The organism is Brachyspira sp. (genome assembly GCF_029258575.1).
Lineage (GTDB): Bacteria > Spirochaetota > Brachyspiria > Brachyspirales > Brachyspiraceae > Brachyspira.
The window spans coordinates 1-43,445 of sequence record NZ_JARHYI010000042.1 but is presented as its reverse complement, the minus strand read 5'-3'; the positions used below and the strand labels follow the sequence as shown (position 1 = coordinate 43,445).

The 43,445-nt window shown below is 27.5% G+C and carries 43 protein-coding genes and 1 pseudogene; 17 read left to right on the top strand and 27 right to left on the bottom strand.

Annotated features, from left to right (window positions below):
* The 14 genes and pseudogenes from Q1J76_RS03450 to Q1J76_RS03385 all read right to left on the bottom strand — a co-directional run.
* The coding region (locus Q1J76_RS03450; protein ID WP_498034120.1) for an ABC transporter permease subunit at positions 1-255 on the bottom strand (255 nt) is incomplete at its 3' end.
* 34 nt (positions 256-289) lie between these two features.
* The gene (locus tag Q1J76_RS03445) at positions 290-1,402 is read right to left on the bottom strand and encodes an ABC transporter permease (RefSeq protein ID WP_300366833.1); all 1,113 of its coding nucleotides are present in this window, start codon (positions 1,400-1,402) and stop codon (positions 290-292) included.
* A 104-nt stretch (positions 1,403-1,506) separates the two neighbouring features.
* Positions 1,507-1,746, bottom strand: a pseudogene (locus tag Q1J76_RS03440) (Rpn family recombination-promoting nuclease/putative transposase); the annotation flags it as partial.
* Between the two features lie 58 nt (positions 1,747-1,804).
* Entirely contained in the window at positions 1,805-3,340 is a 1,536-nt protein-coding gene (locus tag Q1J76_RS03435; RefSeq protein ID WP_300366830.1) for an ABC transporter ATP-binding protein, read from the bottom strand.
* 67 nt (positions 3,341-3,407) lie between these two features.
* Positions 3,408-4,484, bottom strand: coding sequence for a BMP family lipoprotein (locus Q1J76_RS03430; RefSeq protein ID WP_300366827.1), 1,077 nt, complete (start codon positions 4,482-4,484; stop codon positions 3,408-3,410).
* Between the two features lie 29 nt (positions 4,485-4,513).
* On the bottom strand, positions 4,514-5,587 hold the full coding sequence (locus Q1J76_RS03425; RefSeq protein ID WP_300366824.1) for a BMP family lipoprotein: 1,074 nt from the start codon (positions 5,585-5,587) through the stop codon (positions 4,514-4,516).
* A gap of 32 nt (positions 5,588-5,619) precedes the next feature.
* Positions 5,620-6,702 carry a BMP family lipoprotein gene (locus Q1J76_RS03420; RefSeq protein WP_300366821.1) on the bottom strand — a complete coding sequence of 361 codons (1,083 nt, stop codon included), beginning with the start codon at positions 6,700-6,702 and terminating at the stop codon, positions 5,620-5,622.
* Positions 6,703-6,711: 9 nt separating this feature from the next.
* Entirely contained in the window at positions 6,712-7,518 is an 807-nt protein-coding gene (locus Q1J76_RS03415) for a nucleoside phosphorylase (RefSeq protein ID WP_300366818.1), read from the bottom strand.
* Between the two features lie 2 nt (positions 7,519-7,520).
* The gene (locus Q1J76_RS03410; protein WP_300366815.1) at positions 7,521-8,342 is read right to left on the bottom strand and encodes a nucleoside phosphorylase; all 822 of its coding nucleotides are present in this window, start codon (positions 8,340-8,342) and stop codon (positions 7,521-7,523) included.
* Positions 8,343-8,359: 17 nt separating this feature from the next.
* The gene (gene deoC / locus Q1J76_RS03405; RefSeq protein ID WP_300366812.1) at positions 8,360-9,010 is read right to left on the bottom strand and encodes a deoxyribose-phosphate aldolase; all 651 of its coding nucleotides are present in this window, start codon (positions 9,008-9,010) and stop codon (positions 8,360-8,362) included.
* A 176-nt stretch (positions 9,011-9,186) separates the two neighbouring features.
* Positions 9,187-10,971: a type I restriction-modification system subunit M gene (locus Q1J76_RS03400; protein WP_300366809.1), complete on the bottom strand. Its 1,785-nt coding sequence runs from the start codon at positions 10,969-10,971 to the stop codon at positions 9,187-9,189.
* Positions 10,972-11,006: 35 nt separating this feature from the next.
* Positions 11,007-12,284: a restriction endonuclease subunit S gene (locus tag Q1J76_RS03395; RefSeq protein ID WP_300366806.1), complete on the bottom strand. Its 1,278-nt coding sequence runs from the start codon at positions 12,282-12,284 to the stop codon at positions 11,007-11,009.
* On the bottom strand, positions 12,271-15,291 hold the full coding sequence (locus Q1J76_RS03390) for a type I restriction endonuclease subunit R (protein ID WP_300366803.1): 3,021 nt from the start codon (positions 15,289-15,291) through the stop codon (positions 12,271-12,273). Before Q1J76_RS03390 ends, Q1J76_RS03395 begins: the two co-directional genes overlap by 14 nt.
* A 227-nt stretch (positions 15,292-15,518) precedes the next feature.
* On the bottom strand, positions 15,519-16,637 hold the full coding sequence (locus Q1J76_RS03385) for a DegT/DnrJ/EryC1/StrS family aminotransferase (RefSeq protein ID WP_300366800.1): 1,119 nt from the start codon (positions 16,635-16,637) through the stop codon (positions 15,519-15,521).
* Positions 16,638-16,805: 168 nt separating this feature from the next.
* Between Q1J76_RS03385 and Q1J76_RS03380 the strand changes: the two genes are divergently transcribed.
* On the top strand, positions 16,806-17,237 hold the full coding sequence (locus tag Q1J76_RS03380; protein WP_300366797.1) for an ATP-binding protein: 432 nt from the start codon (positions 16,806-16,808) through the stop codon (positions 17,235-17,237).
* Positions 17,238-17,670: 433 nt separating this feature from the next.
* Here the strand turns inward: Q1J76_RS03380 and Q1J76_RS03375 are convergent, their stop codons facing one another.
* The gene (locus Q1J76_RS03375; protein WP_300366794.1) at positions 17,671-19,218 is read right to left on the bottom strand and encodes an ATP-binding protein; all 1,548 of its coding nucleotides are present in this window, start codon (positions 19,216-19,218) and stop codon (positions 17,671-17,673) included.
* A gap of 34 nt (positions 19,219-19,252) precedes the next feature.
* Positions 19,253-19,744 carry an ATP-binding protein gene (locus Q1J76_RS03370; RefSeq protein WP_300366791.1) on the bottom strand — a complete coding sequence of 164 codons (492 nt, stop codon included), beginning with the start codon at positions 19,742-19,744 and terminating at the stop codon, positions 19,253-19,255.
* A gap of 213 nt (positions 19,745-19,957) precedes the next feature.
* On the opposite strand from Q1J76_RS03370, the gene rpmH reads away from it, so the two are divergent.
* From rpmH to jag, 5 genes are all read left to right on the top strand, one after another.
* The gene (gene rpmH, locus Q1J76_RS03365) at positions 19,958-20,101 is read left to right on the top strand and encodes a 50S ribosomal protein L34 (protein ID WP_008723263.1); all 144 of its coding nucleotides are present in this window, start codon (positions 19,958-19,960) and stop codon (positions 20,099-20,101) included.
* Between the two features lie 30 nt (positions 20,102-20,131).
* A complete protein-coding gene (gene rnpA / locus Q1J76_RS03360; protein ID WP_300366779.1) occupies positions 20,132-20,512 on the top strand; it encodes a ribonuclease P protein component in 381 nt (126 codons plus the stop codon).
* Positions 20,509-20,718 (top strand): membrane protein insertion efficiency factor YidD, encoded by a 210-nt coding sequence (yidD, locus tag Q1J76_RS03355; protein WP_300366776.1) that lies wholly within the window; start codon positions 20,509-20,511, stop codon positions 20,716-20,718. The genes rnpA and yidD overlap by 4 nt, the downstream gene beginning before the upstream one ends.
* 92 nt (positions 20,719-20,810) lie before the next feature.
* Positions 20,811-22,664 carry a membrane protein insertase YidC gene (gene yidC, locus Q1J76_RS03350; protein ID WP_300366773.1) on the top strand — a complete coding sequence of 618 codons (1,854 nt, stop codon included), beginning with the start codon at positions 20,811-20,813 and terminating at the stop codon, positions 22,662-22,664.
* Positions 22,665-22,729: 65 nt separating this feature from the next.
* Positions 22,730-23,431, top strand: coding sequence for an RNA-binding cell elongation regulator Jag/EloR (jag, locus tag Q1J76_RS03345; protein ID WP_300366770.1), 702 nt, complete (start codon positions 22,730-22,732; stop codon positions 23,429-23,431).
* 461 nt (positions 23,432-23,892) lie between these two features.
* Here the strand turns inward: jag and galE are convergent, their stop codons facing one another.
* A complete protein-coding gene (gene galE / locus Q1J76_RS03340; protein ID WP_300366767.1) occupies positions 23,893-24,885 on the bottom strand; it encodes a UDP-glucose 4-epimerase GalE in 993 nt (330 codons plus the stop codon).
* A gap of 300 nt (positions 24,886-25,185) precedes the next feature.
* Between galE and Q1J76_RS03335 the strand changes: the two genes are divergently transcribed.
* From Q1J76_RS03335 to Q1J76_RS03325, 3 genes are all read left to right on the top strand, one after another.
* Positions 25,186-25,266 carry a hypothetical protein gene (locus Q1J76_RS03335; RefSeq protein WP_300366836.1) on the top strand — a complete coding sequence of 27 codons (81 nt, stop codon included), beginning with the start codon at positions 25,186-25,188 and terminating at the stop codon, positions 25,264-25,266.
* Between the two features lie 137 nt (positions 25,267-25,403).
* The gene (gene pfkB, locus Q1J76_RS03330) at positions 25,404-26,330 is read left to right on the top strand and encodes a 1-phosphofructokinase (RefSeq protein ID WP_300366764.1); all 927 of its coding nucleotides are present in this window, start codon (positions 25,404-25,406) and stop codon (positions 26,328-26,330) included.
* A 158-nt stretch (positions 26,331-26,488) separates the two neighbouring features.
* On the top strand, positions 26,489-27,178 hold the full coding sequence (locus Q1J76_RS03325; RefSeq protein ID WP_300366762.1) for a hypothetical protein: 690 nt from the start codon (positions 26,489-26,491) through the stop codon (positions 27,176-27,178).
* On the opposite strand, the gene ruvC is transcribed toward Q1J76_RS03325, so the two are convergent.
* The 5 genes from ruvC to Q1J76_RS03300 form a co-directional block, all read right to left on the bottom strand.
* On the bottom strand, positions 27,171-27,644 hold the full coding sequence (ruvC, locus tag Q1J76_RS03320) for a crossover junction endodeoxyribonuclease RuvC (RefSeq protein ID WP_300366759.1): 474 nt from the start codon (positions 27,642-27,644) through the stop codon (positions 27,171-27,173). The genes Q1J76_RS03325 and ruvC overlap by 8 nt on opposite strands.
* Before the next feature lie 19 nt (positions 27,645-27,663).
* Entirely contained in the window at positions 27,664-28,407 is a 744-nt protein-coding gene (locus Q1J76_RS03315; protein WP_300366756.1) for a YebC/PmpR family DNA-binding transcriptional regulator, read from the bottom strand.
* 115 nt (positions 28,408-28,522) lie between these two features.
* Positions 28,523-29,251: an amino acid ABC transporter ATP-binding protein gene (locus Q1J76_RS03310; protein ID WP_300366753.1), complete on the bottom strand. Its 729-nt coding sequence runs from the start codon at positions 29,249-29,251 to the stop codon at positions 28,523-28,525.
* On the bottom strand, positions 29,244-29,957 hold the full coding sequence (locus Q1J76_RS03305; protein WP_300366750.1) for an amino acid ABC transporter permease: 714 nt from the start codon (positions 29,955-29,957) through the stop codon (positions 29,244-29,246). Before Q1J76_RS03305 ends, Q1J76_RS03310 begins: the two co-directional genes overlap by 8 nt.
* A 92-nt stretch (positions 29,958-30,049) precedes the next feature.
* The gene (locus Q1J76_RS03300; RefSeq protein ID WP_300366747.1) at positions 30,050-30,793 is read right to left on the bottom strand and encodes a basic amino acid ABC transporter substrate-binding protein; all 744 of its coding nucleotides are present in this window, start codon (positions 30,791-30,793) and stop codon (positions 30,050-30,052) included.
* Positions 30,794-31,012: 219 nt separating this feature from the next.
* Here Q1J76_RS03300 and Q1J76_RS03295 point away from each other — a divergent pair, with 219 nt between their 5' ends.
* The 6 genes from Q1J76_RS03295 (at position 31,013) to Q1J76_RS03270 (ending at position 35,320) form a co-directional block, all read left to right on the top strand.
* Positions 31,013-31,621 carry a LemA family protein gene (locus Q1J76_RS03295; protein WP_300366744.1) on the top strand — a complete coding sequence of 203 codons (609 nt, stop codon included), beginning with the start codon at positions 31,013-31,015 and terminating at the stop codon, positions 31,619-31,621.
* Between the two features lie 107 nt (positions 31,622-31,728).
* Complete coding sequence (locus Q1J76_RS03290) at positions 31,729-32,787, top strand: LacI family DNA-binding transcriptional regulator (protein ID WP_300366741.1); 1,059 nt, start codon at positions 31,729-31,731, stop codon at positions 32,785-32,787.
* A 144-nt stretch (positions 32,788-32,931) separates the two neighbouring features.
* Positions 32,932-33,366, top strand: a complete 435-nt coding sequence (gene rplS / locus Q1J76_RS03285) for a 50S ribosomal protein L19 (RefSeq protein WP_300366738.1) — start codon at positions 32,932-32,934, stop codon at positions 33,364-33,366.
* A 30-nt stretch (positions 33,367-33,396) separates the two neighbouring features.
* Positions 33,397-34,221, top strand: coding sequence for a sulfide/dihydroorotate dehydrogenase-like FAD/NAD-binding protein (locus Q1J76_RS03280; RefSeq protein WP_300366735.1), 825 nt, complete (start codon positions 33,397-33,399; stop codon positions 34,219-34,221).
* Positions 34,222-34,317: 96 nt separating this feature from the next.
* Positions 34,318-34,809, top strand: coding sequence for an LEA/WHy family protein (locus tag Q1J76_RS03275; protein ID WP_300366732.1), 492 nt, complete (start codon positions 34,318-34,320; stop codon positions 34,807-34,809).
* 34 nt (positions 34,810-34,843) lie between these two features.
* Positions 34,844-35,320: a hypothetical protein gene (locus Q1J76_RS03270; RefSeq protein WP_300366729.1), complete on the top strand. Its 477-nt coding sequence runs from the start codon at positions 34,844-34,846 to the stop codon at positions 35,318-35,320.
* A gap of 7 nt (positions 35,321-35,327) precedes the next feature.
* Here Q1J76_RS03270 and Q1J76_RS03265 read toward each other — a convergent pair whose 3' ends face one another.
* The 5 genes from Q1J76_RS03265 to Q1J76_RS03245 form a co-directional block, all read right to left on the bottom strand.
* Positions 35,328-36,335 (bottom strand): guanido phosphotransferase, encoded by a 1,008-nt coding sequence (locus tag Q1J76_RS03265; protein WP_300366726.1) that lies wholly within the window; start codon positions 36,333-36,335, stop codon positions 35,328-35,330.
* A complete protein-coding gene (locus Q1J76_RS03260) occupies positions 36,325-36,873 on the bottom strand; it encodes an excinuclease ABC subunit B (RefSeq protein ID WP_300366723.1) in 549 nt (182 codons plus the stop codon). Before Q1J76_RS03260 ends, Q1J76_RS03265 begins: the two co-directional genes overlap by 11 nt.
* A 77-nt stretch (positions 36,874-36,950) precedes the next feature.
* Positions 36,951-37,661 (bottom strand): 2-C-methyl-D-erythritol 4-phosphate cytidylyltransferase, encoded by a 711-nt coding sequence (gene ispD, locus Q1J76_RS03255; protein WP_300366720.1) that lies wholly within the window; start codon positions 37,659-37,661, stop codon positions 36,951-36,953.
* 18 nt (positions 37,662-37,679) lie between these two features.
* Positions 37,680-39,524 (bottom strand): MATE family efflux transporter, encoded by a 1,845-nt coding sequence (locus Q1J76_RS03250; protein WP_300366717.1) that lies wholly within the window; start codon positions 39,522-39,524, stop codon positions 37,680-37,682.
* 165 nt (positions 39,525-39,689) lie between these two features.
* Positions 39,690-42,089, bottom strand: a complete 2,400-nt coding sequence (locus Q1J76_RS03245; RefSeq protein ID WP_300366714.1) for a transglycosylase domain-containing protein — start codon at positions 42,087-42,089, stop codon at positions 39,690-39,692.
* 154 nt (positions 42,090-42,243) lie between these two features.
* On the opposite strand from Q1J76_RS03245, the gene Q1J76_RS03240 reads away from it, so the two are divergent.
* Complete coding sequence (locus Q1J76_RS03240; protein WP_300366712.1) at positions 42,244-42,606, top strand: DUF4234 domain-containing protein; 363 nt, start codon at positions 42,244-42,246, stop codon at positions 42,604-42,606.
* A gap of 340 nt (positions 42,607-42,946) precedes the next feature.
* A partial coding sequence (locus Q1J76_RS03235) for a hypothetical protein (RefSeq protein WP_300366709.1) occupies positions 42,947-43,445 on the top strand: 499 nt, incomplete at its 3' end.

Below are 43,445 nucleotides of genomic sequence, written 5' to 3'. Positions count from 1 at the left end.
ATCATTAAGCAAAGAAAATATAAGTCCTGATAAAGCAGATATAATCATAGCTAAAAATAATGTGATAATAGGATTGAAATTAGCTCCTAATTTGCTTATGAAAAATATACCAGTAAAAGCCCCTATTATCATTATGCCTTCAAGTGCAATATTAACAACTCCGCTTCTCTCGGAAAACATTCCTCCTAATGCCACAAGTAAAAGAGGAATAGAAAAAAACATAGTTTGCTGTACTAAAAAATAAATTGTATCCATTACAAAAATCTCCTTTTATTATTCATTCTCACTTTTATTTTGCAGCATTATTATCTTCTTTATTAATCTTTTTAGATATAAAACCCACAATAGATTTAAAAAGCAAAGCAAAAGCACTAAAATATATAATAGCCGATATAATCATCTCTATAACCTCAGGAGTGAAATCATATATCTGCATATAAAATCCTCCTACCGTAATATGAGCAATGAAAAGTCCTGCAATCAATATTCCTATAGGATGAGATAGTCCAAGCAATGCAATAGGTATTCCCATAAAACCTTCATCAGCAAGTATATCAACTACCTCTATATGTTTACCTACTCCAGAAAGATATAAAAGCCCGCCTCCAAGTCCAGCCAAAGCTCCAGCTATAACCATAGAAAGAACAATATTTCTTTTTTCGTTTATACCTGCATATTTGCTTGCATCCTTATTAAGTCCGCATGCTTTAAGTTCAAAACCAAATGTAGTTTTTGAAAGTATTATATATACTATTACTACTACTATTACGGTAATGAAAAAACCTCCATTAGCACTAGATCCTTTAAATATAGTATTAAGTCCCATAGTTGGAATCATAGAAGAAGGCGGAATATTCTGTGACTGATTTTTTAGCATATCATAAACTGTAAGAGTAACCAAATAATTAACTAAATACATACCAATATAATTCATCATAATACTTGAAATAACTTCATTAACATTAAAATGAGCCTTAAGAAAACCTGGTAAAAAAGCCCAAAGCCCTCCAGCTATGAATGCAGCAAATAAAGCTATAACCCAATGAAGAACTGGTGGAAGAAATGTGCATTTAATAGCAATAAGTACTGCTGCATAAGCTCCTACTATAAATTGTCCTGGTGCCCCTATATTGAAAAGCCCATTCTTAAAAGCAAATCCAACAGAAAGACCTGTAAGTATCAAAGGTGTAGCAGTATATATTACCTGCCCAATTCCTCTGCTGCCTCCAGAAAAACCACCTGAAAGTATTGTCATAAAAGCTGGAAATGCTTCATAAACATTACTTATAAGAAGTATTATAAGCCCTAAAAGCAATCCTATAATAATAGCAAGAAAAGAAGAAAATATATTAATAAATCCTTCCTTCTCTAAAATACCAGCTAATCTCTTTTTGAAATCCATTAAGCACTCCTTTTATAACAATGCATTAAAGTTTTAAAATGTTATATGCCGTATCTCTTTCAGCTTTAATATCATACAGCTTTTATAAAAGATAATATTTTATTTTTTTTAATATTATCAACATTTAAATTATTTAATATTTTTATAATAATTTTTTTATTATCTTTAGTTATTCCTTTAATATCAAAAACCGACTCTTTAAGATTAATATTTTTATGCAGATTATATAGATTAATAATTTCGAAATTATGAACTTCATTAAAACAATTAACTACATCTTCATTTATAATAGAGCCTAATAGATAACGCACAAAGTAGTCATTCATTCTATTAATATTTCTCATAAAAAAATTATAACAAAAAGAATATAAAAGTAAATGTCATAAAATATTATTAATAATTCTATGCACTTCTTTTAGAACCTGCCATATAAAGACCTAATTCATTAATGGCTAAATCTTTATTCAAAACATTAGCCACTATCTCACCCTCATACATAACAAGTATTCTATCGCTTAAATTCATAACTTCATCAAGCTCCAAAGAAACAAGTAAAACAGCCTTTCCACTATCTCTTTGAGCTATTAACTCCTTATGTATATACTCTATAGCTCCGACATCTAACCCCCTAGTAGGCTGAACTGCTATAAGTAAGTCTGGATTTCTATCTATCTCCCTTGCAATAATAGCCTTCTGCTGATTTCCTCCAGACATACTTCTTGTTATAGTTTTAACCCCTTCAGCACTTCTTATATCAAATCTTTTTATTAATTCATTTGCATAATTTTCTATTTCTTTAAATTTTAAAAATCCGTTTTTCTGAAATCTATCCGTAAAATAACTCTGAAGTACAGTATTTTCACCCAAAGTATAATCAAGTACAAGTCCATGCTTATGCCTGTCTTCTGGAATATGACCTATACCGCTTAAAGTTCTATTTCTTATAGATAAATTAGTAATGTCTTTTCCATTCAAAGTAATATTTCCGCTTGACATCTCTATCAAACCTGTAAGTGCATATATAAGCTCACTTTGTCCGTTTCCGTCAATACCTGCAATACATACTATCTCACCTGAATGCACATCGAAAGAAACATTCTTAACTATATTTTTTTCGCTTTTATTATTGAAAGATTTAACATTCAAATTTTTCACAGAAAGTATAATATCCTTAGGTTTAGCTTGCGTTTTTTCTACAACTAAAGCCACCTTTCTTCCGACCATCATTTCAGACATTTCTTCTTTGGTAGTACTTTTTACATCAATAGTACCTATATATTTACCCTTACGAAGTACAGAACATCTATCGGCCGCCTCTTTTATTTCATTCAATTTATGAGTGATAAAAAGTATAGACTTACCCTCTTTTGCTAAAGATTTCATAATTTTAATAAGCTCTTCAATTTCATTAGGAGTAAGAACAGCAGTAGGCTCATCAAATATAAGTATATCATTATTCTTATAAAGCATTTTCAAAATTTCTACTCTCTGCTGCATACCTACAGTTAAATCACTTATTAAAAAATCAGGATAAATCTCAAGTCCGTAAGTTTTACTTAATTCCATTACCCTTTTTCTAGCATCATCAACTTGAAGTATACCATTTTTTACAGTTTCAACTCCAAGCATAATATTTTCTAATGCAGTAAAATTATGAACAAGTTTGAAATGCTGATGCACCATACCAATACCCAAAGCATTAGCCGTATTAGGATTATCAATATTTACCTCTTTTCCATTAACTTTAATAATTCCTTCTTCTTGCTTATAAAGACCAAAAAGCACGCTCATAAGAGTTGATTTACCAGCACCATTTTCTCCAAGTAATGCATGAATCTCACCTCGTTTTAATTGTATTGTAATATTATCATTAGCTATTATACCTTTAAAACGCTTTGTAATATTAAGCATTTCAACTACATATTCTGAATTTTCCATTTATATATTTCCCTAAAAAATAGAAATACTAGATATTAATCTAGTATTTCCTTTAATTTCATAATTATTATTGTATAAAATTAACTTTAACTATATTCATAGGTAATTGATTAATACCATTAACTTCTTTATCAGTAAGAACTTTTACCTGATCATCTACTAATTTTTTATATATGGCATCATAATCACTTTGAGTGAATACTTTGAATTTAGAAGTTTTCATAGGAAGTCCTATACCATTAACTTTAGCATCAAGTATTACAGACTGTCCTCCTGGAAATCTATTATTATAAAAATTATCTATTGCATTATAAACTGATTCTCCAAGCATTTTCATAGCAGAAGTAATAACAGTAGGAGATTCAGAACTTTGATCTATATCAACTCCTATAACCCAACCATTATTCTGTTCAGCAGCACTCATAGCAGAGTTTCCAGCACCTCCTGCAGGAGCAAATATTACTTGTACTCCACTTTGATACCAAGAAGTAGCAAGTGTTTGATTTTCAGGAGTAGCATTAAAATTGCCTACATAAGTATAATTTATTTTAATTGTTCCAACTTCTAATCCAATTTCTTCAGCAGCATATTCTGCTCCCTGTATAAATCCATATCCGAATCTTATAACTGGAGGCACAGCTATACCACCCATAACTCCTAAATTAGTATAACCTTCTTTTACTATAGCATAACCAGCCAAAAATCCAGCCTGTTCTTCAGCATAAAGTGCAGAATAAACATTTTTTTCTATTTTAGAATTAGTATAATTTCCGTCTTGAGGAATTCCGTCTAAAAGTACAAAACTTACATTAGTGTGAATGTCCTGAGATTTATAAACAGCAGGTTCAAATAAAAATCCCGGAGTTACTATCAATTTAGCTCCTGCAGATACAGCTAAATCTATAGCATCCACATATGCATCTGTAGTTTTTTGAGCAGGCTGATAATATTTATGGGATATACCATTCTCCTCAGCATATTTAGTTAATCCTTCCCAAGAACCCTGATTGAAAGATCTGTCATCTATAGTACCAACATCTGTAATTAATGCTAATTCATATCCGCTAGATTTTTTCATTCCGCCGCATGAAATCATCATAATAATACTGACTATAGAGATAATCGAAATAATAATTTTTTTCATATTGTTTTCTCCTATTTTTTATTTACAATTTATTTTATATAATTAACTTTTACTATATCTAAAGGAAGATCCCCTAAAGATCTGACATCGGTATCTTTCAAAACCGTAATACTTCCGTCTACAAGTTTTTGATATACAATATTATAATCATTCTCTGTAAATTGCTGAAAATGAGAAGTCCTAATAGTAAGACCTACCCCATTAACTTTAACATCTAAAACTATCTTTTTTCCTCCTACAAAACTTCCATTATAAAAAGAATCAACAGCATTATAAACTGACTCTTTTATTTTTTTTATAGCAGAAGTAATAACAGTAGGAGATTCAAAACTTTGATCCACATCAACGCCTATAACCCAGCCATTATTTTCTTCAGCAGAATCTATAACAGAATTTACTACACCTCCAGCAGGAGCAAATATTACCTGAACTCCGCTTTTATACCAAGAATCGGCAAGTACTTTACTTTTATAAGAAGCTTCAAAACTATTTACATATGTATAATTAACTTCTACATCTCTAGGAGATAAATTCATTTCTTTAGCAGCATAATTAACACCCTGCAAAAAACCATATCCAAATCTTAAAACAGGAGGAACTTCCATACCGCCCATAACTCCCAAATTGGTATATCCTTCTTTAGTTATAGCATATCCAGCCAAAAATCCAGCCTGCTCTTCTGCATATAAAATAGAATATGTATTATTTTCTATTCTTGAATCAGAATAAGTTCCGTCCTGAGGTATGCCATCTATAATTATAAAAGTTACTTTAGGATATTTATCTTGAGCTTTGTATACTGCTGTTTCAAATAAATAATTAGGTGTTATTATCAATTTAGCTCCATTATAAACAGCTAAATCTATAACTTCAATATAAGATTCTGTAGTTTTAGCTGAAGCCCGATAATATTTATATGTTTTATCATTATTATCAGCATATTGAAGTAAACCTTCCCAAGCTCCCTGATTATATGATTTATCATCTATTTCACCTTCTGTAATTAAAGCTATTTCATAAACTTCACCTTTTTTTCTAAACGAACATGATACTGCAAAAACAAAAGAAAATATAACCATTATAAATATTAAATATTTTTTCATTATTATCCTCTATAAATTAAATTAATATATATTTACTTAACATAATCAATTTTTACTACTTTTAAAGAAAGATTCTCTACAGATGCAGCATCAGTATCTTTATAAATTTTAATAGTTTTATTTATCAGAGTGTTATATATAAAATCATAATCATCTTTATTAAAAACTTTAAACTTTGAAGCAGACATAGGAAGTCCGATTCCATTAACTTGAGCATCTAATATAATAGTTTTTCCACCATTAAAAGTACCATTATAGAAAGAAGCAACAGAATTATAAACTGATTCTCTTATCATCTTAATAGCAGAAGTTATAACAGTAGGGGATTCAAAGCTCTGATCAACATCTACACCTATAACTAAACCGTTATTACTTCCAGCAGCACTCATAACAGAATTACCAGCAGCACCAGCAGCAGCAAATATTACCTGCACCCCACTTTGATACCAAGAAGCTGCAAGAGTTTGATTTTCAGGAGTAGGATCATAATTTCCTATATAAGTATATTTCATATTAATGGAATTTTTAGGAAGTCTTAATTCAACTGCAGCATAATCTGCTCCCTGCACAAAACCATATCCAAATCTCACTACTGCAGGATGAGCCACTCCTCCAATAAATCCCAAATTAGTATAACCTTCTTTTACTATAGAATAACCTGCCAAAAATCCAGCTTCCTCTTCAGCATAAAGAATAGCAGAAGTATTCGGAGATGTTTTATAGTTGCTACCAGTACCGTCCTGAGGCTCTCCGTCTATCAATATAAAATGAACATTTGTATATATATCCTGTGCTTTATAAATAGCAGGTTCAAACATATAGCCTGGTGTTACTATAAGTTTGGCACCGCCTTTAACTGCAAGATCTATTGTATTCAAATAAGAATCTATATCTTTATCAGGTACTCTATAATATTTATAACTCACATTATGATTCTCCGCATATTGCTTAGCACCTTCCCAAGAACCCTGATTAAAAGATTTATCATCAATAGGACCTAAATCTATTAATATAGCTATTTCAAAAGAGTTTGCATCAGTATTTGTATTTTTATTGCATGAAAACACAAATATAGAAACAATAAATAAAAAACATAATATTATTTTTTTGTTCATAATTTCATCCTAATATTTTATTATTTTTTGATAGTTTTTATCTTTATCTATTAAAATTTTTATAGACTCTATTACTAAATCAATAGCCTCTTCACCTGTATAATATTTTTTGTCATTAATATTATTTCTCACTCTCTCTTGATTATGAAGTACAAGCATAGCAGCTCCCGTACGTACATTTTTAGCAGCACCAACTGCAAATAAAACAGCAGACTCCATTTCTGAAGCCAAACAGCCTGCTTTTATATAGCTTTCCCATTTATATAATAATTCCTTATCAACCGCCATGTTTTCAGGTGCATGCTGGGCATAAAAAGCATCTTTACACTGAACAACACCTACATGAGTTCTTGTTTTTACTTTGCTTGATCCTTCTATCATAGATTCAAGAACATCTATATTAGGTATGCATGGAAACTCTTTAGGAATATAATTATCCATAGTACCACCGCCTTTAATAGCACCATTAACTATTACAACATCGCCAGGCAATACTTCCATATTCATACCGCCACAAGTGCCGACACGCAAAAAAGTATCAGCTCCTATTTTTATAAGCTCTTCCAAAGCTATAGCAGTAGAAGGTCCTCCTATACCATGAGAAACTGCCGAAACTTTTACTCTGTTTATATATCCTGTATAGGTAACATATTCTCTATAATCTGCTATTAATTTTGCATTATCAAATCTTTTAGCTATTTTTACGCATCTTTTAGGATCGCCAGGCATGATAATATATCTTCCTACATCGCCTTTTTTTAATTTTAAATGATGAACTAGATTTTCATTATTCTGATAATAGGCTTTTGGAAACATATTTAATTACCTCTTTTTTCTTTTTTCTCTTTCTCATCTAATAATACTATAGCATCTAATGCAGTTAATATCATATTTTCTATATTATCACTATATTCAAAATGAGTACCCATTCTTTCAATCATAGTATTTTCTACTATATGCATTATTCCACCAGCCCTTACCTTCCTCAAAGAAGCACAAGCAAAAAGAGCAGCACATTCCATCTCTGAGGCTATAGCACCGCATAATGTATAATATTTAAGATTATTTTCAAACTTTTCTCTGAAAAAAGAATTTTGAGGTTCTAATTCTCCATAGAAACAATCTTTACTATGAACAACACCTATATGATAATCAGCATTTCTTTTCTTTGCCGCATCCCTTAAAGCAAATATAACTTCAGTATCAGCTATTGCAGGATATTCCATAGGTATATATTCTCTTGTAGTACCTTCATCTCTTATCGCTGCCTGAGCTATTGCCAAATCATTAGGTTTAACCTTTAAACTTAATCCGCCTGCAGTGCCTACTCTTATAAAGGTATCAGCTCCTATTTTTATAAGTTCTTCCATAGCTATTGAAGCAGAAGGACCTCCTATCCCCGTAGAAGTTACTGAAATATCAACACCTTTATATTTACCTGTTACTGTAACATATTCTCTATAATCTGCTTTAAGCTCTGCATTATCCAAAAAACTTGCAATATATCCTACCCTTTTAGGATCTCCTGGAAGAAGTACATATCTTGCAACATCGCCTTTTTGTAATTTTATATGATACTGAAGAAGATTATTTTTAAAAGCCTCTTCATCATAAAATGCTTTAGGCTCTTCATATTCCATAAATACCGCTCCTAATATTATTGCATAGCTTTTACTATTGTTATTCCATTGCTTGTACCGAGTCTGTTTGCACCTGCTTCAACCATTTTTAACGCATCTTCATAAGTTTTTATTCCACCTGAAGCTTTAACTCCCATATCATTTCCAACTGACTCACGCATAAGTTTTACATCATGCTCTGTTGCTCCGCATGATGAAAATCCTGTAGAGGTTTTAACAAAATCTGCTCCGCATTCTTTTGCTATTTTACAGGCAAGAACTTTCTCTTCATCTGTTAAAAGGCAGGTTTCTATAATTACTTTCAAAACACTAGCACTGCATGCATCTCTTACCTTTTTTATATCTCTTTCAAATAAATCTATTTTTTTACTTTTTAAAAAACCAACATTTATAACCATATCTATTTCATCTGCTCCGCTATCTACAGCAACCTTTGTTTCATAGGCTTTTGCTTCTTTCATCATAGCTCCAAGAGGAAATCCAATAACAGAACATACTTTAACATCAGAATGAAGTAAAAAATTATAAGCGGCATTTACATAGGCTGAGTTTACGCATACTGAATAAAATCCATATTCTTTAGCTTCTATACATAATTTTCTTATATTATCTATTGATGCTTCTGGCTTTAAAATGGTATGGTCTATTAATTTATTAAGATTATTCATGATTTCTCCTTCGATAATATGATATAAAACATTGGTCTATTTGTCAAATTTATATTCTATATACTATTAGTATAATAAATTAATTTCTTAAAATCACCAAAAATTGAAAATAGTTTAAATTTTTTATGATAAATTCTTATTTCAAGGCACATAATTTCATATTAAAATAAGTAAAATTATGGAAGTTCTTTAAGTCCCAATTCTTTTAAAAAACTATTATGTTTAGACTTTGCACTTTTTATTTCGGTTTCTATATCTTGAAGCTCTTTCATAACTTCATCTATATTTATTATTTCTTCTTCATCTGAAGTATTTACATATCTTGAAATATTAAGATTATATCCATTTTTTTCTATTTCTTTCATAGATACTCTGCGTGAATATTTTTTATCATCTTCTTTTCTGTACTGATATGTGTCAACTATTTTATTAATATGCTTATCTAAAAGTATATTCTGGCGTTTTCCTTTTTCAAATTCATTGCTTGCATTTATGATAAGCACATCATCAAATTTTTTACATTTTTTAAGAACCAATATGCAAACTGGTATTCCTGTAAAAGCAAAAAGATTGGAAGGCAAACCTATAACAGCATCAATATTTCCATCTTGCAGAAGTTTAGTCCTAATTTTTTCTTCAGAGCCTCCTCTAAATAATACTCCATGAGGAAGAATAATTGCCATAGTACCTTCATTACTTAAAAAATGAAATCCATGAAGTAAAAAAGCAAAATCTGCTGCTGATTTAGGGGCTAATCCATAATCTTTAAATCTAAAATCATTTTCCATATCCTCTTTAGGCTGCCATCTATAACTGAAAGGAGGATTTGCTACTATTACATCAAATAACATTTTTTTGGCAGGATTCATCTCACTTAAAATATTCCATTCATTTAATAATGAATCACCATGAAAAATTGTAAACTCGGAATCTTTTACACCATGCAAAATCATATTCATTCTTGCAAGGTTATAAGTAGTTATATTTTTTTCTTGTCCGTATATCTGTCCGAAATTATCTTTTCCAAACTGTTTTCTAACATTTATAAGCAAAGAGCCAGAACCGCATGCAAAATCAAAAATATTATTTATTTTACTTTTATTTCCTTTACTTGGATCCTGACAATCAAGCACCACAATACGGGATAGAATTGTAGAAACAGGCTGAGGTGTATAGAACTCGCCTGCCTTTTTTCCAGAACCTGCAGCAAATTGAGATATCAAATATTCATAAGCATCTCCCAAAATATCAGTATCATTTGAAAATTGTGAAATACCTTCTGCAATTTCTGTTATAATAGAACTTATGAGTTTATTTCTTTCTGTATAACTTCTTCCTAGTTTTTCAGAATATAGATTTATTTCAGAAAATAATCCGCTGAATGTACTTTCAAAAGATTCGTTTTCAATATGTTTAAAACCGCTTACCAATGTATTTAAAAGCTCTTCATTTTGAGTTTTTGCTAATTCATATATATTTCTCCATAAATATTGAGGCTTTATCACATAATGTATTTTTCTTCTGATTCCTTTTTCAAATAAATCTATATTATCTAAATTTTTAATATACCATAAAATAAGAGGCTGTAAAGTATTTGATGAAAGCATTTTAGTATAATCATCAATCCAATTTTCTCTAGCTTTTTTTATTTTTTCTTTATCTTTTTCATACTCATTTAAATTCAATTTTGATAATGCTACAGTTTTAGAATGTTTAACTATAATTTTTTTTAACTCTTCTATATAGCTGTCAGTATTATTTTTTATAGCTTCATTTTCAATTTCATTATAATCTTTTCCAAGCATCAATTTTACAGCTTCTTCATATCTATCAGACAAATATTTTAAGAACAAAAAAGAAAGCATATAATCTTTAAAATCATCAGCGTCCATTGCTCCCCTTAATTTATCCGCTATAGCCCATAAAATAGCCCCTAGCTGTTTTTTTTGATCATCACTCATCTTTTTTCTCCTCAATTACATTTTTATTGAATTGATTATTCATAATCCTCAATACTCTCCATATCAGGAAAAAGCCCCTGCATCAAAGCCTTTTTATGTTTAATTAAATTGTCTATTCTTTTAACCTGACTGTCAATAATGCTATCAATAGAAGCCAAACAATCAGCTATTTTTTGTTGTTCTTCTAATGTAGGACATGGTATTTTTATATCTGAAAATTGACTATATGAAATCATTTTACCATCTCTTATACCTTCAATGTTAGCATTTAAATTTATAATATATCTATCCGTTTTGAAATAGTATTTATAATATGGCTCGTATATATTATTATTTTTTTTTCTCAAAATTATGTATGCTGGGCTACAAATCCCTTTATAATTTGAGTACTCTATCCCTCCTTGAAAAGATCTTAAACTTATTATAAAATCACCAACTTCAACTACTTTATAAGTAGATATACTTTTTTCTGTAGCAACAACATTGTAATTAATTTCATTTCTTGGAATAGCTCCCTTATTTTGAGTAATTGCAAGAATAGGTAAATCTGAATTATTATTTTTATTTGAAATTTGTTCAAATAATAAATTACCATTAAAAAAATCTATATTAATTCTAAATTCTGCAAATCTCAATTCTGGAATTGAAGCATCTTCAGATGGAAAAAGTTTCTGCATTAAGGCTTTTTTATATTTTTTTAAAGCCTCTAATTTTCTTTTCTCTGCATCTACAAGCTCATCAATAGAAGCTAGACAATCAGCAATTTTCTGCTGTTCTTCTAAATTATCAGGATATATAATAAATGTATTCTTTATATTTGTTTTGGTTATCGAGTATACCTTTGTACCTGTTAAAAATTTTGTTAAATGATTATGATATAGTGGTGAATTTAAGTAATATCCTAAAAATTTAGGGGCATATTTTATTTGAGGTCGGCATAAAAAAGTATGTTGCCCAGATAAAACTTTACAATTTATGTTTTGAACTTCTATAGACTTACCCGCACTAAAATCTTCTGCTGTATCAGCAATGATAATATCACCACTTTTTAAATAACTTTCTCTAGTAAATTTGTTTAAATTTATATCATCATTAATAAATGGTATTAATGAAGTTTTATCTACAATATAATTATATTTTGTTAATATATCACCATAATGAATATTTTTAACAATACCTTTATTATTATTCATTTCTGACCTTGAAAAAGTATTTGTAGGCAAAAATTGAAAATCAAATTTTTTTATATCCCAACTAGGAGAATTTTTAAATTCTGGAAATCTAAGTTTTGGAACTAATTTATTCTTCTTCATAAGCACTTAATCCTTTGATAATTTTGTCTTTAGAAAGTTTTTTCAATAATGGCAAAATATCTTTCATTATGGCTTTCTCTTTATTTGTTCTATCAATCCAGCCTAAATTTAATGGAGCCACAAGTTCCGTTAATGAATCCTCGTTGAGAATAAGCATCTCTGAAGTGTGATATACAAATGCTTTAAGTTTTTCATTATCTATCTTATGTCTTTGAGCTATAATATTTATTTCTACATTATTCTTTTCTTTTTTAAACTCATTATAATTTTCTTTTAATTCTTTTTCGCTTAAAGGTTTATTCACAGGAAGGAGATTTATATATTCTTTGAGATCTTCCTGTTCATCAAGCATACTTGTTGTAGAGGATAATAATTTTATTATATCTTCTTTGGCTGCTTTCACTTTTTCTACAGTTTGACCTGTCATTTTCGATATGAGCGACATTATATAATCATAATCTATAATATCATTGGCAAAAAGTATATATTCAAAATCTGTTTGTTCAAATCTTTCATCATTCCTTCCATTTTCATCATAATAAGCTTTATTTTGTTTTTTTAGCCTTTCTGCCACATCTCTATATATACCAGAAAATGAGCTAAAAATCTCTTTAGACATACATTCTTCTATTTTTTCAGCATCTTTTTCTTCTATATTCACATACTGCTCAATATAATTTCTTATTCTTCTTATCTCTTTAAACTTATTAATAAATTCATATCTGGCATCATCGCCTTTTAAATTACTTATTTCTTCTGGCTTAAATTCAAGGTTCTTTGACTCCATAAACTTTTTTAATTCATTGACAGCATTACGATATTTTTCTGTCATTTCAAATGCATCAGGTGTAATCCATATTTCTCTTACCATTTCACTATTTTCTTCTCCAGAGAAAAGTGATATAGCCTCATCAACAGCATCCTTTTGATATCTAAAATCAAGTATATTTCCATAAGGTTTTAATCCATTTAAAATTCTATTGGTTCTTGAAAATGCTTGTATTAATCCATGATGTTTTAAATTCTTATCAACATATATTGTATTTAGATATTTTGAATCAAAGCCAGTTAATAGCATATCAACTACTATTGTTATATCTATTTTTTTATTATGAGGAAGATCGGCATTGCTGTATTTTTGACTTTTTATTCTCTCCTGTACATCTTTATAATATCCGTCAAAATTATTGATATCATAATTAGTATTATACTGTTTATTATAATCATCTATAATATTGCTTAATGCTTCTTTCTTTTTTTCAGGTTCTTTTTTATTATCTTCTTTTTCCTGCCAAAGGTCTTCTTGAAGCTGTTTAACATCTTTATTACCTTCAGCAGGCGGAGAAAATACACAGAATATATTTAAAGGTTTGAACTCATCATTATTTTCTGTATATTCTTTTTGCTGAGATTTAAAAATATCATAGTATTCAATAGCTTCATTAATAGATGATACTGCAAATAGGGCATTATATTTTCTATAAACAGTTACTTTATCATGACTTTCTAAAATTTTGTTTACAATAGCAGTTTTATTCTGATCTTTATTTGCTGCTTTGCCATAATTAGGGCCAAAGTATTGTATATTAAAACGCAAAACATTATTATCATCAATAGCATTTGTGATTGTGTATGAATGAAGTTCTTTTTCAAAAATATCCTTTGTTGTGGCATAAGTGCCTTCTGTTCCGTCTATCTTTTTATAATTAGAATTTTGTGCAAAAATAGGTGTTCCTGTAAATCCAAAAAATTGTGCTTTTGGAAAGAAGTTTTTAATAGTTTTATGATTTTCTCCAAATTGTGAACGATGACATTCATCAAATATTATAACAACTCTTTTATTAGAAAGCGGTAATAAAAGTTCTTTGTATGTAGGAATTCCATTTTTCTTCTTATTTTTATTTCTTTTACTATTTTCATCAAGTGCTAATACTAATTTTTGTATTGTAGTTACTATAACTTTGTCTTTTATATCATTAGAAATAAGTCTTTCTACTAATTTTTTTGTGTTTGTATTTTCTTCTACACAATTCTCTTGAAATTTATTAAATTCATCTCTTGTTTGTTTATCTAAATCTTTTCTATCTACAACAAAAAGGCATTTTGCTATATTCCTATTATCTTTTAATAAAGTTGAAGCCTTGAAAGATGTTAATGTTTTTCCGCTTCCTGTGGCATGCCAAATATATCCGTTTCCTCTGTTTTGTTCTATGCAGTCTATTATAGCTTTTACGGCATGTATTTGATAATAACGCATAAGAAGTAATTTTTTATCTGTTTCCATCAAAACTATATATTTACTTATAAATTCGCCTAATGTACATTTTGATAAAAAAACCTCAGCAAAGTCATGTAAATATGTGATTTTTTTATTATCTTTGTCAGCAAGATAATGTATATCTGTAAATTCTTCTTTAGCATTGAAATTAAAATGTTCGTTATTGTTATTTGCAAAATAATAAGTATTACTTCTATTACTTACAATAAAAATCTGCATAAAACATAATAAAGAATTAGTAAATCCATTGCCTACATCTTTTTTATATTGTACTATTTGCTCCATAGCTTTTTTAGCTGAAATATGAAGTGTTTTCAATTCTATTTGTACAAGAGGTATGCCGTTAATAAGTATTATAACATCATAACGATGATAACTATTTTCTGTATTCATACGAAGCTGATTAGTTACTTCATACTCGTTTTTGCACCAATCGGTTGTATTTACAAGAGTGTAGTCCAAAACGGTATCATCATCTCTTTTTAAATTATTTTTTTCTCTTAATATTTTTGATGCTGAAAATACATTTGGAGTTATAATATCTTCTTTCAATCTAGAAAATTCATTATCACTTAATTTAACTTTATTAAGATTTTCAAAATGATTTCTAAAATTAGCATCAAGAGACATTCTGTCGCTTATATCACCTCTATATGTGTATTTTAAATCTATAAGTTTATTAATAAAATCCAATTCTATTTCATTTTCATATATAATTTTATATTCCATTTTATATACCTTTAGTTTCAGTAAATATTATTGATAATCATTAAAGTTATTATAATAATAATTTATTGAAATAGTATTATATCATAATTAATAATATAATACTATTTATTTTAAATAGTATATATGTTGTAATTTATACTGTGTGAAAATTACTTAAAAAATAAAAAAGTAAGTACATTTAATACTAAAAAACCTACTTTTTATTTTTATAGCATTAATTGAATTAATTATTTACCTAAAACTTTCTTAATGGCATCTATAACTATATCCTGTTCTTCTTTCAAAATATCATTATCTATAGGCAAAGCTATATTATGTTTTGAAGCATATTCAGATACAGGCATATCTCCTTCTTTATATCCTAATTTTTCAGCAAGTACTGGTGCTAAATGTATAGGATGAGGATAATAAAGTGCAGTAGGTACTCCAAGCTCATTTAATTTATTTCTTATTTCATCTCTATTATCTTCTACCTGTATAACATACTGTGCATAAACGCTTTTATTATATTCTGCTATTTTTGGAACTTTTACTATATTCTTTAATTGATCACTATAATATTCTCCAGCTTTTCTTCTATGTTCCATATCTTCATCAAAGCCTTTAAATTTTTCAAGTAGTATTCCAGCCTGTAAATTATCAAGCCTTCCTGTAGTACCTAATTTAACATGTATCATTGTGCCTTCATCTCCATGATGACGAAGCTGCTTTAAATTTTTGTACAATTCTTCATTGTTAGTAAATACCATTCCGCCGTCCCCGAAACAGCCTAAAGGTTTTGCAGGGAAAAACGAAGTTACTGCAATATCGCCTAATTTTCCTGAACATGATTTTATATCTTTATAACTAGCTCCGAATGACTGGCATGCATCCTCTATAACGAAAATATTATTTTTTTTAGCAATATCAAGTATAGCATCATAATTAGCACATTGTCCAAATAAATTAACAGGTATAATTGCAACGGTATTTTTATTTATTAAGCTTTCAAGTTTTTTTATATCCATATTAAAATATTCGTCAATATCGCAAACTCTTACTTTCATTCCTAAAAAAGCAGGAGCCTCAGCAGTAGAAAAGAATGTCATAGCGGGTACTATCACTTCTTTATTTGAATGATTTTCCCCAGCATTAAACCCCAATGCCAAAAGGGACAATACTAATCCAACATGTCCTGATGACACTCCTACAGCATATTTAACACCTGTATAATTTGATAATTCTATTTCCAAACTTTCTAATTCTTCTCCAAATATAAATTGGCTTCTCTCTATAATAGAAGATATCTTTTTATCTATGGATCCTTTTCTCTTTTCATATCCTCTGTAAAGGTTCATATATTTCATAAAAAATCCTTATATTAATATGGTTAAATTGTATTCAAAATTATAATTAATGTCAATATTTTTGTATAGTTAAAAACTTGACAATGAAAGTTATTTTACTATACTTTATAAGTAAAATAATATAACTGATTATAGTAATAAAATTTTGCCGATAAGTAGAACTGAATTATGGAAATGGAGTACTATAAAAACAAAATAGATAAAAGATTGTTTATGAAAATTCCTAGTGATAAATTATTAATACCTAAAGCATCTAATGACTTTTTAGATTTTTTACATACAAATGGTATCAAAGAATGCGATGCATTTCAAATAGCCTTTGAAGAAGCTTTAACTAATTCAATAGTTCATGGAAATAAAAGCGATTATAATAAAAATGTAAATATATATTTTCATATTGATGATGAAATGGTAAAAGTTATTATAGAAGATGAAGGAGACGGCTTTGATTATACTATGACTATGATAGGGCTCACAGAATCACAAGAAAATATTTATAAAGATAGCGGAAGAGGAATATTTCTAATCTCTCTATACACAGATGATTTCTATTTTGAAAATAATGGAAGAAAAATAATAATGATTAAATATAGAAATTAAAATTCATTTTAATATTAATTCATAATAAAATTTTATTAAAAAGTCAATTTTATCAACATTTTTAATACATACTTACTTTTTTATTTAAAAAAAGCTAGGGTGGGTGTTAATATTTCTTAATTGATAATAAGAAAAAATGCATCGTAATCTTTTATAAAGGCAGTAAAAAATAAAGGGAGGGGTATGTAAATAAAATTTCATATACATACGCCCACCCTTTATGTTTATCATCCTAATATATAATTTAATCTTATACCACTTTTCTGCCCTAATTAGAATTTTCAGCACCCGCCCAAGCTTTTCTTAAATTTGCTGATCTATAACCGCACGCAAAACGAAATTAAAAATATATGTTAATTAATGATAATAATATTAGTAATAAATAAAATTTTTTTTACCGTGCGTTAATTTATTTAATTAAGTATAAATAAGACTATTTAGCAGGTATTCCAAAAGGCATTCTCAATTTTACTATAGTTCCAGCTCCTTCAGAACTATCTATATTAATAATCCCCTGCATAGTATAAAGCAAATCCTTTACAACAGATAAACCAATTCCCATTCCTCCATACTCTCTTTCAAATCTTGAATCTGCCTGATAAAATGGTATAAATATTTTTTTTAATTTACTTTGCTTTATACCTTTTCCAGTATCTTTTACTATTATCTCTATTTCATTAGGTATTATATTTTTCATTGTATGATAATTAAATAAATCAGGCGAAAAATCTAATTCTTTTTTCTCTATTGTATCTAAAGTTCTTACATTTATTGATATAGTTCCAGACTTAGTAAATTTGAATGCATTCGATATTATTCCTTCCATGATTAATTTGAATCTTTCATGATATCCTATTAATGTAATGCAGTTTTTTTCTATATTCATTTCTACATTTATATCTTTTGGATAAATGAATTTATAACCATCTATAATGATGTTCAGCTCTTCTTCTATATTGAATTCAGATACATATTTTGAACTTTCATCATCTTTTAAAGCTATTTGTATAAGATTGTTATTAGTATCATAAAGTTTCTTAATGCTTCTTGAAACTATATTAAAGAACTCTTCTCTTTTTTCTTCTGACATATTATTTTTTTTGAGTAAATTAAGATACCCCATAATCTCTGTAAAAGGATGCCTTAATTCATGGGAAACAGTAGCTTTAAACTCTCTTATCAATTTATTATAATGCTCAGCACTTTTTTTAAGAGAATTTATTTCGTTCAGCAGAATATGAAGTCTTTTTTGAAGTATAATATTATGATTCTTCTGATGCTCATATAGTATAGAAAAATAAAGCCTATGAAGCCCTATTTCTGTACCAGCATTTTTTATAACTCCATCTTTACACCATCTCATAGCTTTATCAAAAGGTACAAAAAAAGCCTCTATAGTTTCCTCCATAACAGATCCGTCTGTTTTAATCTCTTTTTTAGGAGTTAATCCTGTTATATCGCAAGTGGCAATATTAATTCTCTCAGTTATTATACCTGAAGAACTATAATATCTATATCCAAGTACATTTATATTTTTTAAATCTACATTATATCCAGTCTCTTCTTCAAGCTCTCTCTTAGCACACTTTTTTATTCCCTGATTAGGATTTTTTTCATTTATCTCATCTTCCTCAAGCATTCCAGCAGGAAACTCTAAAAAATTCATAATATGCTCATCAATCTCTTCATGACTTTTTCCCGTCATAACCTTCTCCCTATAATATACTACAGGTCTGAATGTGCTTATCATAAGAACATGTATTTGATTATCTATATAAGCATAAGGTACTATAATAACCGCATCTCTTCCTTTTCTATTTATTATATCACAATTATATTCTCTAGAAAAAGATCCATCATCATATTCATTTATAGCTATGAATCTCTCTAAACTGACAAATCCAGTATCCAATTGTATAGGAGGAGATTTACGAAAATATTTTGTATTTTTTACTTTTTTCTTTTTTTTATCATTAGACATAATCTAAAATCTCTTTGAATTATTTTTTTATTTTTTATTGTTCTTTTTTTATTATCTTTATTAAAGTTATGGCATTGCCTTTTTTATTGAATTTAACCTCATCAAAATACGACTTAATCATCATAATTCCCCTTCCGTTTTCACGTGCGAAACCATCATTATTTATTTTTTTTGCTTCCTGCTTTGGTTTAAATCCAAGACCTTGATCCTTAACCATAATAATAATCTTATCTTCTTTTTCTTCTGGTAATTCTAATTTTATTTCAACATTTGTATTTTTAGCTTTTTCCGTTTTTAAAAGTTCTTTTAATTTTTTATGATAAATATTTTTCTTGAGCCATTCTTTTTTTGTTTCATATAGTATATTAAGATTTCCATGCTCTATAGCATTCATAATCACTTCATATAATGCTGCGTTAAATAAATCTATTTCACTATTTGGTATATATTTCTTCACATCATTCGATAAATTTTCTATTAACGGAGTAATATCTTCTAATTTATTCTCAAGTAAATATTTTTTCATTTTAATATTATATCATTAAATAATATAATATCAAATTCGTAAATAATTATAACAAAATAAAAATACAATATATATAATAACAGTTATTATGCGGTTTTTTATGTACTTGACAAAATGAGTATTATATAGTACAATACTTCAGTATACTTATGTAATTTTTTTCTATAGAAAATATTTAATAAAGAAATATATAATCTTTATAAGGAGACATACATGAAACGAACTTATCAGCCAAGTAAGTTGCGCCGTGCTAGAAAATTTGGATTTTTTAAACGTATGGCAACTAAGCATGGACGAGATGTTTTAAAACGCAGAAGAAGAAAAGGCAGATACCGCTTAACTGCTGCAGATGAGTAAAAATATTAAGCAATTATTTAAGCAGTACTTATGGAAAACTGTTGGAGGGAACGCTCATCGAAATTATATATAAAAGAGCGACTGAAGCAAAGAAACGATATATCAGCATTTTTCAATAATCATAGCGAAGTTAAAAGAATTTATAATTCTAAATATACAATACTAATATTGAAAAATAATCGCTCATATTCCAGATTTGGTGTAACTATTAAAAAAAATAAAACTAATTCTGTAGGCAGAAATAAAGCCAAAAGAATAATTAAAGAAATATACCGAACTCAAAAAGATAAAATTCCTGTGGGATATGATTACTTTATTATAGTTAATAGATTTGATAGTTATAAATTCCCTTCATTTAGTGATTGTAAAAGAGACTTATTAAAATTATTCCAGAAGGTTTATTATTTATGAAAAAAATTCTTCTATTATTGATTTTTTTGTATCAAAAGGCTATTTCACCTTATTTAAAACCTTCTTGCAGATATATACCTTCATGTTCTGAATATGCTAAACAAGCTGTCATTAAATATGGAGCTATTAAAGGAAGTTTTCTTGCAATTTATAGAGTGCTGAGATGTAATCCTCTAGCAAAAAAAATATATGACCCTTTGCCATAATATTTTTTATACGCTAGACCATCGTCCTTTTCTAATTGCTTAAATAAAATTCTCATTTGTTTAATAATTGATTGAAGGAGCTTTAATAGTTTATGAGCAATAATAAAAGAATGGTTATAGCTATAGGACTTTCAGCTATAATAATGTTTCTATATATGTTCTATCAAGCTAAAACAGTAAAACCTGTTTATAATTCTAACATAAATACAAATTCTACTGTAACTAGCAATAATATAACAACTGAAAACCCTATGTTAAATACTGCTCAAATGCAGAAAATAGAAAATACAAATGTAGCACTTAATAATGAAAAAACAATTGAAAATGAACATGTTATAGCAGTTTTTAAAAATGGGGCTTTATACTCATATAAATTAAAAAATTATTATCCACAAGATTTAGGAAGCAATTATACAAATGAAACTATTGATATGGTAGAACAGGTTTATGAGGGAATATACCCATTCACTGTAACTTTCCAAAATCTTTCAAATTCTATTGCTATACCTGAAAATTTAAATTATCAGCTATTAGAAGAAAATGGAGATAAAGTTACATATACTGCAAATGTTATTATTGATAATTCTGAAGTAAAAATAACAAAAACATTTACTTTCGGTGAAGATCCTTATCAATTGAAAAATTCAGTTACAATAGAAAATATGAGTGAAAAAGATATGTCATTATTTTATTCATATTTCTTAGGTACTGGAATAGGTCCTTATAGAACTGATAAAAACTCCGTTAGAGAAGATGCTACAAAAGCTCAGTATCTAATAAAGGGAAATGGAAAATCTAAAATACTATTAACTGGAGATATAGTAAAAGAAAATATTTTCTCAAGATTATTTGGTTCTTATTCTAAAGGAATAAAAACAAATCAAATGAAATACAATATATATGAGGGGCAAGATAAATGGGTTGCTTTGAATAATAGATATTTTGCTATTATATCTTCTCCAGCTCAATCAAATAATACTGTTTTTGAAACTATGACTTTTTCTAAGCCTTCAACTAATGAATATAGAAATGACTTCCATTTAGCAAATTTAGTATCTAAACATACTATTAAAAGTGGTAGTTCTATTACTGATGATTATTCAGTATTTATAGGTCCTAAAGTAAGAAGTATTTTCTCTAAATATTATCTTGAAGAATCTTATGAATCTATATTCCAAGAATCTTTCTTAGGACTTAATTTAAGACCTTTAACTTATATATTAGATATTATACTTAATGCTTTATATAAAGTTACCAACAATTATGCTTGGGCTATATTACTATTTACATTATTATTTAAAATTGTAACTTTCCCACTTAATCATGCTTCATATAAATCTATGAAAAAGATGCAATTAGTTAATCCTAAAATAGAGCGTATAAGAGAACAATATAAAGATAGCCCTGATAAATTAAATGCTGAGATAATGGCTATTTATAAAAAGGAAAAAATTAATCCTTTGGGTGGATGTCTTCCTATGCTTCTTCCATTTCCATTATTAATAGCATTTTTCTATCTTATGCAGTCAATGGTAGAATTAAGGAATACTCCGTTTTTATGGATATCCGACCTTTCTTCACCTGATAAATTATTTGTATTTCCTGCTGGCATACCTATATTGGGAGGATTTAATTTCAATTTATTCCCTATAGTGATGGCAGTAACTAGTTATTTAAGTATGAAACTACAACCTACTAGTTCTACTGCAGGTAGCGGTGCAGCAGCTAATCAGATGAAAATGATGACAACTATTTTTCCGCTTATGATGCTTTTTATGTTTTATAACTTTGCAAGTGGACTTGCATTATATTGGACTGCTCAGAATGTATTTGGAGTTATTCAGCAATTTATAACTTCAAAAATAGATAAATCTAGCTCTAATGAAGTGATTATCGAAGAAGAAAGTAAACAAAATATGAAGAAGAAAAAGAGAAAAAAGAGATAATTGTTAGCAAACTAAAAGTAATAAAAAATTATTACTTTATCATATAGAAAGGAGGATACTACATTATGTTAGTAAAAGAGTTTAGTGGTAAATCAGAAAAGGAAGCCGTTAATAAGGCACTGGAAGAACTTAATCTTACAGAAGATCAGGTTAGAATTGAGGTAATAGATAAAGGAAAGCGTACATTATTAGGGTTTGGAGAAGAGTCTCCTACAATCATAAGAGTTTATTATGAAGAAATTTCTACTAATTTAGGTGAGTTTCAATCTATAGTATCTAATATACTAAAATATATGGGGATTGAAGCTGAAGTTACTGCTAAGGAAGAAAGCCAAAAAAGAATTTATATCAATATTTCAACAGATGATTCAGGAGTTTTAATAGGAAAAAAAGGTGCTACATTAGAATCTTTACAATTTATAATTTCATTAATAGCATCTAAAAAATTTAATGATGATACTGAAAGACATATAATATTAGATGTTGATGGATATAGAGAAAGAAGAGAAGAAACTTTAAAACATATAGCTCGTCAGGCTGCTCAGCAGGCTAAAAAAACTAGGAGAGTTGTAGCTTTAGATCCTATGTCCCCTTATGAAAGGAGAATCATACATTTAGAATTACAAAATGATCAAGATGTTGAAACTAAAAGTGATGGAGAGCCGCCATATAGAAGCGTGAAAATTTATTCTAAAAGAAAAGGCGGATACAATAAAAGATATAATGACAGAGGCGGATATAATAAATCTTATTATAGAAATAGATAATACAATTATATAAATAAAAATAATAAAAGGGGGCTTTAAAAAGTCCCTTTTTTATATCTTTTTCTTTTAAATCTATATTACACACCCCACCCTTTATATATAAAAATTCATATTAAAAAAGCAAATTAATAAAATTTAATACTAAATAAAAAAAGCATCCCCACCCAAGTGTTTTTTAAATTTGCAATATACACAACGCACGCTAAATGATACTAAATCTATCACTTCATTAATCATTTCTATTTTAATTATATATAAGAATCTGCTCACCGTGCGGTAAAGAAAGCAAAAAATTTAATCCTCACTTGGGCGGGCAGTAATATTTTCTTAATTGACAGAAAAAGAAAAGATAATTCTCTAATACAAATTGAAACAGAAAACTTATAGGGCGGGATTTATAAAAAAGAGGCTCTAATTATATATTGAAGCCTCTTTAATTATTTTTTATTGTTTATAAAAATTTATCTGTCATTAAATCCATTAGGATGATTCTTATGCCAATTCCAAGCTGTTTGAACTATTATCTCTAATGAATCTATAGTAGGTGTCCAGCCTAAAACTTCTTTTGCTCTGTCGCTGCTTGCAATAAGTTCAGAGGAATCCCCTGCCCTTCTAGGACAAATTTCTGCAGGTATAGGATGTCCTGTAACTTTTCTAGCTACTTCAATAACTTCTTTTACACTGAATCCATTGCCATTTCCTAAATTGCATGCCACACTATTTCCTCCGTTTTTTAAATAATTCATAGCAGCAATATGTGCTAAAGCCAAATCACATACATGTATATAATCTCTAAGACAAGTACCATCTGGTGTAGGATAATCATCTCCAAATATTTTTATAGATTCTCTCTTACCAAGAGGCACTTGAAGTATTAATGGTATTAAATGAGATTCAGGATTATGATCTTCTCCTATATGTCCGTTTGGATGAGCTCCTGAAGCATTAAAATATCTTAAAGCTACATAATTAAAATCATAAGCTTTTGTATACCAAGAAAGTATTTTTTCTAATGCCAATTTGCTGTCCCCATATGGATTTGTAGGCTCTTTTCTGCAGTCTTCTTTTAAAGGTATAGATTCGGGCTCTCCATAAACTGCCGCTGTAGAAGAAAAGATAAAATTCTTAACTTTAGCTTCAAGCATAGCATTAAGAAGATTTATAGAATTAGATACATTATTATGATAATATTTAGCAGGATTTTGTACGCTTTCCCCAACTTCTATATAAGCACATAAATGCATAACTGAATCTATATTATGACTGCTGAATATTTTATCAAGTAATGCACTATCTCCAATATTACCATGATAAAAATTCTTACAATCTTTAATAGCTTCTTTATGTCCATACTCTAATGAATCTATTACAACAGTTTCTATATTCTGCTTTAAAAGTTCATTAACTACATGAGAGCCTATATATCCAGCTCCTCCACATACTAAAACAGCCATATTAAATACTCCAAATAAAAAAAGTTTAATTTATAACTAAAGTATAAATAAATTGAAAAAAAAGTCAAAGAATTATTTTTTTATTTTATTGTTAAAATTTTATTATGTTTTTAATAATATAATTGGAGGATAATTTTTTATGACTAAATATTTTTTAGAAAATGCATTGAAATTAAATAAAGAGTATACATGTACTTTTGAAATACCTTCTAAAGAAGAAATTGATTCTTTAAAATTAATGATTTAGTAAAATTAATTTTTACTGAAGAAAATGATACCCCTGAAATAATTCCTGAGAGAATGTGGGTTAAAATTACAGAAATAAATAGAGATAATTTTAAGGGAATATTATATAATAATCCATATTATTTAAAAAGTTAAAAATGCGGTGATGAAATAGTTTTTAAAAGTGAAAATATAATTGATATATATTGAGTTCAGTATAAAAAGTTATTATTGAGTATTATTTTTTTATTTTTGATGTATAATTAATACAGATATTTTTATAGGAGTTTTTTATGATTTATACTTTAACATTAAATCCAGCAATAGACTATTATATGGATATGAATAAACTTGATGAAGGGGAACTAAATAAAGTTAATAATTCCTATACTTTAGCTGGAGGTAAGGGGATAAATGTTTCTAAGGTATTAAAAAATTTTGGTGTAGAATCAATAGCTTTGGGTTTTTGCGGAGGTTTTACAGGAGAATATATAAAATCAGATTTAAATAAATATGGAATCAAGGATAATTTTATTACATTATCAGAAAATAGCCGAATAAATGTAAAAATAAAAACTACAAAAAATGAAACAGAAATAATGGGTAAATCTCCTAATATATCTCAAGAAAATATAGATGTTTTACTTTCTATTATAGATAGTATTAAAGATAATGATATACTTATACTTTCTGGAAGTGTTCCTATCTCTGTGAAAGATGATATTTATAAAGATATAATACAAAAAACAAAATCTAAAAATAATGTAAAAATAATATTGGACTCCAGAGAAAATGCTTTTAAAATTGCAGTAAAAGAAAAAGTCTTTCTTACAAAACCTAATAGAAAGGAATTATCAGAGTATTTTGGAAATGATATACGTTCTGTTTATGATATTATCACTTATGCTAAAGAATTAGTAAAAGACGGAAGTGAAAATGTTTTAGTATCATTAGGAAAAGAAGGTTCTGCTTTAGTTAATAAAGATGAAGCGTATATAGGCAATGCTCCAAATGGACAATTAGTAAGTTCTGTAGGTTCTGGAGATGCTATGGTGGCAGGTATTGTATATGGAATAAGTAAAGATTTAAATATATTAGATGCTTATAAATATGCAATAGCATCAGCAACTGCTACAGCATTTAGTGAAGGACTTACATCATTTGAAAAGATGAATAGTTTTTTAGATAAAATAGAAGTGAAAAAAATTAATGTAAAATAAATTTTTATTTAAGCAAGAAGTCTAATTTTAGATTTCTTGCTGTTTTTATTTCAATATGTAAACTAAAATCTTAAAAAAATTTTTTATTTATATATTTTTTATTGATTTAAATTCATAAAACTATCATAATATATACATAGAAACCAATGGAGTCGATTATGAAAAAAATGATAATGACTATAATATTTATAAGCTGTTCTATGTTATATTCAGAGTACTATGCATTGGATAAATGGCATATAGTTGAAAAAATAGATCCTATAACAGACGATAAAGAAATTTCTATTTTCATCAAAAAACAAGAAGAAAGAAGTTTAAATTTTAATACATTTATGATAAAAATAAATAGCAATTCTATCAATATAAATTTATATACCCCATCTATCATATACAAAAAAAATTTTAGTATGACTAATGATAATATAGACATAATTTATAGATTAGATAAAAATGAACCTAGAAATACAACATTAAATAAATACGGAGAAGGCAAATTTTATTCATTAACTAATTCACAAAGCTCAAGTCAAAAAAGCATAGTATTTTTAAAAGAAATGCTATCATACAATACCTTAGCTCTAAGAGCAGTAGAAAATATTAATAATACAAAATATACTTATACATATGTTTATGATTTGAATCAATTAAGTGAAATTTTATTGAATGCCAACTTCAATGATACAATATTAGAAAATTATAAATCAGAATTTGATTCTATAATACTTCAGAAAAATGAATCAAATAAAAATGAAAGTTCTGAAACTAATGATACAGAATTACCTAAAACCAATCATAAAGAAAATATTTATTTGATAGATGATATAAATTATCAAAAGCCTGTTATTTGAGAATTCTGTTTCTTGATGCATGAGCCAAAGCTATTGCCACCGCATCGGCAGTATCATCTTGAATAATATTGGAACCAGTGAAGAGATTAACCATTTTCATCATAGCATCTTTATTGGCATTTCCATTACCTGTTATTTGTGATTTTACTTCCTTTGGCTTATATTCCTCAAACTCTATTTGATTTAGAGTGAGAGCTAATATTATAATGCCACGTGCCTCAGCAACCTTTATAGCAGTTTTTGTATTTTTTGAAAAGAAAAGCTCCTCTATAGAAGCATTATCAGGCTTGTATTTTTTTATAAGCTCATCTAATTGAGTGAATATAAATGTAAGTCTTTGATTATAATTTTGATTGGAAAAAGTTTCAATAAGCCCGGAATGTACTATTTTATATTCAGAATTTTTAGCTTCTATAAAAGCATATCCGCATCTAGCAAATCCCGGGTCTATTCCTAAAGTTATCATTTATTATGACAAATAATTATTATTCTTCGATTAAGTTATCAGTGATTTCTAAATTAGTAGCTACAGCAGAAACATCATCATGATCTTCAAATAATCCTATGATTTTTATAACTTTTTTAGCATCATTTTCAGCTATAGTCATAGTATTATCAGCCACACGAACTATTTCAGCACTTTCAGGTTCAATACCTTTACTTTTCAAAGCATCAACTATAGAAGATAAAGTTTCCATAGGTCCTGTAATAGTAAATACTTCATCATCTTGTTCTATATCCTCAGCACCTGCATCAAGCACTATATCCATTAAACTCTCTTCAGTATTTCCAGCAGCAGGAATCATTACAATTGCTTTCTTCTTGAACTGCCAAGAAACCGCACCATTTTCAGCTAAGTTTCCGCCGTTCTTACTAAATATAGATCTTATTTCAGCAGCAGTTCTATTTTTATTATCTGTAGCTACATCCACTATGATAGCAACTCCTCCAGGAGCATAACCCTCATAAGACATTTCTTCAATATTAACACCTTCGCCTGCACCTGTCCCTCTTTTTATAGCCCTGTCTATATTATCATTAGGCATATTAGTACCTTTAGCTTTAACTATAACCATTCTTAATCTAGCATTCTGATCTGGGTCTGGGCTTCCCCCTTCTTTTACTGCGATTGTTATTTCTTTCGCTATTTTTGACCAAATTTTACCTTTTTTTGAATCATTTGCAGCTTTTTTATGTTTAATACTAGCCCACTTGGAGTGTCCTGACATATTACACCTCTATTTATTAATTTTTTATTTGTATATTATTTATTTCGCTGTAATTATATATTAAAAGATAACTATTGTCAACTTTTAACTTTAATCAAATCAAATAAGATAATTATCAATGATTTAATACCTTATATAGGAATTCTTTAACTCTATCATGTTTAGGATTAGTGAAAAACTCATTAGGCTCTTCATCTTCAAGTATTTTTCCATCATTCATAAAAAGTATTCTAGTAGCAACATTCTTAGCAAAACCCATTTCATGGGTAACAATAATCATAGTCATGCCTTCTTTGGCAAGCTCAACCATAACATCTAAAACCTCTTTAATCATTTCAGGATCCAAAGCAGAAGTAGGCTCATCAAAAAGCATAATATCAGGCTCCATAGCCAAAGCTCTTGCTATAGCTATTCTCTGTTTCTGTCCGCCTGAAAGTTTATTAGGGTATACATCTTTTTTATCAACCAAACCTACCTTTTCAAGAAGCTTTATCGCCTTTTTCTCAGAATTATCTTTTGATATTTTTTTTACTTTCATAGGAGATAAAGTAATATTTTCCATAACTGTTTTATGAGGAAATAAATTGAAATGCTGAAATACCATTCCAAGCTCCTGTCTCATAAAATTAATATCAGTATTTTTATCCATGATATTTTTACCATTGATAATAATATCTCCTTCGGAAGGTTCTTCTAATCTATTTATGCATCTCAAAAAAGTAGATTTACCGCTTCCAGAGGGTCCTATAACAGCAATAATCTCTCCTTTGGAAATATCAACATCTATACCTTTAAGTACCTCTAATTTACCAAATTTCTTATGTAAATTCCTAATCTTAATCACTTTCTCTTAAACCCTCCTCTACTTTCTTCATAATCATAGCAAATACCGAAGTAAGTATAAAATATATTATTCCAACAGCAATCAAAGGCTCAACACCTCTATATGTCTGACTTGTAATAATATTTGCGGATCTTAATAAATCAACACCCCCTATAAATCCAACTACTGAAGTTTCTTTTAATAATGCTATAAACTCGCTTACAAGAGGAGGAAGTATTCTTCTGATAGCCTGCGGTATTATAATCTCTCTCATAGATAAAGAATAATTCATTCCTAATGCTCTAGCTGCTTCCATCTGTCCTTTATCTAAACTCTGTATACCTGCCCTTATAATCTCAGCAACATAAGCCCCAGAGTTAATTCCAAAAGCAATAGCCGCTATAATAAGTATAGGGGTATTCCTTAAACTATCAACAAAAATAACATTAGCCCATATCATAAGCTGAACAACCACAGGAGTTCCTCTTAAAATATTAACATACCAAAATGCTATCTTTGAAAGAGGATTAAAATTAGCTAATTTATTAAAATTTTTGAATGGGTAAAATTCAGAAAGCTGAAGTAAAGCTACGAATATACCTAATATAACACCTAGTATAGTAGCACATGCTGTAGTACCTACAGAAAATATTAATCCTTTTAAAATATAAATATATCTATCATTTGTAATAAAGATTAATTTAAGCAGTTCTAAATATTCCAGCATATATATAAACCTTTATAAAAAAATATATCTTCTCCATATAATCCTAATTTATGATAAATTAAGAAAAATAAGAAGAAGATATAAAATATATATTATTTTCCAAAATACTTGATTTTTAAAGTATCATAAGTTCCGTTTTCTTTAAGTGTTTTTAAAGCATCATTTATTTGAGCAAGAAGTTCTGTATCTTCTTTTCTCATAGCTATAGAATATTCCTCAACAGCAGCATCAGTTTCTACTAATTTTAATTCAGGATTTTGAGCAACATAATTTTTAGCAGGCTCATAATCCAATACTATAGCATCAACTTTCTGAGATTTTAAAGCTAATATAGTTTCAGAAGTAGTATTGAATTTCTGAACTTCAACATTAGCCATTTCACTTACTAAAATATCTCCTGTATATCCTAATACAACACCAATCTTTTTACCAGTGAAATTATCAAAAGAAGTTATTTCAGTATTATTTGACTGAACTACTATAGACTGTCTAGAATTGTAATAAGGATCTGTAAAATTAAGGAATTGTTTTCTCTCTTCTGTAGCTGTCATTCCTGCAGCAATTATATCAATCTTTTTTGCCTCTAAAGCAGGAAGAAGTCCGTCAAACTGCATATCTATTATTTCTATTTCCTTTCCAAGTAATTTAGCCACTTCTGCTATTAAATCCATATCAAAACCAACTATTTTATCTCCCTCTCTGTATTCAAAGGGTTCAAATTCTGCATTAGTACCAACATATAACTTATTCTTATCAGCCTTCTTTTGACAGCCTACAAATACAAATAAAACAACTGATAAAGCTATAATCACTTTCAAAATATTATTTTTAAACATAGTGAAATCCCCTAATATTTACATAAAAACATTATATTATGTAAAGTTATACTATTTTTTTCGGATAATTTTATAATAATAATGCAAAAAAGTCAAGGTAAAACATTTATGTTTAAGTCTATATTTATCACATAATTATATATTTTACTGTTTTATAAATTTGAATTAACGAAATTTATAATATATAATTTTTATAAACAAAAGGAGATATATAATAAGATGAGAGGCTCAGCAGTAGCCATAATATTTATTATAGTAAACATTATAGCTATAAGCATATTTATGATAGTATCCACTACATCAATAAAAGAATCTATTCTCACAGAAGAAAGACTATCAAGAGAGTCTCTAAATTCAATAATTGAAATATATTATAGAAAAAATACAGCAACAGAAAATTATTATAATGCCGTATCGGTTATACCAAAAATAGATATATACACATTGTATGCATTAAGTAATTATATAGAAAGAATAAAGCTAATAGAAGCTGATTCTACTTTGATAGAAAAACCATTAACTTTTCAAGAATATCAGTATATACAGGCAAGAATCACTGAAAATATAAATAAAATCAATTATACAGCAAGAAATTATCCTGTATTAAGAACTAATCAAAACTATATAACAGCCTTGAATGAGATGAAACCTATAATAGAAGATGAAAAAAAATCTATATCTTTGTATAATGATCATGTATTGGAATATAATAAACTCACTACTACTCCGCCTTCTAGTATAATAGCTGGTATAATGGGAAAATTTCCATTCTTAAAATTTGAAACAGGCACCAATATCATAGCACAAACTAGTCATATTTTCCAATAATATTTAAATAAATTAATATAATTCATTAATTATATTTGCAAAAATTATAACTTTTTTTATAATTGAAATGGAAAATTTTATTAAATATTTGGATAGTATAAAGTATTATGAGTGATGGAATAAAAAATAAAAATGATTTTAAAGAATTGAAGAATTTGAAAAGAGTTACACAGAAAGAAATAGCAAAAATATTGGGTATAAGCAGAACTACTGTGGCTAGGGCTATAAACGGAAGCGAATTCATCAAAGAAGAAACTAAATTAAAAATATTAGAATTAGCATCTGAATTAAATTATGAAAAAAATTACATAGGAAGTTCTTTAGCAAATCAAAAAGAAAATATAGTTCATTGTTTAATAGCAGATTCTTTTAATGAATTTTATACAAGTGAGATTATAAGAGGACTTAATACTATTCATAAAGAATATTCTATGTATAATTATAATGTCAAAATTACAGCTACAGAAATACATTCTCCTGATAAACAAATAGAAATTTTAAAAAATATTTTAGATGATGCGGATAATGTAAGTGGATTAATAATCACTCCATTAAATAAAGATACTGTATATAAAATTTTACAGCCGTATTTCGGTAAAATTAATATAATATCCATAGGAACTAGATTATCAGAAAACATACCTCATGTAGGTCCTAATCATATAGTGCAGGGTTCTATAGTTGCAGGTATAGTATCGAATATTTTGAGGAAAGATGAAAAACTTCTTATAATAGATAATGGAGATGATCAAATTTCTTCAGGTATGTATTTAAAAGGCTTTTTGAAAAGAATAAGAAATACATATATAGATATTGTAGGTCCTATTTATTGTGGTAATATAGAAGACAGCATACATACTATAAAAGAAGTTTGCTCAAAAAATGATATAAAAGGTATATATATAAATAGATATGCACAGGAAATTTATGATATAATAGATAAAAGCATATTGGAAGGTAAAAAAATAGTAACTCATGGTATGGCAAATAGTATAAAAAATTTAATAAAATCTGGTATAATATCTTTCACCGTAATGGAAGAGATATTTTTGGAAGGTTATAATGCTGGCAAAATTATGTTTGAAATGATATACAAAAAAAATAACAGCATAAATTGGTCGGTATCTGGTTCTAAAATAATATTTTTAGAAAATCTCCAAGATTAATATAAAATTTATTTATTAATTTAACTTGATAAAATTAATATATTATGATAGAATATAAAAGATGTATTTTACAATGTTAAATTTGTTTATTTTGAAAATTGCAAATAAAAAATTAATATAAATAAAATATTTAGGAGATATTAAATGGATCAACAGTTAAGATTAGTAGAAGCAAAATATAAAAAAGAAGCTATTTTACCCTTTGAAATAGGAGACACAGTAAAAGTATGGGTAAAAATCATAGAAGGCGACAGAGAAAGATTACAGGCTTATGAAGGCACTGTAATTTCTATTCGCGGTAAAGGTATCAATAAAAGTTTTATCGTTAGAAAAATTTCTTATGGTGTAGGTGTTGAGAGAATATTCCTTTTAAACTCTCCTAGAATAGATCATGTTGATATTATAAGAAAAGCTAAAGTAAGAAGAGCTAAATTATACTACCTTAGAAAGAAAGTTGGTAAAAAAGCTCGTTTGGTTGAGAGATTGGGCGTAAAAATACCTAAACATTCTGATTTAATTAAAAATACTGCTGATGAAGCTAAAACAGCAGAAGAAAATACTTCTTCATCTGCTGAATAATAATTTTGTATTTTTTAAGGAGAGTTAATTATGGGATATAAAATAGTAGCTAGAGAACAATGGTCAGAAAAAGTTTTTATGATGCAGGTATTAGCTCCAGATATAGCTAAACATCGTAAAGCTGGTAATTTCATGATATTCAGACTAGATGAAATAGGCGAAAGAGTTCCACTTACTATAGCAGATGCAAATGAAAAAGAAGGTACTATTATGATAGTAACTCAAAATGTAGGATATTCCACTGCCAAACTTATGGAACTCAAAGAAGGCGATGAAATAATGGATGTTATAGGACCTTTAGGACAGCCTACTCATATAGAAAAGAAAGATGGAATAGTATTAGGTGTTGGAGGAGGTGTTGGTATTGCTCCTTTACATCCTATTATGGAAGCTCATCACAAGGCTGGAAATAAAACTATATCTATATTAGGTGCTAGAGATAAATCACTTATCATTATGGAAGATATGATGAGAAAAATATCTAATGAAGTGCTAATATGTACTGATAATGGAAGCTATGGAGAAAAAGGACTTGTTACTGATATGATTACTAGAATATACGAAAGAGGTGAAAAAATCTCTGAAGTTATAGCAATAGGTCCTGCTATTATGATGAAATTTGTATCTTTACTAACTAAAAAATATAATATTCCTACTACAGTTAGTTTAAACCCTATTATGATAGATGGTACAGGAATGTGCGGATGCTGCAGAGTAAAAGTTGGAGAAGAAACTAAATTTGCATGCGTTGAAGGTCCTGAATTTGACGGACATTTAATAGATTTTGATCTTCTTATGAAAAGACAGGCTATGTACAAAAAAGAAGAACATGAATGTAATTTAAGATTGGGATAATTAATATTTGAATAATTCTTATATAAAGTTACAATCTAATCGATTAGGTTGTAACTTTTTTCTTATAAAACAAATAACTATAAAAGGTAAAATATTATGATAAAAAAAATTATCGCTTTAATATCAATATCCATTATAATGATAGTAGTAACTTCATGCGAAACATTGCAGTCATCAGCAATAAAAATAACAAGAAATTATATAGAACAGCATAAACCTGATATAAAAATCAAAAAAGCATCTATATCAAATATCACTTTTAAAGATATTACTTTAACTACATTACTTGAAGTAAAAAATAATTTAGATTTTGAAATTCCAGTAGATAAATTAAAAATAGATCTCATTAATACTTCTGGAAAAACATTCACAACAGCAGAATCTGTAGAAACATTGAAAATACCTGCTAATCAGGCAAGAGATATTAATGTAAATTTTAAAGCTAAATATGTAGATATATTTACAACAGCATTCGATGCCATAAAAACAAAAAGCTTTAAATGCAAAGCAAAAATCACTTTAACATTTACAGTATATGGTATGAGATTTGAATTCCCTTATACTAAAGAATTAACATTTAAAGAATAACAATTATAACGGCAGTTTATAATCAAAGGAAATTATGAAAATAATTAAAATATCTATTTTTTTAATGATTCTTTTAATATCATGCAGCAGGGTAAAAACATATACAAGAGAGTATATAGAAAAATATAAACCTGATATAACAATAAAAAGTGGCTCCATAGATAATATTAGCCTTAAAGATATTACTTTGAATGTATTGATAGAAATAAAAAATAATCTGCCGTTTGAACTTCCTATAGAAAAAATAGAAATCAATTTAATAAATAATTCTGGTAAAGTATTTGCCAATTCTAATTCAGAGGAAAATGGCGAAATTATAAAAATACCTTCCAATTCTTATAAAGATATTAATATAAAATTTAATGCAAAATATGCAGATATATTTGAAACGGCAATTGATGCTATAAAATCAGAAAGTTTGAAATGCAATGGAGATATAACTTTAACATTTTCAGTAAGTAAAATGAAATTTAAATTTAACTATAATACAGAAATAAATTTACTGAAATAAAAAACATTTATTTTTGTAATATATCTCTTATAACATTTGCCCTTATTTCATCTATATTTCTATAGTACTCTCTGTTTTCATATAATTGCTTTAAATGGCTTGATTTTCCAACCGATGTCATATAATATAGTGTATCCAAACTTATATTATCAATCATATCATAATAAATACCCAATCTTAACCATAAACTATAATTAACAAGTTCTCTATATTTTAAAGATCTCGCAGATGATAATATAGCATAGCTTCTAAATATTCTATCTTCAACTTTAACTCTATCTAATTTTTTTATTCTATTTCTAATCTTTTTTTCTTTTTCAGATATCTCTTTAACCTTTTCAATCACATTATCAATTATAAACTTTTCAGTAACTCCTATTATAAAGCCATTACTTATACTCAAAACTCCATTTTTTAGATTAACATCCAATCCCTTCTTACTACATTCATTAATAATATAATCAATATTATCAGGAGTCTTCCAAACAAGACATGGAACAGCTATACAAACCTCCGCCTTTAAAGCAGTACCTACTATATTTGGAGAACTTGTTAAAAATCCAAATTTTTTATCGTAGGCAAAATCTAAATGTTGATCTAAAGAATTTTCTATAGAATATGCTTTATTAAAACAACTTTCTAATTCTAATCCTCTTGCTATAGTTTGAATTTCTAAATGCTCATTTGAATTAATTAATAATGATAATTCTTCATCATCATCTGTAAACAATGAAGCATGAACTATATTTTTATTACTAGGTAATGTAAGATTTTCTATAAGCATTCTAATGCTAATAGGAGGCATATCGATGAGTTTCATATATGATAAATTAAGATTTAATTCTTCTATATTAGTTTTTAACATAGAGTATGTTTTATTAAAATCATATTTATCCATATGGTGAAAAAATCTAATATTATCTAAATTTCTATAAATGGATATTTTAGAATATAATACTATATTATCATCTTCGCCTTTTTTATATATCCAATTTGCTATATTATTAACGGACATCTTTTTTTTCGCTCTTAGTTTTTTTAGATATTAAATCCTTCTTCAAATGCTCTAATTTATCTCTTATCAAAGCAGCTTCTTCATACTTCTCTATTTTGATTAAAAGTTCTATTTCTTCTTTATATTTATTTATTTTAGTTTCTATATCTATATTAGTTAAATTTTTCCTAGATATTTTACCTATATGGTTATTTTCTCTATGTATTTTTTTAATAGATTTATTAAGATCTGATTTAAAATATTCATAACATTTAGGACATGATACAATTCCTGTTCTAATAAAATCATCTAAAGAATATCCGCAAACTTTACACACTTTATTAGAATCAGACTTATTCTTTTTTTTCTTTTTAGAAGGCAATGATTTATAATTAGGAAATATAGTATCAATGTTATTAAATTCTAATTCTAAACATTTCTCTATAATATTTCCGTTTCTTTCACACTCTTTGCATATATTAATTTGTCTGCGTTCATTACCTATAATTTCTTGAATATGCAATACCGCTTTTTCTTTACCACAAATGCTACACTTCAAATGGATATCCCCTAATAACTTGATTTGGAAATTTTACCATTTAATAAAAAAAAAAGCAAATATTAATATATATAATTTTATTTCATTTTAATAAAAATATTTAAATCTTCTTTATTGGTAATTTTTATATTATTAGCCGAACATTCCAATACCTTTACTTCCCCAAAATATCTGCTGTATATCTCAGCATCATCAGTAACCAAATTGGCATTTTTATCATTAATATACTTATCAATTGCAAGCATGTAATTATCAAATTTGAATCCTTGAGGAGTAGCAGCTCTATAAAGATAAGTTCTGTCAATAGTTTCTATTATATTATTATTTTTATCAACTTTTTTTATAGTATCAACAACTTTAGAAGCCAATATTGCAGCATCATATTCAAAAACCATTTCACAAAGAGATTTAATTTCATTTTTACTAACTAAAGGTCTAACCCCATCATGAATAAATACATAATCAGTTTTAATATCATCTCTATGATTATTCAAAAAAGTCATAGCATTATATACGGAATAAACTCTCTCATCTCCACCTTTAATAAAATGCATATTTTTTTTTATTTTTTCTTTTATTAAAGGTTCTTTTTCTATATATTTTTTTATATTATTTATCTCTTCTTCAGCACTTACCAAAATAACATTATTAAAATTAAATTTCAGCATACTTATTAAACTATGTATAAATATAGGTCTATTATCTACTTTAATAAATTGCTTTTTTATTTTACCGCCAAATCTTTTTGAACTTCCTGCTATTAATATAATTAAAGTTGTATTATTCATGATAATTTCCATCAGCTTTTAATTACTACTACCTCCGTTTTTATTTCTTAAATTCTTTCTCTCTTCTCTTCTTTTTTCTCTTTCAATATTTCTTTCTTCTCTTAATTTATGTCTCACTTCCCTTCTAGCCTGCAAATCCTGCTTCATCTGCATTTTTTTAACTTCTTTTTCTCTCTTACGATCTTCATTATATTTTTGACGCTCTTCATTCATCTTATTTCTTATCTCTTTCATCTCCTCTAATTGCATTCTCCACTCAGCTCTCTCTAATTTTTTCATCTCTTCGCGTTTTTTAGCCTTTTCCTCAATTTCTTGCATTCTCTCTATTTTTTCCATCTCTTTCTCTTGGAATAATACCAATTTTACAGGATCTTTAATTTTACTTAATTTCTCTCTCATTTTGATAACATAATCTTTTCTCATACCAATATTTCTAGGAAATAATTTAGCCCCCAAAGAATCTATAAAAAGCCTAGCCCTAAGAACAGCACTATTTTGAGTCTTCAAATTAATAACAGATACCCAAGGAACTCTAAGTATTATAATCAATGCTATAATTCCAGCCACAGTGTTAGAAAATAAATTGCCCCAAAATACTGACCAATATGATAAATACTTAGTAGTTAACAGTATAAATATAAATCTTAAAAGCCATATTCTTAATATACTAATTATAAGAGGTATTCTAGTTCTTCCAAGCCCAATCATAGCCCCATTAGCAACCATAGCAACACCAAAGCCCAATACACCAAAAGCATATATAGGAAGCGACCTATTAGCAACATATAAATCTTTAGCCTCCTTAGTAAAAAGTCCAGTAAGATAAGGCGTAAGAGGTATAACAATACTAATAAGTACAATCGCCGTAATAACAGACATTATAATTCCAGTATAACATGACTTTCTAGCTTTATCAGTATATTTAGCACCTATATTCATACTAACCATAGTTGTAACAGCAGAACCGAAAGCAGCGGGCATATTAAAACATATATTAACAATATTATTGGATATACCCTGTCCATTTAATACAGCAGCACCATATCTTTCAACTTCTGTATTAATCAAGAAAAAACCTAAATTAGTTAAAAAAGTTGTAAGCATAGAAGGTATACCTATAATCATAAGCTCTTTTAATACTGAAGCATCAAATTTAAAATCTTTCAAAGATAAAGTATCATCACCCTTCTTTAAAAATAAATCATAATACATCCAAATTGTAACTATAGCATAAGTAGAAAATGAAGCTAATACACTTCCAACTATACCCAAACGAAATAAATAAATATATACAAAATTAAATAATACTTTTAAAAGCAATAATATAATACTTCTTATAAGAGTAGCTTCAGGCTTACCATTAGCATTTTTTATACCATTATACAAAGCAGCCAAAAATGTCATAGGCATAACAAAACTATATAAAGATAAATATCTAAATACATTTTCTTTAATATCAGGAAGAAGATTAGCCGATACCAATATACTTACAATATAAAGTGTAGGTCCCATAGCAATACCAAATAATACTCCTATAACAACTATTTGTGTAGATATTCTCTTAGCATTTTTTAAATCACCCAAGCCATTATACTGTCCAACTATAGCCATAGCCGCAACGCCTAAACCTTGAGATAATGCTGTCATCATATTGATTATAGGCTCGGCAAAATGAACACTGCTTGCTACAATAGTTCCCGCAATATTATTAAGAAAAAGTCCGTCCATTAATGGAATTAAAGATTGAACCAAACTCATAATCAAAGTTGGTATTGATAACATTATTAATGTATTAGTAATAGGTCCATGAAGAATTAAATCTCTTCTGGCTTCTGTGGACTTACTTTTAAAAAAACTAACCATATCTCTCCTTAAAACTATAACGCAAATTTATATTATATATTTTATATTAAAACAAAAATTTTTCATAAATAAAAATAAAAAAATTATATTTTTTTTGTTTTTTCATATACAAGTAAGTATTTTATTATGTAAATGATAATAAAGTTTTAATTATATGATAATAAATTAACTTCTTATATTTCCAAGACTAGGATCTTCTATATTATCTTCTGGAAGCATGTATATATTATTGTTATTTTGATAATAATTATTGTTTTGATAATTATTATTATTTACATCATTAGTTTTTTGATTATTCTCATAACTATTAGTATTAGCATCTAAAGGAGTATAATATAACTCCCCTTCATCTTCTAACATATCATCATTAGTAGTAATATTATTTCTCTTAGTACCGCTTCTTATATGATCTATAGGACATTGAGTAGATAAATCAACATTACCTCCAAATGTAAGAGGTGCTATATTTACACAAGTATGATTTCTAGGAAGTCCTGAATCCTGACAAATCTCAACTATTAAAATATCATCAGGTACAGGCCAATTAAATTTTCTTTTAGATGAAGGTGTTACAGCATCAAGATATTGAAATGTAGCCAAAGCAGTAGTAGCTCCACCTGTAACATTATTTGGAAGTAAATCATTTCTATCGCTTCCTATCCAAGTAATCGTAACTATTTCATCATTATAGGCGGCAAACCAATTATCTCTATGCTCGCTTGTAGTACCTGTTTTTGCCGAATATGAAGGATAATTAAAACCATAAGTATTGGCACTTCTATAAGCAGTTCCTCCTGGCGCTATTACCTTTTGTAAAGTAGTATTCAAAAAATAATATGAAGAAGGAGATGTAGCACTTATTTTATGAGGAGTTCTATCCACTAAAGCAGTAACACTAAGTTCATTACCATCCATATCTATAATTTTATCTACTATATGAGGTTCATATTTAATACCACCATTAGCCAAAGCACTATAAGCAGATGCCAAATCAAGAGGACTCATCTCCATAGTACCCAAACCTATAGATAAAGCATTAGGTATATAAGCATTTTCTCCAAAAAATTCCCTTGAATGTTCTATAAAATAAGAAAGTCCTATATCATTTAATAATTTCACAGCTATTGTATTAACAGATTTTGATAATGCTGTTTCTAAAGTTATTTCGCCTCTATACCTTCTGTCAAAATTTCTAGGTGAGTATGCAGGTTTTCCTGTTCCCTGAGGATAAGTATAATTAGTATCAAGCATAGCAGTAAAAGGCTGTGCTCCACCTTCAAATGCATATAAATAAATAAAAGGCTTAATTACACTTCCTATTTGTCTTTTTGCCTGAACTGCCCTATTGAATTGATTTTGCAATGTGTATCCGTCTCCTCCTATCATCACGAGTATACCGCCTGTTTTTGGGTCTATTGATACCATTGCTCCTTGATAACTTCTATTGGAAGAACTTGCCTGTAAATTTCTTATATTTTGTTTCATAACAGAATCGGCAACTCTATAATATCTCTCATTTATTGTTGTGTATATTTTTAAACCTGATAATGCAAGTTCATCTTTATTAAAATAATTTAATAATTCCTGTCTTACATATTCATTTACATAAGGTGCTCTATTAACTGTCATTTTCCATTGAGCACCTTTTACCTGCTTGCTGATATTTGTATATTCCTTATCAAATAATTCAAGCTCCTCCTGCATAGTTTTTTTATCTATTATATTGTTTTTTACCAATCTAGAAAGTATCTGCTCTACCTTTCTTCTGCTATTATCTGGATTATTAACTATTGAATAGTATGAAGGATTAGGAAGCATTCCTACAAGTATAGCATATTCTAATAATCTGCATTGTCTTAATGGTTTATTAAAGTAATGATTAGCGGCTGCTTCAAATCCGTAATTTCCATCTCCTAAATAAACCGTATTAAAATACATAGCCAAAATTTCTTTTTTAGTGTATTTTTCTTCTATTTCTCTTGCAGCGAACATTTCAAAAAGTTTTCTCTCTATAGTTCTTTCACTCTTAGTAAATAGAAGTTTGGCTAATTGCTGAGTGAGAGTTGAACCTCCGCCTATTATCTTTCTTGTCAAAATAGTTCTTATTCCAAGATAGGCTGTTCTAAAATAGTTTATACCTTTATGTGAATAAAATTTTTGATCTTCCATTAAGAGTAAAGTCTGCTCCAATAAAGGATTGATATCATCAACATTAACAACCTCATAAGAAGGAGGCATATACTCTCCTATCAATATATTATTCCTATCGTATATCTTTGTAGGCGGAGAATCTCCGAAAGGATTTAAAGGATTAAAATATCTTATCCTTTTTTCATTGCCTCTAATAACTATTATATCATAATATTCTTCAAGCATGGACATACTTTGATCTCTTCTAGCAACCCAATCTTTATATACCCCTCCAACAAAGTATATTCCTACTATACTAACTGCTGCAGAAATAAATAAGAATATTATAAGAATAGTTAATATAAGTTTCTTTAATTTGGACTTTTTCTTCTTCACGGTATTATTATTTTCTTGATTCTTTTTCTTATTAAACATTTATTATTAAACACCACATTAACATAATTATTATATTCTATATGATACTATAATATATATAACATTGCAAGCGGAATTTATACTGAAAATTTATAATTGATTTATATATTTTTTTATATTAAAATATATAAAATATCTTTATTAGGGAAACTTAATGGAAAACTTTAAACCTAAATCTTTATTATTAATATCTATATTATCATTAATAACATTCGGAATATACAATATATATTGGATTTATATCACTTCAAATGATATTAATAAATATATGGAGAAGGAATATTTAAATCCTTCATTAGCAGCTATTTTATCAGTTTTAACCTGCGGATTATTTACAGTATATTGGTTTTATAAATATGCTACTATAGTTTTCAATGATATGAGTAAAAAGGCAGATTTGGATAGTTACGGAGAAAATGCAATTGTATTAGCTATACTTCTTTTTATACCATTCGGATATATTTATTCTCTTGTAACTTTACAATATAAGTTAAATATAATTTTTGATAAAAAATAATTAATCTTGTTTAATTTCATATAAACTATTTTTTTATCTTAAAATTATTACAAAACTAAAAAACAAATAAAGGTATACAGGGTATTGACAAAAAACTCTTAATATAATATAATACAAATATATCAAGATAATATATAATAAAAAATAAAACAATACCCAAAATACAATCACTTGAATAAAAAGTGATTGTATTTTTTAATAAAATTCAAAATATAATCAAACCTTATGTTAAAATATAATATTATAACTGCCAAAGAATATTTGAGTATAGCAGAAGGAATCATAGTCAGTTTACTACTTGCAAATATGTTCAAACATTAAGGAGATATAAGAAATATTTATGAAAGAGATTATTTTTAATTTAATATACAAAATCAATATACCAGAAAATGATTTATTTAGAATGTCAGCATTATTTTTATGCTCTTTTATAATAGTGTTTTTAATATTACTTTTGATTAAAGGAGATTTTAGCTTTGATGAGTTCTTTGTTAATAGTTATAGTTATAATAGTTTAGGTCTAGGTATAATTATAATATTAGTAATAGCATTTTTTGGAGTATCAGGATTTTTTATAATAAAATACATTGAAAATACCTATGAATATATATTTATAGTCATTGGTATTATAACGGCATTATTTAATATAAATGAAGATAATATAAAAAAGACATTTTTCATAGCTTTGATATTTTTTCTTATACTTTTATATGCATCATTTTTTAATGCCCCTACAACTATAAATAATACTGCCGTTATCAATCAAAACATTACAAATAATTATACTAATGATTTGAAATCAACCTCATCAACTCAAAAAAATATTGCTGACTTATTAT

Excerpts from the sequence above, each read along its gene's own strand:
- Q1J76_RS03445 (WP_300366833.1), bottom strand. The coding sequence starts at position 1,402 with ATGGATTTCAAAAAGAGATTAGCTGGTATTTTAGAGAAGGAAGGATTT.
- Q1J76_RS03435 (WP_300366830.1), bottom strand. The coding sequence starts at position 3,340 with ATGGAAAATTCAGAATATGTAGTTGAAATGCTTAATATTACAAAGCGT.
- Q1J76_RS03430 (WP_300366827.1), bottom strand. The coding sequence starts at position 4,484 with ATGAAAAAAATTATTATTTCGATTATCTCTATAGTCAGTATTATTATG.
- Q1J76_RS03425 (WP_300366824.1), bottom strand. The coding sequence starts at position 5,587 with ATGAAAAAATATTTAATATTTATAATGGTTATATTTTCTTTTGTTTTT.
- Q1J76_RS03420 (WP_300366821.1), bottom strand. The coding sequence starts at position 6,702 with ATGAACAAAAAAATAATATTATGTTTTTTATTTATTGTTTCTATATTT.
- Q1J76_RS03415 (WP_300366818.1), bottom strand. The coding sequence starts at position 7,518 with ATGTTTCCAAAAGCCTATTATCAGAATAATGAAAATCTAGTTCATCAT.
- Q1J76_RS03410 (WP_300366815.1), bottom strand. The coding sequence starts at position 8,342 with ATGGAATATGAAGAGCCTAAAGCATTTTATGATGAAGAGGCTTTTAAA.
- deoC (WP_300366812.1), bottom strand. The coding sequence starts at position 9,010 with ATGAATAATCTTAATAAATTAATAGACCATACCATTTTAAAGCCAGAA.
- Q1J76_RS03400 (WP_300366809.1), bottom strand. The coding sequence starts at position 10,971 with ATGAGTGATGATCAAAAAAAACAGCTAGGGGCTATTTTATGGGCTATA.
- Q1J76_RS03395 (WP_300366806.1), bottom strand. The coding sequence starts at position 12,284 with ATGAAGAAGAATAAATTAGTTCCAAAACTTAGATTTCCAGAATTTAAA.
- Q1J76_RS03390 (WP_300366803.1), bottom strand. The coding sequence starts at position 15,291 with ATGGAATATAAAATTATATATGAAAATGAAATAGAATTGGATTTTATT.
- Q1J76_RS03385 (WP_300366800.1), bottom strand. The coding sequence starts at position 16,637 with ATGAAATATATGAACCTTTACAGAGGATATGAAAAGAGAAAAGGATCC.
- Q1J76_RS03380 (WP_300366797.1), top strand. The coding sequence starts at position 16,806 with ATGGAAATGGAGTACTATAAAAACAAAATAGATAAAAGATTGTTTATG.
- Q1J76_RS03375 (WP_300366794.1), bottom strand. The coding sequence starts at position 19,218 with ATGTCTAATGATAAAAAAAAGAAAAAAGTAAAAAATACAAAATATTTT.
- Q1J76_RS03370 (WP_300366791.1), bottom strand. The coding sequence starts at position 19,744 with ATGAAAAAATATTTACTTGAGAATAAATTAGAAGATATTACTCCGTTA.
- rpmH (WP_008723263.1), top strand. The coding sequence starts at position 19,958 with ATGAAACGAACTTATCAGCCAAGTAAGTTGCGCCGTGCTAGAAAATTT.
- rnpA (WP_300366779.1), top strand. The coding sequence starts at position 20,132 with ATGGAAAACTGTTGGAGGGAACGCTCATCGAAATTATATATAAAAGAG.
- yidD (WP_300366776.1), top strand. The coding sequence starts at position 20,509 with ATGAAAAAAATTCTTCTATTATTGATTTTTTTGTATCAAAAGGCTATT.
- yidC (WP_300366773.1), top strand. The coding sequence starts at position 20,811 with ATGAGCAATAATAAAAGAATGGTTATAGCTATAGGACTTTCAGCTATA.
- jag (WP_300366770.1), top strand. The coding sequence starts at position 22,730 with ATGTTAGTAAAAGAGTTTAGTGGTAAATCAGAAAAGGAAGCCGTTAAT.
- galE (WP_300366767.1), bottom strand. The coding sequence starts at position 24,885 with ATGGCTGTTTTAGTATGTGGAGGAGCTGGATATATAGGCTCTCATGTA.
- Q1J76_RS03335 (WP_300366836.1), top strand. The coding sequence starts at position 25,186 with ATGTGGGTTAAAATTACAGAAATAAATAGAGATAATTTTAAGGGAATA.
- pfkB (WP_300366764.1), top strand. The coding sequence starts at position 25,404 with ATGATTTATACTTTAACATTAAATCCAGCAATAGACTATTATATGGAT.
- Q1J76_RS03325 (WP_300366762.1), top strand. The coding sequence starts at position 26,489 with ATGAAAAAAATGATAATGACTATAATATTTATAAGCTGTTCTATGTTA.
- ruvC (WP_300366759.1), bottom strand. The coding sequence starts at position 27,644 with ATGATAACTTTAGGAATAGACCCGGGATTTGCTAGATGCGGATATGCT.
- Q1J76_RS03315 (WP_300366756.1), bottom strand. The coding sequence starts at position 28,407 with ATGTCAGGACACTCCAAGTGGGCTAGTATTAAACATAAAAAAGCTGCA.
- Q1J76_RS03305 (WP_300366750.1), bottom strand. The coding sequence starts at position 29,957 with ATGCTGGAATATTTAGAACTGCTTAAATTAATCTTTATTACAAATGAT.
- Q1J76_RS03300 (WP_300366747.1), bottom strand. The coding sequence starts at position 30,793 with ATGTTTAAAAATAATATTTTGAAAGTGATTATAGCTTTATCAGTTGTT.
- Q1J76_RS03295 (WP_300366744.1), top strand. The coding sequence starts at position 31,013 with ATGAGAGGCTCAGCAGTAGCCATAATATTTATTATAGTAAACATTATA.
- Q1J76_RS03290 (WP_300366741.1), top strand. The coding sequence starts at position 31,729 with ATGAGTGATGGAATAAAAAATAAAAATGATTTTAAAGAATTGAAGAAT.
- rplS (WP_300366738.1), top strand. The coding sequence starts at position 32,932 with ATGGATCAACAGTTAAGATTAGTAGAAGCAAAATATAAAAAAGAAGCT.
- Q1J76_RS03280 (WP_300366735.1), top strand. The coding sequence starts at position 33,397 with ATGGGATATAAAATAGTAGCTAGAGAACAATGGTCAGAAAAAGTTTTT.
- Q1J76_RS03275 (WP_300366732.1), top strand. The coding sequence starts at position 34,318 with ATGATAAAAAAAATTATCGCTTTAATATCAATATCCATTATAATGATA.
- Q1J76_RS03270 (WP_300366729.1), top strand. The coding sequence starts at position 34,844 with ATGAAAATAATTAAAATATCTATTTTTTTAATGATTCTTTTAATATCA.
- Q1J76_RS03265 (WP_300366726.1), bottom strand. The coding sequence starts at position 36,335 with ATGTCCGTTAATAATATAGCAAATTGGATATATAAAAAAGGCGAAGAT.
- ispD (WP_300366720.1), bottom strand. The coding sequence starts at position 37,661 with ATGAATAATACAACTTTAATTATATTAATAGCAGGAAGTTCAAAAAGA.
- Q1J76_RS03250 (WP_300366717.1), bottom strand. The coding sequence starts at position 39,524 with ATGGTTAGTTTTTTTAAAAGTAAGTCCACAGAAGCCAGAAGAGATTTA.
- Q1J76_RS03245 (WP_300366714.1), bottom strand. The coding sequence starts at position 42,089 with ATGTTTAATAAGAAAAAGAATCAAGAAAATAATAATACCGTGAAGAAG.
- Q1J76_RS03240 (WP_300366712.1), top strand. The coding sequence starts at position 42,244 with ATGGAAAACTTTAAACCTAAATCTTTATTATTAATATCTATATTATCA.